Raw genomic sequence first — 54117 nt, forward strand, 5'->3', positions numbered from 1 at the left:
CGCCCGGCCGGGGCGGTCGCCGCCGTCCACAGCCGGAGGACTACGGACGTACCCGCGCCCCGGACCGGCGAAACCGGGCATCGGGGCCGCCGGGGCGCAGGTCAGCGGCGCTCCCCGCGCCGCGACGCGAGCAGCCCCAGCGCCAGCATGGCGGCGCCCAGCAGCAGGTGCAGCCACGAGTCGGCCCGGTTGACCGCGAGCGCGTTCGCCGTGTCGCGCCGGTCGACCGCCAGCCCGTAGAGCCACAGCGCCAGGTAGACCGCGCCGGCGCCGACCAGGAACGCGCGGGCGCCGCTGACGGTACGGGCCAGCACCAGCCCGGCCACCCCCAGCACCAGGTGCACCAGGTTGTGCACCACCGAGACCTGGAACACACCGAACAGCCGGGCGCCGGAACCCGGCCCGGCGACGCGCAGATCCGCGAAGTGGCTGGTGACGCCCGGCACGAAACCCAGCGCGCCGAGCAGCAGCAGGAGCACGGCCAACCCCGAGGCGACCCGGCGTACCGGCGCCCGCCCGTCGGCCGGGTTGCGCCGCGCCCGGGAGTGCGCCATCGAATTCGTCACGCCGGCCTCCTCGCCACCGCGGGAAGCGCCGGTTTCCCGCGGCCGGCGGGGGCAAACGCCGGCCCGGCCGCGCGGGACGGCCGGGCCGGTGGACGTGCTCGCGAGGGATCAGGCGGGCTGCAGCGGCTTCGTCGCGCCCGCCCGGACCCGGTCGTACAGCTCCACGTACCGCTGTGCCATCCGGGCCGGGGTGAACCGCCGGGCCGCCTCCCGCCGGCACTCGGCCGGCTCCAGCCCGTCGGAGGCGAGCACCAGGTCACCCAGCTCCCGCTCGTCGCCGGTGAGCAGGCCGGTGCGGCCGTGCTCGATCAGCTCCGGCAGGCAGCCGCGGGAGATGGCCACCACCGGCGTACCGAGTGACAGCGACTCGACCACCGCCGTGCCACCCGGCTCCTCCCAGCGCAGTGGGAACAGCGACGCCCGCGCGGAGGCGACCAGGTCGTCGCGCTCCCGGCCGGCGACCGTGCCGACCCAGCGCACCCGGTCGCCGTCCACGTGCGGCGCGACGTGGTCGTAGAAGAAACGCACGTCCGGGTTCTGCCGGGCCTCGTCGCCGGCCGCGGCCAGATCCTCCGGGCGGTGGTACGGGCCGACCGGCCCGGCCAGGACCAGCCGGAAGCCGGTCTCCTGCGCCAGCCGGGCGCCCAGGTCCTGCCCCTTGCCCGGGTTGATCCGGCCGAGGATCACCACATGGTCGCCCTTCGCCACCGGCGCGTGCCGGTCCGCGTCCACGGCGAGCGGGGTGGACAGGTGCACGTGTCCCACCGAGTGCGCGCGCAGCGCCTCCGGCGCGCGGGCCAGCTGCGAGGCGGACACGCCGTTGACCCGTACCCGTTCGCCGCCGTCGAGGTTGCCGTACAGCTCCGGGTGCTTGGCGAGGTCCCAGTGCAGCGTGTGCAGCACCGGCGGGGCGTCCGGGCCCATCGCGGCGAGCGTGGCCAGACCGACCGCCTCCACGTGGTCGTGCACCAGGTCGATGTCGTCGCGGGCGTGCAGCGCCCGCACCACCTCGGACAGGTGCGCCTGGGAGACGCCGCAGACCTGGTTGTACGGCCGCTGCAACGCGTGGAACTGGCCGTCCGGGAAGACCGCGATCCGTTCGTCGACCGGCAACGTGCTGCTCTCCACCGAGGCCAGCACCACCCGTACGCCCAGCCGGCGCAGTTCCGGCACCAGCGTGGCGATCACGTTCTCGATGCCGCCGTAGCCCGGCGGCGGCACGGACAGCCACGGCCCGGCGTTCATCAGCACGGTGAGTGTCATGCGCTGTCCTCTCCGACGTCCTGGCCGGTCACGCCGCCGCCACCCGGCGGCGGGGAAGGCGGTGCCGCATCTGCGCCAGCGGCGGGCGTTCCTGCACCGATACGTCGTTGACGACGATCTCCCGGTCCAGGTTGGGCAGCGCCTCCGAGCCGCCCCGGCGGAACTGGGTCAGCAGCGCGGTCGGCGCCACCCCCGGCGCCGCCCACCCGCGCCGTTGCAGCCGCGACCAGGCGGTCAGCATGATCTGCGCGGACATCCGGCCCAGCGCGGCGGTGTCCTGGTGCCGGTGCTTGCGCTCGCCCAGGTCGACCTGGGCCAGCGCGTCCAGCCCGACCAGCTCCAGCAGGTCGATCAGCATGGCCGTCTCGACGCCGTACCCGGTGACGAACGGCACCCGCTCCAGCACCTCGCGGCGGCCGGCGTACTCGCCCGCCAGCGGTTGCACGAACCCGGCCAGCTCCGGCCAGAACAGGTTCAGCAGCGGCCGGGCCATCAGCTCCGTCACCCGCCCGCCGCCGTCGGGCTCCACGCTCGTCGCACCGACAAGCGGCCGGTGGTAGAAGCCCTTCACGAACTCCACGCCCGGATCCGTCAGCAGCGGCCCGAGCAGCCCGGTCACGAAGTGCGGCCGGAACTCACGCAGGTCGGCGTCGACGAACGCGACCACGTCCCCCTCGGCCGCCGCCAGCCCGGCCCAGAGCGCGTCGCCCTTGCCGGCCAGCCGGGGCAGCCCGCGCGTCATCGCGTCCTGGCTGACCACCTCGGCGCCGGCCGCGCGCGCCACCTGCGCGGTCCGGTCCGTGGACCGGGAGTCCACCACGATCAGCTCGTCGACGAGCGGCACGCGGTCCATCAGGTGTTCCCGGACGGTCGACACGATCGCGCCGACGGTCGCCTCCTCGTTGCGGGCCGGCAGCACCACGCTGACCCGGCTCGCACCCTTGGCCCGTACCAGTCGCCGCGCCGGCCAGTCGTCGGCGGTGCTGGTGCGGTACGTGGCCCACGCCTCTACCACAGGTGAGACGGTCGAATCTGATTCCCGCACGGGCACCCCCCATTAGTGGTGGAATCGCGGACCATGGTTTTCCCAATCCCGCATCCGCGCTAACCGGATCTTGCCCAACAACCTGATCACCAGGTGCGTACCGGGAGGTTCCGGGCGGATGAACGTTGCGTTGCGCCCCTCGGCGGCGTTTCGCGGACGGCTGCCGGGGGGAGTGGTGACCGCAGTCTTCCAGTCGTGGCGAGAGGGTTGGTCGGATGCGTACCTGCCGAGTGGGACTAGTCGGAGCCGGTGGGGTGGCGCAACGCCACGCCCGGGTGCTCACGGGCTTCGAGGACGTGGAGCTGCTCGGCGTGACCGACGTCGCACCGGACGCGGCGGCCGCGCTCGCCGGCACGTACGGCGGCCGGGTGTTCCGCGACGTGGACGAGCTGCTCGCGGCCGGCCCGGACGCGGTGTACGTCTGCGTGCCGCCGTTCGCGCACGGCCCGGTCGAGGAGGCGGTGGTCTCCGCCGGCGTGCCGATGTTCGTGGAGAAGCCGGTGGCGCTGGACCTGGAGACCGCCGAGCGGGTCGCCGCGCTGGTTGAGCAGCGCGGGCTGCTCACCGGTGTCGGGCACCACTGGCGCTACCTGCACGTGGTGGAGGAGGCCCGGCGGCTGCTCGCCGGCCGTCCGGTGCGGATGGTCAACGGCGCCTGGCTGGACAAGGTGCCGCCGGTGGCCTGGTGGGCGCGACGGGACCGCTCCGGCGGCCCGGTCGTCGAGCAGGCCGCGCACGTGCTGGACCTGGTCCGGCTGCTGGCCGGCGAGGCGGTCGAGGTGACCGCGTACGGCGACGGCAGCCCGCCGCCGGTCGACGGCGCGGACATCGACTCGGTGACCGCCGCCACACTGCGCTTCGGCTCCGGTGCGGTCGGCACGCTCGCCGCGTCCTGCGTGCTGGGCTGGAAGCACCGCGCCGGGCTGGAGATCCTCGCCGACGGGCTGGCGCTGTGGCTGGCCGAGGACGGCCTGACCGTCCGCGACGCCGACGGCGAGCGGCACCTGCCCGCCGACCCGGACGGCGCGCGGGTCGCCGTCGACCGGGCGTTCGTCGACGCCGTGTGCGGCCTCGGCGACGACGTCCGGGTGCCGTACGCCGAGGCGCTGCGCACCCACCGGCTCGCGCTCGCCGTGGCCGAGTCGGCGCGTACCGGACGGCCGGTGGCGCTGCCGACCGGCCCGGCGTCCCGGCTCACCGCGCCGGTCGCGGACGCGGGGGTGGGCGTCGATGCGTGACCGGGTGGTGGTGGTCGGCGGCCCCGGCCGGGTCGAGCTGGCCGAACTGGACGCGCCGGAGCTGCGCGAGGGCACCTTCCGGGTGGAGACGCTCTACAGCGGCGTGTCCGCCGGCACCGAGCTGAGCTTCGTCAAGGGCACCAACCCCTACCTGCACGTCACCTGGGACGCCGCGCTCGGGCTGTTCCGGCCCGGCGAGGCGAGCACGCCGTACCCGGTGACCCGGCTCGGCTACATGCAGGTCGGACGCGTGGTGGCCAGCCGTACCCCGGCCGTCGCGGTGGGCGAGGTCGGCGCCATGACGTACGGGCACCGCAGCGGCTGGGTGGCCGACCCGCTCACCGAACGGTTCGTGCCGCTGCCCGACGACCTGGACCCGATGCTCGGCGTGTACGTCGCGCACATGGGCCCGATCTGCGCCAACGGACTGCTGCACGCCGCCGCCGACCTGTGCGGCACCGACGTGCGCACGCTCGGTGACGGCGTACGCGGCCGCCGGGTGGCGGTGGTGGGCGGCGGCGTGGTGGCGTTGCTGACCGCCCTGTTCGCCCGCCGGCACGGCGCCGCCTCGGTGGTCGTGGTCGACCCGACACCGGCCCGGCGGCAGGTCGCCGAGGCGCTCGGCCTGGACACGCTCGACCCGGACGCGGACGACCCGGCGGTGGTGCTCAAGACGCGGTGGAACCACGCCGCCGGGGACCGGGGCGCCGACGTGGTGTTCCAGTGCCGGGGCCAGGACTGGGCGTTGCAGCTCGCGCTGCGCCTGCTGCGCCCGCAGGGCACGGTGATCGACCTGGCGTTCTACCAGGCCGGCGCGGACGCGGTCCGGCTCGGCGAGGAGTTCCACCACAACGGGCTGTCGCTGCGCTGCGCGCAGATCGGCCGGGTGCCGCGCGGGCTGGCGCCCACCTGGGACCGGGAGCGGCTGTCGGCGGAGACGATCGAGCTGCTGCGCCAGTTCGGTGACGTGATCCGCAAGCACCTGATCTCGGCCGTGGTCCCCCTGGACGAGGCCCCCACCCTGCTGACCGACCTGGCCGACCGCCGCCGCACCGAACTCCAGGTGGTCCTCACCCCCTGACCCCCCTCCCAGGGCGTCGATCATGAGGTTGACGGCGACAAAACGGACACGACATGCCGTCAACCTCATGATCGACGGAAGCGGGCGGACGGTGGGCGGGAGACGCGCGGTGGGCGGGGGTCACAATCGGCTCCGGTTCGCGTACCGTTGCCGCTCATGGGTGTGTCGCAACGGTTGAAGACCAGGTTCCGCCGGTTCCTCCAGCGCCCGGGGACGACAGTCGACCTGGCGCCGCTGGAGAAGCTGCTGCCGGCGATCGAGGCGCGCGAGGCGGACCTGGAGCAGCTCTCCGACGCCGAGCTGACCGAGGCCGCCGGCCGGGCCACGGGGTACGAGGAGATCTGCGCGATCGGCCGCGAGGCGGCCCGGCGCGGGCTCGACCAGCGCCCCTACGACGTACAGCTGCTCGGCGCGATGGCGCTGCTGTCCGGCAAGGTCGCCGAGATGGCCACCGGTGAGGGCAAGACGCTCACCGCCACGGTCGCCGCGTACGGCCACGTGCGGCTGGGCAACGGCCCGGTGCACGTGCTCACCGTCAACGACTACCTGGCCCGCCGCGACGCCGAGTGGATGACGCCCGTCTACGACCTGCTCGGCCTGACCGTCGGCTGGGTCAACGAGGCGTCCACGCCCGACGAGCGGCGTGCCGCGTACGGCTGCGACGTCACCTACGTTTCGGTCAGCGAGGCCGGCTTCGACTTCCTGCGCGATCAGCTCGTCACCGACCTGGCCGACCGGGTGCAGCCGGCGCTGAAGACCGCGATCGTGGACGAGGCCGACTCGATCCTGATCGACGAGGCCCGGGTGCCGATGGTGCTGGCCGGCGCGGTCGGCGGCGAGCAGGATCCGGTGCACGCGGCCGCCGCGCTGGTGCGCGGCCTGCGCAAGGGCAAGCACTACACGATCGCCGAGGACGGCCGCAGCGTCGCCTTCACCTCGGTCGGCCTGGCCACCGTCGAGGCCAAGCTCGGTGGCATCGACCTGTACGACGAGGAGCACGTCGGGCAGCTCTCCGCGGTGAACGTGGCGCTGCACGCGCACGCCCTGCTGCACCGCGACGTGGACTACATCGTCCGGGACGACTCGGTCGAGCTGATCGACGAGATGCGCGGCCGGGTCGCGCAGCGCCGCCGCTGGCCGGACGGGCTGCAGGCCGCGGTCGAGGCGAAGGAGGGCCTGGACGCCACCGCCGAGGGCGAGGTGCTGGGCACGATCACCGTGCAGGCGTACATCGCGCTCTACCCGACGGTCTGCGGCATGACCGCGACCGCGGTGCTCGTCGGCGACCAGCTCCGCGAGTTCTTCGGCCTCGAGGTCGCGGTGATCCCGCCGAACACCCCCTGCGTCCGCGAGGACGAGCCGGACCGGATCTACGCCACCCGCGCCGAGAAGGAGGAGGCGCTGGTCGACGAGATCACGCGCTGCCACGAGGCGGGGCGGCCGGTGCTGGTCGGCACGCTCGACGTCAAGGAGTCCGAGGGGCTGGCCGCCGCGCTCAACGCCGCCGGCGTGTCGTGCGTGGTGCTCAACGCCAAGAACGACGACGAGGAGGCCGGCATCATCGCGGAGGCCGGCGCGTACGGCGCGGTGACGGTCTCCACCCAGATGGCCGGCCGGGGCGTCGACATCCGGCTGGGCGGCAGCGACCAGGCCGACCGGGACCGGGTGGCGGAGCTGGGCGGCCTGTACGTGATCGGCAGCGGCCGGCACGACAGCCGCCGGGTCGACGACCAGCTCCGCGGCCGGGCCGGCCGGCAGGGCGACCCGGGCGGGTCGGTGTTCTTCGTCAGCCTGGAGGACGACCTGGTGGTCCGGCACGCCGGCGACACCGTGCCGGCCTCGCCCCGGATGAACGCCGACGGTCTGGTCACCGACCCGCAGGTCGACTACGCGGTGGAGCACGCCCAGCGGGTCGCCGAGGGCGTCAACCACGAGATCCACCGCAACACGTGGCGCTACAGCCAGGTGATCGAGCAGCAGCGCAAGGCGCTGGCCGAGCGCCGGGAGCGGCTGCTGACCAGCGACATCGCCGCGCTGATGCTGCTGGAGCGGGTGCCGGAGAAGGCCGGCGACATGGACGAGGACCTGCTCGCCGACGTGGCCCGCAAGATCGCCCTCTACCACCTGGACCGGCTCTGGGCCGACCACCTGGCCGAGCTGTCCGAGGTACGCGAGGGCGTGCACCTGCGGGCGCTGGGCCGGCTCGACCCGCTCGACGAGTTCCACCGCAGCGCGGTGCCGGCGTTCAACGCGCTGGTGCCCGAGATCGAGACGCGGACCGTGGCCACGTTCGAGGAGACCGAGTTCGACGAGGGCTGGGAGCCGGACTCGTCGAAGCTGGTGCGCCCGACCGCCACCTGGACCTACCTCGTGCACGACAACCCGTTCGGCTCGGAGCTGGACCGGCTGATCGCCTCGGTGGGTCGGCGGCTCATCTCCGGGTCGCGCTGACCCGCGCCGAAGGCCCCTTCCGGTGCGACCGGGAGGGGCCTTTTTGCGCGGTTTCGCCTGCGGTCTGCGAGGGTAGTAGGCCGGGGCCCGGCCACAGGAGGGACGGACATGGGACAGGCAACGGTGCCGGACGGGGAGACCGCGCGGACGCACGCGGGGACGGTGGAGGCCCCGGCCCGGTGAACCTCGACACGCGCCAACCCATGATCGACAACCTCGGTGTGCTGGAGACGGCCGCGCTGCTGCGCGAGCTGACCGCCGGCCTGATCGGTGCGGCCGGGTTCGACGAGGCGCTTGACCGCCTGGTCCGGATCGCCCGCGACGCCGTGCCGGGCGTGGACTGCTGCGGCTTCACCGCGCTGCGCGCCGGTGAGCCCGCCGGGGTGGCCGCCTCCGACCCGGACCGGGCCGAGCTGGACGACCTGCGGCACGGCCCGGACACACCGGCGATGACGGCGATCCGCCGCCGGGAGATGATCATCGCGGGCGGGTTGCCCGACGAGACGCGCTGGCCGGCCTGGAGCGAGCGGGCCCGCGCGCTGGGCGTGCACGGGGTGATCTCCGCCCCGGTCGACGTGGACGAGCAGGTGATCGGCGCGATCAACCTGTACGCGGAGGCGCCCGACGCGCTCACCCCCCGGCACCAGCTCACCGCGATGCTGCTCGCCGAGCACGCCGGTCTGCTGCTGGCCGCCGCGCGTGACCGCGAGCGGGCCGCCTCCCGGGCCGGTGAGATCGACGACTCGCTGCTGGCCGAGGGCGTGGTCGGGCAGGCCGTCGGCGTGATCATGACGCAGCGTGGCTGTCCCGCCCCGGAGGCCCTGCGGGTGCTGCGCAGCGCCGCGTCCTCGCTGGACATCCCGCTGCGCGAGGTGGCCGAGAGGCTCGTGCTGACCGTCTCCCGGCCCCGGGACAACTGAGCGACAGTCGTTTCACCCCGCGGCACCTCGGGTAGCACTCTGGACTGGTGAGCTGCGCCGACCTGGGGAGGAAGCGATGCAGAGCCGACTGCGGGTGCAGGGGCATCCCATTCAACCGATGCTTGTCACGTTCCCGTTCGGCCTGTTCGTCTGCGCCGCGGTCTTCGACCTGGCCGACGTGGCCGGCGGCCCGGCGTTCCTCGGCGAGGTGGGCTACTGGACCGCCGTGGCCGCGCTCGTCGCCGCCGGGCTCACCACAGTCGCCGGCCTGGTCGACCTGTGGGACGTCCGCGCCGGGCGCACCAGCCGGACCGTGCTGACGTTCAACCTGGTCAACGCCGTCATGGCGGCGCTCTTCCTGCTGTCCTGCCTGATCCGGGCGAACGCGCCGCAGCGGGGCGCGAACGGCGCCCTGCTCGCCGCCGAACTCGTTGCGCTCGCCGTCGGCGCGGTCGGGGTGGCCCTGGGCGCGCGGCTGATGCAGCAGTTCGACCGGGCCGCCGAGCCGAGCGGCTTCGAGACGTTCGGCGACGTGCCCGCCGGGTCCACAGTCGAGATCGCCCGCCCGCGCCCGTTCTGACCCCTGCGGAAATGCGTTGCCGCAGCCACCGCCGGGCGGCAGGCTCACGGGCATGGTCGGCACGTTCGAGGAACTGGTAGCCGAAGCCGAGGCGGCGCCGGTCGAGGGCTGGGGCTTCGACTGGCTGCGCGGCCGCGCCACCGAGGAGCGCCCGCCCTGGGGGTACGCGCGCCTGGTCGGCGAACGGATGGCCGCCGTGAACGCGGCGCTGGACATCGACACCGGCGGGGGAGAGGTGCTGGCCGAGGTGCCCGCGCCGCCGCCGCTGCTGGTCGCCACCGAGGCGTGGCCGCCGAACGTGCCGGTGGCCCGGCGCCACCTGCGCCCGCTCGGCGCGTCCGTGGTGCGGGTGGGCGACCGCCCGCCGCTGCCGTTCCGGGACGCCGCCTTCGATCTGGTCGTGAGCCGTCATCCGGTGCACACCTGGTGGGGCGAGGTGGCCCGGGTGCTGCGACCCGGCGGCGCCTACCTGTCCCAGCAGATCGGCCCCGGCACGATGCGGGAGCTCAGCGAGGCCGTCCTCGGGCCGCTGCCGCCGCCGGAGCACCGCCATCCGGAGGCGGCGGTCGCCGAAGCGCGGGCCGCCGGGCTGACGGTGGTCGACCTGCGTGAGGCCACGCTGCGTGCCGTCTTCCATGACATCGGCGCGGTGGTCTGGTTCCTGCGCAAGGTGGTCTGGACGGTGCCCGGCTTCACCGTCGGCCGCTACACCGACGAGCTGCGCCGCCTGGACGAGCGGATCCGCGCCGAGGGACCGTTCGTCGCGTACGCCCGCCGTTTCCTCATCGAGGCGCGCCGGGACTGAGCGGGCCGGGCCGGTGGGCGGCGGCGTGGTGCGCGGCCAGCACGTCGGCGCCGAAGTCACCGGCCGGGCGGCGCAGCACGGTGTGCGCGTGGTTGCCGTCGTCGGTGGTGTTGTCGTACTCGATCAGCAGGTCGTCGCCCTGCACCCGGTAGTAGTGCCGCCGGCCCGGCTCGACCGGGCCGGCCCAGGCGAAGTGCAGCTCGCCGCCGTCGAGCCGGTCGGCCTCCCGGGCCGCCAGCTCCGGCGGGAGCCGGTCCAGGTAGAGCGCGACCAGCCGGTCGAGCAGCGCCCGGCCGGTGGGCCGCAGCCGCCCCCGGGGTACGCCGAGCGGGTCGAGCCGTCCCGGCGCGGTGGCCCGGGTGGCGCTGATGATGTCGGCGGGCGCCTCGTCGGCGATGATCGCGGCGGAGCGGCCGGCCGGTCCGAGCGCGTCGAGCAGCTCGCGGGCCAGGTCCTCCTCGGGGCCCAGGGGCCGGGAGACCGGGCGGCCGGCGTGCCGGACGGTGGCCGGGTTGGCGCCGAGGAAGACCGGCGCGGGTGAGACCCGGTCGTCGGCGACCGTCATGCTCACCGACAGGTGGTGTCCCTCGAACCGCCAGGCCCAGTCGTCGTCGCGGGCCGGGTCGCCGAAGACGGCCACCCAGTAGTCGCCGCTGTGCCGGCCGCGCCGCCAGTCCTCGGCCCGGTCCAGCACCTCCTCCAGCGCCATCACGGTCATGGCCTGGGCGTACGCGGCCGGGCTGAGCGCGGTGGCGAGCAGCCGGTGGGCGGCCTTGTGGGCGTCGACGTCCAGGCCGGCGAGCGCGACGCCGGGCCGGGGCCGCGGCCGGTACTCCAGCCACCGCCGGGCCGGCTCGTCATCGAAGGCGTGCCGGGCGGCGCCGCGGGCCGGCTCGTCCAGCGCGGCCAGGAACGCCGCGGCGGCCGTGCGCATCTGCTCGGGTACGGGATCCTCCACCGTCCCTGTATACCGCCCGCCGGTCACGCGCGGCCGAGCAGCGTCAGCATGTCGGGCAGCTCGAAGAACCGGGCGGTCTCCACCGCGGACGGTCCGCCGTGGTCCGGGTCGGCGCCGGCGTCGAGCAGCGCGCGGACGGCGGCCTCCTGGCGCCGGAACACCGCCGCGGCGAGCGCGGTCTGCCCCCTGTCGTTCACCCGGGCCGGGTCGGCGCCCCGCGCCAGCAGCGCGGCCACCGTCTCCGGGTGGGCGTGGTACGCGGCGAGGATCAGCAGCGTGTCGCCCTTGGCGTTGGTGAGGTTGACCGGCAGCCCGGCGTCCACGTTGGCGGCAAGTTCCTCGGTGGCGCCGGCCCGCGCCAGGTCGAACATCCGGTGGGCGAAGGCGATGGTCTCGTCGTCGAGTTCGTCGGGCATCCGCCCAGGCTATGGCGTCGCGGCCGGACGCGCCTGGTACCTTGCGCAGCCGGGCACGGGAGGCGCGCACATGGACGATCGGGTGTACGTGGGCAACGCGGCGGTGGACGGCGCGACCGACGCGGGCTGGCTGCTGGGCCACTTCAAGCCGGCCGGGGACGTGCGGCACAGCACCGACGTGGAGGTGAAGTGGGGCGTGCACCCGGCGGGGGAGACCCGGTCCCGGTGGGCCACCGGTGAGCGGCGTACCGCCCTGCTGGTGCTGATCAGCGGCGCGTTCCGGATCGAGCTGCCGGACCGGACGGTGGTGCTGCGCGCGCCCGGTGACTACGTGGTGTGGGGCCGGGGTGTGGACCACTCCTGGTACGCCGAGCGCGAGTCCACGGTGCTCACCGTCCGCTGGCCGTCGGTGCCGGGTTACCAGGTGGGCCCGCCGGTCCTCCGCTGAGCCGCGCCCGGCGTCCCAGTATTCGGTATTACCTACTAAACCGATAGGCTTTACCGTCTAAGCTGTGGGAGCACATCCGCTCCGCACCGTGAGGACGCACCGCCGATGACCAGCACCGTTCCCGCCGACCTGCTCGCCGTCGCCGCCCGCTGGGCCGACCCGGACGGCTGGCCGGTGCCGCTGCGATTCGAGGCGCCCGAGCGCTGGTACGCCCGGCTGGACGCCGGCGACGCACACGAGGTGTGGGCGCTGAGCTGGCTGCCCGGACAGGGCACCGGCCTGCACGACCACGGCGGCTCGGCCGGTGCGTTCCTGGTCGTGGCCGGCGTGCTCACCGAGGAGACGGTGAGCGGCGGGCGGCTGCGCCCGCACCGGCTCGCCGCCGGAGCCGGTCGGCGCTTCGGCGCCCGGCACGTGCACCAGGTCACCAACCACGGCGACGAGCCCGCCGTCAGCGTGCACGTGTACCGGCCGGCGCTGACCCGGATGACCCGCTACCACCTCGTCGCCGGCCGGCTCCGGGTCGCCGAGGTGGCCCGAGCCGGTGTGGCCTGGTGAGCCGCCCTCGCAACCCCGACGAACGGAAGGACGCCACGATGGCGCAGACCCCCACCCGCACCGAGCGCTGTCCGGTCCCGCCGCCCGGCTCGCGGGGCATCGACGAGATCCTCGCGGCCGCCCGCGCCCGCCTGCGCCGGCTCGACCCGGAGCAGGCCCACCTGGCGTGCCGGGGCGGCGCGCTGCTGGTGGACATCCGCCCGGCCGCCCAGCGTGCCGCGCAGGGCACAGTGCCCGGCTCCCTCGTGGTCGAACGCAACGTGCTGGAGTGGCGCTTCGACCCGCGCTGCGCGGCCCGGCTGCCGCAGGCGACCGGCTACGACGTCCCGGTGATCGTGCTCTGCCAGGAGGGCTACACCTCGTCGCTGGCCGCCGCCGCGCTCCAGGACCTCGGCCTGCACCGGGCCACCGACGTCGTCGGCGGCTTCGCCGCCTGGCAGATCGCCGGCCTGCCCACCCTCGGTCCCACCCCGCCGACCCGACCCTCGTCCGCCGCGCCCCCGGTCACCGCCGCCGGGGCGCTCCGCTGACCGTCCCGCCGCACCCGGCTGGGCGGGGCGACCGCCCGCACAGGAGGCTCCCATGTCCGTCGTCGCCCTCACCACCCGTCCGGCCCGCCCGGGCCGCCCCGACCGGGCCGTGCCGCCCCGGCCGCGTACCGCACCGACGCTCACCATCACGCTCGACCTGGGCGCCGGGCCGCTGACGCCGGGCCTCGCACGCCTGGTCGACCTGCTCGACGAACTGGCCGCGTCCGGCGAGGGACTGGCCGCCTCCGGCGAGGGGCCACCCGCCCGTACCGTGCTCGACCTGCGCCGCGGCGACGCCGCCGCCCCGGCGGCGCCCGTCCCCGGCGGCGTGCGCATCCTCACCGGCACCCGGCGGGTCCGGCACGGCGGCGCCGAGATCCCGCTGACCCGCATCGAGTACGACCTGCTGCTGTTCCTCGCCGAACATCCCCGCCGCGTGTTCACCCGCCTGCAACTTCTCGCGAACGTCTGGGGCTACGAGCACGCCGTGGCGCGCACCGTCGACGTGCACGTGCGCCGGCTGCGGGCCAAGTTCGGGCCGGACACGCCGCTGGTGACCACCGTGTACGGCGTGGGCTACCGCCTCGCCGACGACGCCGCGATCCTCGTGGACCGCGACGCCTGACCCCGGCCCGGCCGGCACGCGGCGCACCCCGGGATCGGGTGCGCCGCGTTCACGTTCGCCGCTGATCCGCCATTGTGAACGCCCGGGGAGACCCCCCGTACCACCGCGAATCGGTGCTCTGCTGTAATCAACGGGCCTCGCACGCAGAGCGAGCGCACGGCTGCGATGTGTTCGTCAAATGTCACATTCATGCAACGCGGCCGCCCCTTGACCCTCGCAGAGACGCCGGGAAGCATCGATGAAGCGGCGTCCCGGGCCGTGGGGAGATACCCGGACCAGCCCAAGGAGGACCATGTCGGTCAGCCCCGCCTCGTCGCGCGCCGGATGGCATACGTCCCAACCCGCGGTCCCCGGTCGCCCCCCGGGCGGCCAGCGTCGTCCCGCGAACACGGCCGCCGCGCCCATGCTCACCGTCACCCTCACCATTCCCCTGGCCTGCGAGGAGTCGCTGACCCCGGCCGCCCGCCGGCTGCTCGACGCCGCCCGCGAGATGCTCGAACGCGGCGACGCGGTGGTCAGCGCGGGCACGGTCCCGGCCGAGCGCCGGCCCGACGCCGTGCCGGGCGGCCGCGCTCCGGCCCGCCCGCTCGCTCCGACCATCCCCACCCTGCACATCCTCGCGTCGTCCCGGTCGGTGCTGCGCGACGGCGAGCCGCTGCCGCTGACCCGCCTGGAGTTCGACCTGCTGCTGCACCTGGTCGCCCACCCGCGCCGGGTGTTCACCCGGCTGCAACTGCTCAACGCGGTCTGGGGGTACGAGCACGCCGGCGTCCGCACCGTCGACGTGCACGTACGCCGGCTGCGCGGCAAGGTCGGCGTGGACGTCCCGCTCGTCACCACCGTCTACGGCGTCGGCTACCGGCTCGCCGACGACGCCCGCGTCACCATCGACCGCACCGGCTGACCGTCCGGGACCACCACCCGCCGATCGGCGCCGGACGGAGCCCCGACCGCCCGAACCGATCATGTGGTGACCCGCCCGCCCGCGCGGCACGATGGTCCGATGCGCGTGCGCCCGATCAGCCCCGACCGGCTCGTCACCGAGCTGGCCGAGCGTCTCGCCCGCACCGGGACGCCCGGCCGGCTGCGGGTCGCCGTGGACGGCCCACCCGCCGCCGGGCCGGACACGCTCGCCGGGGCGCTCGTCGACCCGCTGCGCGCCGCCGGCCGGCCGGTGCTGCACGTCCGCGCCGGCGACTTCCTCCGCCCCGCCTCGGTACGCCTGGAGCACGGCCGGACCGACCCCGACGCGTACTACGAGGGCTGGCTCGACGAACCCGGGCTGCGCCGCGAGGTGCTCGACCCGGCCGGCCCGGACGGCTCCGGCCGGCTGCTGCCGTCACTGTGGGACGCCGCCGCCGACCGGGCCAGCCGCGCCGCGTACGTCGATCTGCCGCCCGGCGGCGTGGTCCTGGTCAGCGGCGCGCTGCTGCTCGGCGGCACGCTGCCGTTCGACGTCACCGTCCACCTCGTGCTCTCCCCGGCGGCGCTTGCGCGGCGCACCGACCCGGCGCTGCGCTGGACCCTGCCCGCGTTCGCCCGCTACGCCGGCGAGGTCGACCCGGCGTCCTTCGCCGACGTGGTGGTCCGGGCCGACGATCCGCGTCGTCCGGCGCTCGTCGAGGCCGCCTGACCAGCGGCTGCGGACTCACCGGAAACACTCAGGAAACAGCCGGTTTGACCCGCCGAGGGCGGGGGTAATCGCCCGGCTCACAGAGCACGGGTGATCTCGTCGCCCGCGCATCCACAGTCGGACCGGGTCCGGGGCGCTGGCCGCCCCGGTCCGGTATGAGGGTGTAGGAAAGGCAGGCAGCGATGCTCGTCCACGACACGACAGCCACCGGCCGCTCCCAGGCGGAGGTCGACCAGATCCGGCAGTCCCTGCGGTCGCGGTACGACGAGCTGACCGCCGAGTACGAGAACACCGTGGCGCAGAGCCAGGTGCTGCGGCTGGTGGAGGTCGGCGACACCGCCGGCGACGACCAGGCCGACAGCGGCACCAAGACCGCCGAGCGGGACACCGCGCAGTCGCTGCTGCGCACCATCCTGGACCGGCGGGCCCAGTTCGAGCACGCGCTGACCCGCCTGGACGAGGGCACCTACGGCTTCTGCGAGGGCTGCACCGCCCCGATCCCGGTGGAGCGGCTGGAGATCTTCCCGTCCGCGACCTCCTGTGTGGCCTGCAAGCAGACCAGGGAGCGGCGGGCGGCCTGAACGCCGTTCCGGTTTCCGGTCGGTCCTGCAGCGCGGTGAACTCCCATCATGGGTGAGATCAAGGTGGGCACCGCCTCGTGGACCGACCGGACGCTGCTCGACTCCGGCTGGTACCCGGCGAGCGCCGACACCCCGGAGAAGCGGCTGTCCTACTACGCCCGGCAGTTCCCGCTGGTCGAGGTGGACGCCACCTACTACTCGCCGCCGGCCGAGCGGACCGCCAGGCTGTGGGCCGAACGCACCCCGCCCGGGTTCACGTTCAACGTCAAGGCGTTCAGCCTGCTGACCGGCCACCCCACCCGCGTCTCCGCGCTCTACAAGGACCTGCGCCCGGACACCGACAAGCGCAACGTCTACCCGGACGACCTGCCCGCGCAGGCGTACGAGGAGGTGTGGACCCGGTTCCTGTCCGCCCTCGACCCGCTCGTCGAGGCCGGCAAGCTGGGCGCGCTGCTGTTCCAGTTCCCGCCCTGGTTCACCATCAAGCGCGCAAACAAGCAGTACCTGCTGGAGGTGGCCCGCCGGTGCGCGCCGCTGCGTCCGGTGGTCGAGTTCCGGCACGCCTCCTGGTTCGACGGCGACAACGCCGAGGAGACGCTCGGCTTCCTGCGCGAGCACGACCTGCCTTTCGTCTGCGTGGACATGCCGCAGGGACACAAGTCGTCAGTACCGCCGGTGCTGGCGGCCACCGCGGACCTCGCGGTGGTCCGGTTCCACGGGCACAGCGACAAGTGGACCAGCAAGGACATCCACGAGAAGTTCGGCTACGACTACTCCGAGCGGGAACTGCGCGACTGGGCGCCGAAGCTGCGCGAGCTGGCCGGCGAGGCCGGGCAGACACACATCCTGATGAACAACTGTTATCGGGACTACGCGCAGCGCAACGCCACCACACTCGCCGGCCTGCTGGACGCCTGAGCGACTCACCCGGTCCGGGTGAGGTCCACTCACCCACCCCCGCCGCAGCATGAACGGTGGGCGCCGGCTCGGGCGCCGCGACGAGGAGGTGGGTCATGACGGTACGGGTGGTGGCGGACCGGCGCCGCGGTGGCGTACTGCACGTGGTCGGCAGCTCCGAGGCGCCACGGCGGGCCGAACGGCCCGGCCGGTTCAGTCCGACCCGGTTGTGGCGGGGCCCCAGCGGTCCGCCGCGCCGCGCCGACGACCGACGCTGGGAGACCGAAGTACGGGGGTGAGCCCGATGGCCGAACAGCTGTTGTCCGCGTTCGAGTCCTCGCTGGACAAGACGAACGTGATCCTCAAGGAGATCGAGTCCGCGTACGGCTGGCCGAAGGAACAGCGCAACCAGTCCTACGCCGCGCTGCGTACCGTGCTGCACCTGTTGCGGGACCGGCTGCCGGTGCAGGAGAGCGCCGAGTTCGCCCAGCAGTTGCCGGTGCTGGTGCGAGGGATCTACTTCGACGGCTGGCAACCGGAGAACGTGCCGATCAAGCTCAACCGCGACGACTTCCTGTACGAGGTGCGCCAGGGCTTCCCGTACGACGTCGAGGGCGGCGCGCAGCGGGTGGTGCAGGTCGTGCTGGACACGCTGCGGCGGCACGTCACCCAGGGCGAGTGGGAGGACGTGAAGGCCACCATGCCGGGTGACCTGCGTCAGATGATTCCCTGATCCGGCACCGGACCGGCCCGTCCCGCCCCCTCGGCGGGGCGGGCCGCCGGCGTCCGGGACACCGGCAGCCCGGCTCGCCGGGCCAGCCCGGCGAACGCGACCGCGTCGACGATCGCCGCGCCGCCCGGGTCGTTGTTGAAGTAGACGTACGCCGGGTCGCCGTCACCGAACTCCCCGCCCAGCCGGTGCACCCAGCTAGCCAGCGCGGCCCGCCCGTAGCGCGGCCACGGCCGGGCCCGCCCCTCGTGCAGCCGCAGGTACCCGAAGTCGGTGGTGCGCCACAGCGGAGTGATCGGCCGGCTGAGGCGGTCCGCCCAGACCAGCGCCGCCCGGTGCCGTTCCAGGACCCGCCGGGTGTCGTCGGTCCACCACGACGGGTGTCGCGGCTCGACGGCCACCCGCACGTGGGCGGGGAACCGGCGCAGCACGCCGGCCAGCGTGTCCGGGTCGGCGCGCAGCGTCGGCGGGAGCTGCACCAGCACCGGGCCGAGCCGGTCGCCGAGCCCGGACGCGCGGTCCAGGAACCGGGCCACCGGCTCGGCCGGGTCGCGCAGCCGCTTGATATGCGTCAGGTAGCGGCTCATCTTCACCGCCACGCAGAAGTCGCCGGGCGTACGCTCCCGCCACGCGACGAACGTGTCTCGCTCCGGCAGCCGGTAGAACGCGTTGTTCACCTCGACCGTGGCGAACCGCGCGGCGAAGTGCTCCAGCCAGCGCCGCTGTGGCAGCCCGGCCGGGTAGAACCGTTCCCGCCAGTCCCGGTACTGCCAGCCCGACGTGCCGACCAGGAACATCGCCGTGCCCTACTGAAGGTTGATCTGGAAGACCTCGAACGTGGCGCCGAACCGTGCGCCGAGCCGGCTGCCGGCCGGGCGGGCCATGCCCTCCAGGAACTCCTCGGCGTCGAAACCGCCGTCGCCGAGCCCGCTCAGGTACGCCCCGTGCGCCCGCAGCGACGCCACACCCCTGTCGAACGTGTCGGTCACGTCCACCCCGTGCCGGGCCATCGGCGAACCGGCCGCCCACACCTCGCGGACCCGCGACCACGGCTGTGTGCCGTCGGTGAGCTGCTCCGGGAAGATCCACCGGTTGCCGGCGTCGCGGACCGCGTCCAGCGTGGCCCGGCCGCAGGCGATGTGGTCGGCCTGGTTCAGCGCGTACGCCCCGTCCCACGTCTCCCGGAAGTTGTTCGTCAGCACCACGTCCGGCCGGTGCCGGCGCACCACGGCGGCGATGGCCCGGCGCAGCGGCACGCCGTACTCCAGCAGCCCGTCGGGCAGGCCGAGGAACTCGACCTCCGACACCCCGACCACGGCGGCGGAGGCCCGTTGCTCCTCCTCGCGCACCACCCGGGCGCGTTCCGGCGTCATCCCGTCGATGCCCGCCTCGCCGCTGGTGAGCAGGCAGTACACGACCTCCTTGCCCTGCCCGGTCCAGCGCGCCACCGCGGCGGCGGCGCCGAACTCCAGGTCGTCGGGGTGGGCCACCACTGCCAGCGCCCGCTGCCAGTCCTCGGTCAGCGGGGTGAGTGGCTCCGGCTGCGTCACGTGCGTCTCCTCGCGTCGTCCTCCCGCCATCCTGGCACTCGCCCACTCCCACCGCTTGCCCCGCGAACCGTCCGTACGGCGGCGTCCGGGCGTCTACGGTGTGGTTAGAGAAGATCGGGCGTGGGGTACCACCCGCTGCACACGGACCCCGGCACCACGCGGGGCGGCACACCGAGGGAGCACCCATGGCATTGAACGACGACGACATCCAGAGCAGCGGCGGCAGCGGCCTGGAGGGCCCGGCCGACGGCGGTGCCACCCCGGGTCAGCACGACGGTGGCGCGGACGGCGGCGCGGAGGGTCCGGCCGACGGTGGCGCGACTCCGGGTCAGCACGACGGTGGCGCGGACGGCGGCGCGGAGGGCCCCGCTGACGGCGGCGCGACTCCGGGTCAGCACGACGGTGGCGCGGACGGCAGCGCCGAAGGTCCGGCCGACGGCGGCGCGACCCCGGGTCAGCACGACGGCGGCGCCGACGGCAGCGCCTGACACATGAGCACCACGCACGTCGACCCGCCGGGTGGCCACGGCCGCCCGGCGGTTCCGTTCTCCGCGACCGAGGCGCTGGCCCGGTGCGTGGCGGTGGAGCCGGCCAAGTTCGCCGCCGACCACTGGGGGCGCAGCCCGCTGCTGTCCCGCGCCGCCGAGCTGCCGAACGCCGACGGCTTCACCGACCTGCTCAGCACCGCCGACGCCGACGAGCTGCTCAGCCGCCGCGGCCTGCGTACCCCGTTCCTGCGGGTGGCGAAGGACGGCCAGTTGGTGCCGGCGGCGCGGTTCACCGGCGGCGGTGGCGCGGGCGCCGAGATCGGCGACCAGGTCCTGGACGAGAAGGTGCTGGCGCTGTACGCCAACGGCGCGACGCTGGTGCTGCAGGGCCTGCACCGCACCTGGCCGGCGATCGTCGACTTCGCCCGCGACCTGGGCACCGCGCTGGCCCAGCCGTTGCAGGTGAACGCCTACCTGACCCCGGCCGGCAGCCAGGGTTTCGCCACCCACTACGACACCCACGACGTGTTCGTGCTCCAGGTGGACGGACGCAAGCACTGGCGGATCCACCCGCCGGTGCTGGCCGACCCGCTGGAACGCCAGCCGTGGGGCGGCCGGGCCGACGAGGTCTCCGCGACCGCCGAGGGCCGCCCCGAACTGGACGTGGTGCTGGAACCGGGCGACGCGCTCTACCTGCCGCGCGGCTGGCTGCACAGCGCCCAGGCGCAGGAGTCCAGCTCGCTGCACCTGACCGTGGGCATCCGGGCGCTGACCCGGTACGCGGTGGTCGAGGAGCTGCTCGCGCTCGCCGCCGAGGACGCGCGGCTGCGCGCGAGCCTGCCGTTCGGGCTCGACCTGGCCGACCCGGACGCGATCGAGCCGGAGCTGACCGAGACCGTCGAGGCGCTGCGCGACTGGCTGCTGCGGGCCGACCCGGCGGCGGTGGCCGGCCGGCTGCGTGCCCGGGTGTGGCCGGCCGCCCGTCCGGCGCCGATCCGGCCGCTGGCCCAGGCGCAGGCGCTGGCCCGGCTGAGCGCGGACAGCGAGGTCGCGGTACGCGGCGGCCTGCGGTGGCAGCTCACCCCGGCCGCCGACGGACGGGTCACGCTGCGGGTGCCCGACCGCACGCTCACCCTGCCCGGCACCTGCGAGGCCGCGCTGCGCGCGCTGCTCACCGGCGAGGTGACCCGAGTCGGTGACCTGCCCGGCCTCGACGACGACGCCGATCGTCTGACGCTGGCCCGCCGCCTCCTCAAGGAGGCCGTCCTGACCCCCGCCTGATCCCGGCGATCATGAGGTTGACCGGCGGCGCGACGGCGTGTCGCGCCGCCAACCTCATGATCGACGGCGGGAGAGCCGGCGCGCGGGGCGGCGGTCAGCGGGTGTAGGTCACCGTCAGCAGGAGCAGCGTCGTGACCAGGCCGGAAGCGGCCACCAGGATCATCGGGCGGGGGGTCAGCACCGCGTGGCGGCGGTCGGCCAGCAGCCGCGCCGGCGCCAGCCCGATCACCGGGCCGAGCAGCGTCACCACCAGCGCCAGCACCGGCAGGCCCACCGCCAGATCGCCGCTGGAACCGGCCGCGAGGGCCCGCGCGCCCACCCCAAGCGCGTACGCCACCAGCGCCCCGCCGATCCCGCACGCGACGAGCAGCGGGTTCACCGAACCGGGCAGCTCGCCCGGCGAGCCGGTGCGGTCCAGCAGCTCCCGGACCGCCCGCAGCAGCGGCACCGGGTCACCGGCCGCGCCGCGTACCGGGCCGGGCGGGTCGCCCAGCCGCCGCGCGCTCCCGCCGAGCCGGGCCCGCAACTGCGTCCACAGGTGCGTGACCTCGCCGTCGACGCGTTCCACGAGCAGGGACGCCTCGGCCACCTCCGCTTCGGCCTGCCGCACCTGCTCGGCGGCCTCCGCGACCGCCCGGTCGGCCGCGGCCACCTGCTGGTCGTACCAGGTGTGCGCCTCGGCCCGCTGGGCGGCCACCCGGGCGGTCAGCTCGGCGAGCCGGCGGATCTGCGCGCTGTACGTCTCACTGGCAACCGGTTCGTTCATCGGGAGGGACCATAAGGGATGATCACCTGTCCGGTGCGGTGCACCGCCCGGTCGAAGTAGAGACCGCGCCACGGCCGGGGATACCAGTCCGGCCCGCCGCTGCCCGGATACAGCGAGGAGCCCAGCTCACCGCCCTGCACGTCCAGCGCCACCCAGGCGCCGATCTGATCCGTGCGCGCGCCCGCGCCGCCCAGGTCCACCCGCATCCGGGCCACGCCACGCCACCACGCCAGCACGTGCGTACGCCGTTCCGGCCCGTCGTGCAGGATCCGGCGCAACTGCTCCAGCCCGGTGCGCGTACCGGCCTTGCCGGCCAGCGCCGCGGCGGCCGCGTCCACCGCGTACAGCAGCAGGAAGTGCGGGGTACGCGCCGCACCCGGCGCGCCGAGTCCGTCACCCACCTCGGCCATCAGCTCCGGCACCGTCTCCTCGTCGTACCAGGAGGCGTCGCCTTCCAGGTCCTCGTACAGGGCGCGGGCGGCCGGGTCGGCGTCCGGATCCAGGCAGGCGATGGAGAACCGGGCGGTGCCGGGCCGGTACTGCCGCGCCAGCGACCGGGCGGCGGCGTCGAGCACCGCGCACGCCTCGTCCACCCGGGTGCCCAGCACCGCCAGGTTGCGGCCCGGCGCGCGGGGCAGCCGCAGCGCCGCCGAGCGGGACTGCACGTCGATGATCTCGCCGAGCAGCGCCACCGGGCTGCGCGGCACGCCCTGCTCCGGCGCGGTGAGCGCCCGGAAGTCCGGCGCGTCGGCCAGCTTCGGGATCGCGTCGCCGTCGAACAGCCGGGCCGGCGCGGCGTCCTGCGGGCGCATCCGCCACAGCCGGTGCTGAAGCTCGCTCCACGTCTCCCAGTCGCTCGCCGACGGGATCCGGGCCACCTCGTTCCCCTCGGCCAGGCCCGACTCGGCGTTGACGACCGCGTGGTGACGGGGCAGCGACTGCGCCGCGTCGTTGCGTTCGGCCAGGATGCGCAGCGCCTTCGGTAGCGCGATCCGCAGCGTGAACTGGGCGACCAGCGCCGGCCGTCCCCACAGCGCCTCGATGCCGCGGACGTCCTGCGAGGCGAGCACCAGATGGATGCCCTGCGACCGGCCCCGCCGGGCCAGGTCCTCCAGCAGGTCGGCGGCCTCCCGGGCGACCACGTCCCGCCCGGCGAGCAGCGCCTGGAACTCGTCGACCACCGCCACGATGCGCGGCCAGTGCCCGTCCGGGTCCACCGCGCGCAGCTCGGCCAGCTTGGTGACCTCGTGCTTCTTCGCCGCGTCGGCGCGACGGCGCAGCTCCTCGGCGAGGAAGCGCAGCAGCGCCAGACCGAACTCCCGGTCGGTGTTGACGTTGATACCGACCAGCCGCATGTGCGGCAGCCAGCTCGGGTCGCGCCGGCCCTGCGCGAACCGGGCGAAGGACACGCCCTCCTTGAAGTCCAGCAGGTAGAACTCCAGCTCGGCGGGGGAGTACCGGGCGGCGAGGGCGCCGATCCAGGCGAAGATCAGGTTCGTCTTGCCGGTGCCGGACGGGCCGCCGATCAGCGCGTGCGGCGGGTAGTCGCCGAGCGTGAGCAGCACCTGCCGCCCGTGCGGGCCCTCGCCGATCGGCGCGCTGAGGCCGTGCGCGGAGTCCTCCCGCCAGTACTCGTCCGGCGGCGGGAGCAGGTCGGTGAAGGGCGTCGGCGGCGGGCCGGCGGCCACCCGGGAGGCGACGGTACGGCACGTCTCGGTGACCAGGGCGGGCGGCGGCGGCGCGTCGAGCACCACCGGCAGCCCGGCCACCCGGGCGTCGTCCGGCTCCACGGTGATCCGGGTGACTGTCGGGTCGTCTGGTAGCTCGATGCCGCGGACCACGAGGTGCACGCCGCAGGCCGCGCCGGTCCGCACCACCCGGTCGAGCTGGCCGCGTTCGTGCCGGGACAGCTCGTCGCCGCCGAGCAGCACCGCCACCCGCCACGGCTCCGGGCGGCGTCCGGTGGCGGCGGCCAGCTCGCGCAGCGAGCCGTACTCACCGGCGAGCACGGTGGCGTTGATCCGGCGGATCTGTTCCACCAGGTCGTCCAGCAGCCGGCCCAACCCGCCCGGCCCGACGAACGTGAGCAGCCCGGCCGTGCCCAGCGGCGCGAACCCGGCCAGCCCGCCGCCCAGGTGCTCCGGGTCGTACCCGTAGAGCCGCACCGCGCCCGGGTCGGCCCGCCCGACCGAGCGCAGCAGCAGTGCCGGTACCACGGTGGCCAGCCCGGCACGGTCGCCGCCGGCCAGGTGCGCGTGCCCGGCATCGAGCAGCGGGACGAGCGCCGGCACCGGCTCGGCGCCGTCGAGGCGTACCGTGCCGACGCGCAGGGCACCCGGCGGCTCGGACCGGCCGGCGGGCGTGGCCTGCCAGCGGTCCCACGGCGCGGACGCCGCGCCGGGCGCCTCCCGCTGCGCCGCGGCGGCGGCCCGCCGGGCCAGCTCGGCGAGGCGGGCGGTGTGCCGGGCGTCGATCTCGGCCAGGCGCCGGTCGCGGGCGGCACCCACCCGGGCGGGCACCGCCGCGGCGGCCCGGCGGGTACGGGCGAGCCGGTCCCGCCCGGCGGCCAGGTCGGCCTCGGCGGTGGCGAGCCGGGTACGGGTGGCGCCGAGGGCCTCGGAGAGCATCCCCCGGACCCGCGTCACCAGTCGAGCGCGGACGTCAGCCACGGGACGGCTCCCGTTCGTCGGTGTCCTCGGGCAGGTCCCGGCCCAGCCGGTCGAGCAGTACGCCGGTGAGCACACCGGCGGTGACCGCAGGGTCGGCCGCGTGCGGCTGTTCCGCGTCGTCGTCGCGGCGCGGCGGGGGCATCCGGCACACCCGGGTCAGCAGCGTGTCGAGCACCGGCCGCGGCAGCCCGGGCAGCAGGTCGCGGACCCGGGAGTCCAGCGCGCCGCGCAGCCGGGGCAGGTCGTCCGCGCGGGGCGGATGGCCGAGCAGCTCACCGGCCAGTTCGCGCAGCAGCGGCGGGGTGATCGCGGCCAGCCCCAGCCCCACGTCGGCGTGCGCCCGGCGCAGCTCGCGGTGCAGCCGGTCCCGGTCGCCGGAGCGGACCCCGGCGGCCACCCGGCGCAGCAACTCGTGTGAGTCCACGACGCGCTCGTCCGGCTCGTCCGGCGCACCCTCCCGGCCGCCGGTCAGCTCCGCCACCCGCACCGCCCACCAGCGCCGCACCGCCGGCTGCTCGCCCGGCTCGGCGGCCGGGCCGGGCACGGGCGGCTCCTCGCCGCGCGGCGTGTCGTGCTTCGGCGGCCGCTCGCCCGGCAAGGTCGGGCGAGCGCCGTCGGGGGCCAGCCCGATCGCGGCCAGGTACGCGGTGAGCTGCTCCTGCGCCACGCGCAGCGCGTAGCCGGCCGTCTCGGCGTGCTCGGTGGCCGAGGACAGCTCCGGCACCCCCATCGGGTCGGACGACTCCTGGCGTACCCAGCGCAGCCGCTCCTGCGCCTGGCCGAGCTTCTCCAACGCGGCGGCGAGCTGCGCCAGCGGCAGTTCCTCGGCGGCGGCGCGCACCTGCGCGCCGATGTCCTCGACGATGGACACGGCCGGGCCTCAGAGCGTCGCGACGTAGAGCTGTGCCTGCTCCACCGCGACCAGTGTCGCGGCCAGACACTCCTCCAGCTCCTGGCCGGCCTGTGTCAGCGAGGCCTGCGCCGCCTCGACCGTCTCGTGGCCGCTGCCCTCCAGCGCGCCGGCCAGGGTCTGCTGCGCCTCGGCCAGCTTCTCGCCGGCGGCCTGCACCGCTGTCTGGCCGTCACCGATCTGCTGGAGAGCGACATCGATGGCGGCCTTCAGCTCGGCGACGCTCGCCACGGGGACCTCCTGGGGGCGGAAGAGATCTCCATTACAACCCATCGGAACGGGTGGACGAACATCCACCCTCGCGTGGTTGCGGCCCTCGTGTCCGGTTCCCGCGCTGACGTGCGCGAAGACCCCGGCCGGCGGTCCTGCCGGCGGACACCGCGGTCCCGCGAGCGGGACCGGCGTCCTAGCGGCCGAGCCAGCGCGGGCCGCGTACCTCCGCGCCGAGTGCGGTGACCCGCTCGCGCAGCTCGCGGTCGGCGGTGACCACCACCCGCCGCCGATCCGGCGCGGCGGCCACCAGCTCGACCATCGTGTCGTCGCCGGAGCCGGGCGCGGAGACCACGTCCACGCCGGGCGCGGGCGGCACGTGCCGGGCCGCGCCCTCCACCACCAGCACCACCTGCACCGGCGGCGGCAGCTCCGGCGGCACGCCCGCGTCCCCGACGGACGCCAGCGCGTCGCGCAGCCGGACCGCCGCGCCGGCCCGGTCCCGCCACCAGCCGTCCGGGCGCGAGCCCACCACGTTCGCGCCGTCCACGATCAGCAGCGGTCTGCTCTCCATGCCCCCAGCCTGCCATCCGGTCGCGTTTGTCGCGCCGACCGCCGGGTAGCCACCGCCGACCGTGCCGCGCGTGCCGGGTGCCGGTCGTGCCGACTGACTGCGGAGGACGAGATGATGGGACCGGGTGACTTCGGCAACGACCCCTGGGACGAGTTCTTGGCCCGATACTTCGGCCGGGGCGAGGGGGGACGCCGGCCGGCGCACCGGGTCGACATCACGCGCCTGATGACCGCCGACGCGCGGGAGATGCTCGCCGACGCGGCCCGCCGCGCCGCTCAGAAGCACAGCAACGACCTGGACACCGACCACCTGCTCTGGGCGGCCTTGCAGCGCGAGCCGCTGCGCGACCTGGTACGCCGGGCCGGCGCCGACCCGGAGTCGCTGCTGGGCGCGCTGGGCGGGCCCGGCGAGGGTGCGCCGCGGGGCGAGGTGCCGCCGAACCTGTCGCTGACGCCGGCGGCGAAGCGGGCGTTGCTCGACGCCCACCAGCTCTCCCGCGCGATGGGCGCCAACTACATCGGTCCCGAGCACATCCTGATGGCGTTGCCGCTGAACCCCGAGTCGCCGGCCGGCCGGATGCTCGCCGCCGGCCGGATCCAGCCCGAGTCGTTGCAGGCGGCCAGCGCCGAGCGCGGCGCGACGAACGTCCCGCGCCCGGACCGGGGCACCCCGACGCTCGACCAGTACGGCCAGGACCTCACCGAGCTGGCCCGGATGGACCAGATCGACCCGGTGATCGGCCGGGCCGACGAGATCGAGCAGGCGGTGGAGATCCTGTCCCGGCGGACCAAGAACAACCCGGTGCTGATCGGCGAGGCCGGTGTCGGCAAGACCGCGATCGTCGAGGGCCTGGCCGAGCGGATCTGCGACGGCGACGTGCCGCAGACGCTGATCGGCAAGCGGGTGATCCAGCTGGACCTGTCCGGCCTGGTCGCCGGCACCCGCTACCGGGGTGACTTCGAGGAGCGCCTGAAGAAGGTGATCGACGAGATCCGCGCCCACCGCGAGGAGCTGATCATCTTCCTGGACGAGATCCACACGCTGGTCGGCGCGGGCGGCGCCGGCAGCGAGGGCGGAATGGACGCGTCCAACATGCTGAAGCCGGCCCTGGCGCGCGGCGAGCTGCGGGTGATCGGCGCGACCACGCTCGACGAGTACCGGCGCAGCATCGAGAAGGACGCCGCGCTGGCCCGCCGGTTCCAGCCGGTGCTGGTGCCCGAGCCGACCGTCGACGACACCATCGCCATCCTGCGGGGTCTGCGCGACAGGTACGAGGCGCACCACCAGGTCCGGTTCACCGACGAGGCGCTGATCGCCGCCGGTGAGCTGTCCGACCGGTACGTCACCGACCGGTTCCTGCCGGACAAGGCGATCGACCTGATCGATCAGGCCGGCGCCCGGGTGCGGCTGCGCACCCGTACCCCCGCCGAGGACGTGCGCGAGCTGGAGCAGCAGCTCGACGAGACACGCCGGGACAAGGAGCAGGCGGTCTCCGACGAGCAGTACGAGCGGGCCTCCGCGCTGCGCGACCGGCTCGCCGAACTGGAGGACCAGGTCCGCCGTGCCCGCGGCGACGAGGGCCCCAACCACGTGCCCGAGGTGGGGCCGACGGAGATCGCGGAGGTGGTCTCCCGGGCCACCGGTATCCCGGTCACCCAGCTCACCGAGGAGGAACGCGACCGGCTGCTGCGCCTGGAGGGGCACCTGCACGAGAAGATCATCGGCCAGGACGACGCGGTCAGCGCCGTCTCCGAGGCGGTACGCCGCTCCCGTACCGGCCTGGCCGACCCGGACCGGCCGATGGGCAGCTTCCTGTTCCTCGGCCCGACCGGCGTCGGCAAGACCGAGCTGGCCCGCGCCCTGGCCGAGGCGCTGTTCGGCGAGGCGGACCGGATGGTCCGGGTGGACATGAGCGAGTTCCAGGAACGGCACACGGTCAGCCGGCTGGTCGGCGCCCCGCCCGGGTACGTCGGCTACGAGGAGGCCGGCCAGCTCACCGAGGCGGTGCGGCGCCGCCCGTACGCGGTGGTGCTGCTGGACGAGATCGAGAAGGCGCACCCGGACGTGTTCAACATCCTGCTCCAGGTGCTCGACGACGGACGGCTCACCGACAGCCAGGGCCGCACCGTGAACTTCAAGAACACCGTCCTGATCATGACCAGCAACCTCGGCTCGGAGCTGATCACCGGCACCCAGCGCACCGTCGGCTTCGCCACCGGCGCGCCCGGCGAGCAGGAGAGCGACGAGCTGCGGGAACGGCTGATGCGCCGGCTCCAGGAGAACTTCCGCCCGGAGTTCCTCAACCGCATCGACGAGGTGATCATCTTCCAGCGGCTGGAGGCCGAGCAGCTGCGCCAGATCACCGGGCTGCTGCTGGAGGAGACCCGCCGCCGCATGCACGCCCAGGACATCCAGGTCGACTTCAGCACCGCCGGCGTCGACTGGCTCGCCGAGCACGGCTACCAGCCCGAGTTCGGAGCCCGCCCGCTGCGCCGGGTGATCCAGCGCGAGGTCGACAACCGGCTGTCCCGGATGCTGCTGGAGAACGAGATCTCGCCCGGGCAGAAGGTCACCGTCGACACCCGCGACGACCAGCTCGTCTTCGACGTCACCGCCGGTGAGCGGGGCTACACGCCGGCCACCACGTCCCATCCCCGATGACCGGCCGGGGCCCGTCCCGGCCGGGCCGGGACGGGCCGTCACCGAAGGACCGGAGGGCGGACATGACCGAACCCGAGGAGATCCCCGACGACGACGTCGGGGCCGGTGACCCGATCGAGGCGACCCCGACGGCGAACCCGTCCCGGGTGCGGGTGCCGCCGGAGGGCCTGAAGCAGCACACACCCAACGAGGGCGAGCCGGCATCCGGGCCGCCGCCGGGAGAGGAGGCGTGATGGTACGCGAGGCGCGACTCGACCCCGAGGTCGAGGTGATCTGGGACGACTTCCACGCCGAGGTGAACGTGTCCTCCGAGACGCTGCGGCAGTGGCTGCTGACCCGCGGCTCGGGGGAGGAGGCGTTCGGTCCGGGCCCGGACCTGGACCTGCCGGAGCCCGGCCGGCAGATCCTCGCCGTGCTGCGCAAGCGCAAGGTGGACCTCACGCCGGAGGACATCGAGGTGATGCGCGAGGCGATCAGCCGGATCCGGGAGCTGACCGCGCAGCGGCCACGCCGGGGCAACGCCGACGACGAGTGGCGCCACGCCCTGCTCGACCTCGGTCACGACGTACTCGTCGAACGCTGAGCCGAAAGGCGGCGCCCGGGTGGACCACCCGCCCGGGCGCCGGCTGCTACTCCGACTCCAGGCTGGGCAGGCGCAGCCCGGCCGCGTCCGCAGCGGCCTGCCGGTCGGCGCGGGCGCGTTCCTCACGGCTGAGCAGGTTGGCGTACTCGGTCACGTCGGCCGGCCCCGGCACCTCCGGCAACCGGCGCAGGAACGCCTCCACCTCGGCGGCGGCGGTGGTGTGCGCGGTGGCCGCCTGGCGCAGCAGTTCCCGCTGGTCGGCGGCCGGATACAGATCAGTCATGTCGCCGGTGTTACCCGGGTTCAGGCGATTCGCACCCCACCCGAGCCGTTGGGCTGCACGCCGAACTCCGGATGCGCCAGCAGCCACCCCAGGTACTCCGGATGGTTCGCCAGCGCGTCGGTGTACGCCGCGACGGCCGCCGCCAGTACCGGCTCCGCCACCGCCGCGGCCGGCACATCCGGATGCCAGCCCAGCAGCAGCCGCCAGCGCAGCGGCGTACCGGCGAGCCGGCGGGTCACCAGACCGGCCACCGGACGGAACGTGGCCTGGCACAACGCCACCGCCTCGCCCGCGTCCACCAGGTCCAGCGCGGCCCGCACGTCCGCCTCGTACACCTTCTTCGGGGTGAAGCCGGAGCGGGCGCAGGCGGCGGCGAAGCAGTCGCCGAAGCAGCCGTCGCCCGGCGCGGCCACCCACCGCTCACGCCGCAGGTCGACCAGGTCGACGTCGGCGCGGCCGGCCAGCGGGTGGGTCTGCGGCAGCAGTACGCAGATCGGCTCCACCGCCACCTCCCGCCAGCTCAGCCCGAACCCGGCCGACGGCGTCGAGTCGCCGCACACGCCGGTCAGCGCGAAGTCGAGCCGGCCACCCGCGACCATCTGCGCCAGTTCGTCCACCGACCAGGAGCCGTACGTGGTGATCTGCGCGTCCGGCCGCTCGGCGGCGAGCCGGTGCACCAGCCGCCCGAGGATCGGGCTGTTCACCCCGCCGAAGCGGTACCGGCGCAGCGGATCGCCCGCGCCGGCCATCCGGGCCGCCTCGTCGCGCAGGCCCTTCATCGCCGGCAGCAGCACCCGCGCCCGGTCCAGCACCAGTTCACCCAGCGCGGTGGGACGGGCGCCGCGGCGGTCCCGTTCGAACAACGGCCCGCCCAGCGCCCGTTCGATCCGCTGAAGCTGGGCGGTCAGCGCCGGCTGGGCCAGGCCGAGCGCCGAGGCGGCCTTGGTGACGCTCCCCGTCTCCGCGATCGCGCAGACCACACGCAGGTGTCGCAGCTCCAGATCCATACCGTGACGGTAGGACCACGAACCGATACACGGAAGGGGCGATCGGCTCACCCCTGGCGATGGTGCTCCAGGTCGCTCAGCCGGGTACGCCGTCCGGTGACCGCGTCGCGCACCTTGTCCAGCACCCCGACGGCCGGTTCGACGATCTTGTTCCAGGGCGGGGTGGCGGGCGTGCCGGGGTGCGGCCGGGTCGGCGCCGCCTCCTCCGCGATCTCCCACCGGTTGCCCAGCCGGATCAGCTCGGCGTCGCTGGCCACCTCACGCAGCGGCGTGACCAGCGCCGCGACGCGGCTGACGTGCCGGCGTACCCGCTCGGCCACGTCAGCGACCGCCGGGTCGTCGGCACCGGACAGCTCCTTGAGCGCGGTCAGCAGCCCGGCGTCCGCCTCGATCTCCCGCTCGACCAGCTCGGCGGCCTCCGGCATCGCGGCGCGGGCCGCCGGAAACAGGTACTGCTCCTCGGCGGACAGGTGGCGGGACACCGCAGCGGTCAGCACGTCGAGCACCTCGCGCCGTCCGGCCGCGTCCAGCGCCGGGTCGGTGACCCGGTCGGCCAGCCCCAGCAGCGCCCGGTGCTCGGTGTCCACGAGGTCGGCGACGCTGCGCCCACCCGGCCGGTACGCGTCGTCGGCGGCCGGCGGCAACGGCGGCAGGGGGACGGTCATGGTGCCCTCCTCGTGACGGCCGGAGTCGATGTCCGGGCGGTCCGGCGGTACCCGGCCCGGCGATCCGCGAAACCGCCGCCGGGCCACCGGCGGCCCGCGACCACCTCACCTGCTGGTATAAGGAAGCGATGACGAGCGACGCCGCCCCCGCCCGACCGGACGCCACCGACGAGGTCGTCGACCTCTGCCGCGACCTGCTGCGCATCGACACCACGAACACCGGCGACAACGACACCAGCGCGGGGGAGCGGCGCGCCGCCGAGTACGTCGCGGAGAAACTCGCCGAGGCCGGCGTCGACGCCGAGATCCACGAATCCGCGCCCGGCCGGGCCAACCTGGTCGCCCGCATCCCCGGCACCGAGCCCGGCCGCGACGCGCTGCTCGTGCACGGCCACCTCGACGTGGTGCCCGCCGACCCGGACGAGTGGTCGGTGCACCCGTTCTCCGGCGAGATCCGCGACGGCTACCTGTGGGGCCGCGGCGCGATCGACATGAAGGACTTCGACGCGATGGTGCTCGCCGTGGTCCGCGACTGGCAGCGCACCGGCGTCCGCCCCCGGCGCGACATCGTGCTCGCGTTCACCGCCGACGAGGAAGCCGGCAGCGACTACGGCGCGCACTTCCTCACCCAGCGGCACCGTGACCTGTTCGACGGCTGCACCGAGGCGATCGGCGAGGTCGGCGGCTTCTCCTACTCGGTCGACGAGCAGCGCCGCCTCTACCTGATCGAGACCGCCGAGAAGGGCATCGACTGGCTGCGCCTGCACGCCAAGGGCCGGCCCGGCCACGGCTCGATGGTGCACGACGACAACGCGGTCACCGCGCTCGCCGAGGCGGTCGCCCGGATCGGCCGGCACCGCTTCCCGGTGGTGATGACCGACACCGTACGGGCGTTCCTCGCCGAGGTCTCCGACGTGCTCGGCATCGAGATCGACCCGGACGACCCGGAGACCGCGATCGCCAAGCTCGGCCCGATCGCCAACATCATCGGCGCGACCGTCCGCAACACCGCCAACCCGACCCGCCTGGCCGCCGGCTACAAGGACAACGTCATCCCCGGCCGGGCCACCGCCACCATCGACTGCCGCAGCCTGCCCGGGCAGAGCGAGGAACTGGAACGGCAGCTGCGCGAGCTGGTCGGGCCGGACATCGCCATCGAGTACGTCCAGCGCCAGCCGGCCCTGGAGACCACGTTCGACGGTGACCTGGTGGCGCACATGTCGGAGGCGCTGCGCGCCGAGGACCCGGGCGCGCACCCGGTGCCGTACATGCTCTCCGGCGGCACCGACGCCAAGGCGTTCTCCCAGCTCGGCATCCGCTGCTTCGGCTTCGCGCCGCTGCGGCTGCCCGCCGACCTCAATTTCTCCGGCCTGTTCCACGGCATCGACGAGCGGGTTCCGCTGGACGGACTACAGTTCGGCGTGCGGGTTCTGGACCGCTTCCTCCGTACCTGCTGACCGCGCCCGCCGCGGCGCCGCCGGCGCGGAACCTCCCCCCATCGCGAAGGGACTGCCACACATGACCGACCAGCACGGTGAGCTGGACGCCGCCCTCGAGCGGGTGATCGACGCGGCCCGCGCCCACCTGGCCGCCGTCCGGGCCGCCCAGGGCCGGATCGACGACGACGCCGTCTGGCAGGCGTACGTCGCGTTGAACAACGCCTCGTTCGCCTACGACGAGCAGCTGCTCGACGCGTTCGGCGAGGTGACGCCCTGGGACGTGGAGTCGATCGACCCGGACGAGGCCGACGAGCGCTTCGGCGCCGTCGAGGGCGGCGAGCCCACCGATCCGCACCCACGGGTCATCTCGGTGCGGCAGCGGCGCGACTACCGGGTGCCGAGCGTCGCCGCGCTGCTGCGCGCGGCCGAGGCGGCCCGCCGGGAGGGCACCCCGGAGGAGGACGAGCCGGCGCCGGTGGAGGGGGTCGGCGAGGCGGTGCTGGAACTGCTGCAGAGCGGTGACGGCTCGCTGTCCGCGCTCGACGTGCCGGAGCTGGAGCCGCTGGACGGTGTGGTGATGGTCAGCGAGGTCGGCACCCCGGTCGACCTGGAGTCGTTCGACGACGACGACCCGGTCGGGCCGTTCCAGCCGGCGGCCGACGACCGGCTGGTCGGCCGGCTCGACGAGCACCCGTTCATGGAGCTCGACGAGGAGCACGACCACGCGCACTAGGCCGTGCGCGTCCCCGGGGCGGCGCCGCGTCGCGCGGCCCCGGGGACGGGCCCGTCAGTACGACAGGCCCGGCTGCGACTGGTTGACCAGGCGGCGCCGCAGCACCACCTGCCGCGTGCCGTCCCGGTAGAGCCGCACCCGGGCCAGCTCCCAGCCGGAGAACTCGGCCTGGATCGCCAGCTGCGCCGCGGCGGTCAGCCGATCGACGTTCGAGGGCAACCGCAGCGGCGCGTATTCGTAGTCCATGCCCCTATGCTGCCCAGGTCGCGGGCCCTCCGCCACCCCCTGCGGGTGACCCGGATCGCCCTCGTACGGCTCAGCCGTCGCGCTCCGGGTAACCCACCGGCACCGCCGACACGTCGTCCAGCGCCGTGACGATCTCCTCCGGCAGCGTCATCCGCTCCACCTGCAACGCGCCGAGCAGCTGCCCGACGGTCCGGGCGCCCAGGATCGGCGCGGTCACGCCCGGCCGGTCCCGCACCCAGGCCAGCGCCACCTCAAGCGGCGACACGCCGAGCCCGCCGGCCGCGATGGCGACCGCCTCCACGATGCTGGAGCAGCGCGGCTCCAGGTACGTCGCGACGAACCGCTCGAAGTGCGGCGACACCGCCCGCGAGTCGGCCGGGCGGCCGTTGCGGTACTTGCCGGTCAGCACGCCCCGGCCCAGCGGCGACCAGGGCAGCACACCCAGTCCCATCCCGGCGCAGGCGGGCAGCACCTCCCGCTCCACACCGCGCTCCAGCAGCGAGTACTCCACCTGCGCGGCGACCACCGGCGCGCGCCCCGGCCAGGCGGCCTGCCAGGCGGCGGCCCGGGCGGTCTGCCAGCCGGAGAAGTTCGACACCCCCACGTAGCGGGCCTTCCCGCTGGACACCGCGTGGTCCAGGGCCGAGAGCGTCTCCTCCAGCGGGGTGTCCGGGTCGTACCCGTGCACCTGCCACAGGTCGACGTGGTCGGTGCCGAGCCGGCGCAGCGAGGCGTCGAGCGTGCGCAGCAGGTGCCCCCGCGACCCGTCCCGGCGCCGGCTGCCCGGCCGCAGGCCCGCCTTGGTGGCGATCAGCAGCTCGTCGCGGTCCACCAGGGTGCCCAGCAGGGAGCCGATCACCGACTCGGCGTCACCGTCGGCGTACACGTCGGCGGTGTCGACGAGGTTGCCGCCCGCGTCGAGGTAACTCTTCAGCTGGGCGGCCGCGTCGTCGGCGTCGGTGTCCCGTCCCCAGGTCATGGTGCCGAGCGCGAGCCGCGATACCGCCAGCCCGCTTCGGCCGAGCGGTCGCTGTTGCATGCGTGAACCTTATTTCGAACCCGGCGTCACGGATATCCTCGCCGCAGTCAACTTCCCGCGCGACCTCCACCCGGTGTGACATGTTCGGGGCGAGCCGGACGTCGAGGGCGCCACGCTCATTGCGTAACCTGATGCGACCTGTGGTGCGGACGGTGGGAGGATCAGTGCGACTCGGGCTCAACCTCGGATACCAGACGGCGTGGAGCACGCCCTTCGACCACCTGGCGCTGGCCCAGGAGGCGGACCGGCTCGGCTACTCGGTGGTCTGGGCCGCGGAGGCGTACGGCTCGGACTCGCCGAGCATGCTGGCCTGGATCGCCGGTCAGACGGAGCGCATCGACGTGGGCTCCGCGGTCATGCAGATCCCGGCCCGTACCCCCGCCATGACCGCGATGACCGCCGCGACAATCGACACGCTCTCCGGCGGCCGGTTCCGGCTCGGCCTGGGCGTGTCCGGCCCGCAGGTCTCCGAGGGCTGGCACGGTGTGCGGTTCGCCAAGCCGCTGGCCCGCACCCGCGAGTACGTCGACATCGTCAAGCTGGCGGTGGCCCGCAAGGAGGTCGCGTACGACGGCGAGCACTACACGCTGCCGCTGCCCGACGGCCCCGGCAAGGCGCTGCGGCTGGGCTTCCACCCGCCGCGCGAGCACATCCCGATCTACCTGGCCGCCGTCGGTCCGAAGAACCTGGAGCTGGCCGGCGAGATCGCCGACGGCTGGCTGGCCGTCTTCTACTCCCCGGAGTTCGCCGAGGAGCACCTCGCCTCGGTGCGCGCCGGGCGGGCGGCGGCGGGCAAGGAACTGGCCGGCTTCGACGTGGTGCCGTCCGTGCCGGTCGTGGTCGGCGACGACATCGCCACCTGCGCCGAGCTGGTGCGCTGGTACGCCGCGCTGTACGTCGGCGGCATGGGCAGCCGCAAGCAGAACTTCTACAACCAGCTCGCCACCCGGATGGGCTACGGCGACGCGGCCCGCGAGGTCCAGGACCTCTACCTGGCCAAGCGGCAGCGCGACGCGGCCGCCGCCGTACCGATGGAGTTCATCGACCGCACCTCGCTGCTCGGCCCGAAGGAGCGCATCGCCGAGCGGATGCGGGAGTACGCCGCCGCGGGCGTGACCACGCTGTCGGTGTCGCTGTTCGTGGCCGACCGGGACAGCGGGGTGCAGACCCTGCGTACCGTCGCCGAGGCCCTGGAGCTGTCCGGAGTCGGGGAGTGACCTGGATCGAGGCCATCGTCCTGGGCCTGGTCCAGGGGCTGACCGAGTTCCTTCCGGTGTCCTCGTCCGGGCACCTGCGGATCACCTCGGAGCTGTTCTTCGGCCGGGACGCGGGCGCGTCGTTCACCGCGGTGACCCAGCTCGGCACCGAGGCCGCCGTCCTGATCTACTTCGCCAAGGACATCTGGCGGATCGTCCGCACCTGGTTCGTCGGCCTTGTCGACCGCTCGGTGCGGTCCAGCCTCGACTACCGGATGGGCTGGTACGTCATCGTCGGCACCATCCCGATCGGCATCTTCGGGCTGATCTTCAAGGACCAGATCCGCACCGCCGGCCGCAACCTCTGGCTGATCTCCTGCACGCTGATCATCGGCGCGATGCTGCTGGCCTTCGCCGAGTACTGGGGCCGGCAGACCCGTACGCTGGAGAACTTCCGGATGCGCGACGGTGTGGTGATGGGTTTCGCCCAGGCCGCGGCGCTGGTCCCCGGCGTCTCCCGCTCGGGCGGCACCCTGACCGCGGGCCTGCTGCTCAACCTGACCCGGGAGACCGCGGCCCGCTACTCGTTCCTGCTGGCCATCCCGGCCGTGGTGATCTCCGGCGTGTTCAGCCTCCCGGACGTGTTCGAGCCGTCCGCGCCCGGCACCGCCGCGCCGAGCGTGGCGCAGATGGTCATCGCGACGCTCATCGCGTTCGCCGTCGGGTACGCGGCCATCGCGTGGCTGCTGCGCTACGTCGCCCACCACACGCTGTACGTCTTCGTGCTGTACCGGGTGGCGCTGGGCAGCCTGGTGATCTGCCTGCTGGCGACCGGCACGATCAGCGCCACCTGACGTCGTCGTGCGAGAGGCCGGCCACCCCGATGTCCGAGGTGGCCGGCCTTCGGCTTCGTCGCCCACCCAGCCACGTCGGGCCGCGCGGCGTGTGCGACTGCGCGGCCCGGTGGCCGGGGGTGGCTACTCTCACCCGCATGTCGCGTTTTCGCCTCAGACCGCTGTACGGCGTTCCCGTGATGATCGGCATTCTGGCGGCCTTTGCGTGGAACCTGGCAGAGCCTTTCGACAAGCCGGAGCTGCCGGCGGAGATGTTCGTGGTGACGGGCACAGTCGACTCGGTACAGGAGACCTGGGAAAAGACGACGGGAGGAAGCAGAAACCTCGGCGTCGTGGTCCATCGGGTGCTGCTCCGCGAGCACCCCCGGGTCGAGTTCAGCGTACGAGAGCTGCCTCGCGAGGAACTGATGCCCGGCACGCCGGTCCGATTCGAGATGAGCAGGGATCCCCGGCCGGATCTGGAGCGCGCACGGTTGTACGACTACGCGACCTACCTGGTCATAGCCGAGACCTTCGTCGTCGACGGCACCGTGATCTACGACGCGTTCCAGGTCAGGGCGGAGGCCGAGGCACGGACCGACGCGGCGGTCAGGCGGTACCGCAGCATCTCTCTGGTGCTGTGGGCGGTGGTGGTCGTCTGGGTCGCGCTCCTGGTCCGGCGGCACCGGGCATCGCTGCGGTCCCTGCGATCCCTGGCGGAGCCCGACGGCGCGTCGGACGCGGCCGACAGGTTCCGGAGATGGGTGTACCGGGAGTAGGGCCGCACCATCGGAACGCGGCCTGTCGTGGCGGGACGATCATCCGAGGGGCGTACCGCCTAGGGTGGTCAGCGTGGCGACCCTTCTGCTTCTGAGACACGGCCGGACCACCGCGAACGCCGACGGCGGCCTGGCCGGGCGGCAGCCGGTCGAGCTGGACGACACCGGCCGCGCGCAGGCCACAGCGGTCGGTGCCCGCCTCGCCGGGCTGCCACTGGCGGCGGTGGTGACCAGCCCGCTCATCCGCTGCCGGCAGACTCTCGACCTGGCGCTGCCCGGCGCCGAGCCGGTCGTCGAGGACGGGCTGATCGAGTGCGGGTACGGCGACTGGGAGGGGCAGTCGCTGAAGAAGCTGGCGAAGGAGCCGCTCTGGCCGGTGGTCCAGCAGCACCCGAGCGCCGCCGCGTTCCCGCAGGGCGAGTCGATGGCGGCGATGTCCGCGCGGGCCGTGGCCGCGGTACGGGCGTGGGACGCGCGGGTCACCGCCGAGCACGGGCCGGAGGCGGTCTGGCTGGCGTGCAGCCACGGCGACGTGATCAAGGCGATCGTGGCGGACGCGCTCGGCGTACACCTTGATCTTTTCCAGCGGATCGTGGCCGACCCGGCGTCGGTGACGGCGATCCGCTACACCCCGCTGCGGCCGTTCCTGGTCCGGCTCAACGACACCGGCGGCGACCTGTCGGCGCTGGTCCCGCCGCCGCGCAAGCGGCGCCGGCGCCCGGCGCGGGCGGCCGAGTCCGACGCGGCGGTCGGCGGAGGCGCGGGCGCGGCCGGGTGAGACCGGCGTACGCGGCGCGTTCGCTCTGGGCGGATTCGGCGTCGGTGGGCTGCGCAGTGCTTCCGGACGCCGGATAGGGTCGTGGGTATGACGCACCAGGTGCACGCCTTCGAGCCGCCGGAGCGGTTCGTCGCCGGTACGGTCGGCCCGCCGGGGGAGCGCACGTTCTTCCTCCAGGCGCGCGGCGGCGGCCGGCTGGTCAGCGTGTCGCTGGAGAAGGTCCAGGTGTCGTTGCTCGCCGAGAAGCTGGAAGAGCTGCTCGCCGAGGCGCAGCGCCGCTTCGGCGTGAAGCTGCCGGAGCCGGTCACGACCGTGACCGGCGACAACGAGCCGCTCGATACGCCCGTGGACGAGGAGTTCCGGGTCGGCACGCTGGGCCTGGCCTTCGACGTGGACACCGCCACCGTGGTGATCGAGGCGATCGCCGTCGGTGAGGCGGAGGTCGAGGTCGAGCTGGGCGACGCGGACGACGACGCCGACGAGGACCCGGACGAGCCGGACGACGACCTCGACCGCCTGCGGGTGCGGCTGACCCCGGAGGCGACCCGCGAGTTCATCGAGCGCGCCAAGCGCGTGGTGAACGCCGGCCGGCCCCCCTGCCCGCTGTGCGGCCAGCCGCTCGACCCGGCCGGTCACCTCTGCCCCCGGCACAACGGCTATCACCGGTGACCTCGTCGGAACTGCAGCCCCGACAGGACGGCGCCGAGGCGCTGCGGCTGCTCGCCGACGGTGAGCTGACCCTCCAGGGGCGGCTCGTCGACGCCTCCAACGCGACACTGCGCGGCGTCATCGCGCTCGGCGAGGTGACCGCGCACTGCGTCTACAAGCCGGTACGCGGCGAGCGCCCGCTCTGGGACTTCCCGGACGGCACACTCGCCGGCCGGGAGGTGTCCGCCTACCTGGTGTCCCGGGCCACCGGCTGGGACCTGGTGCCCCCGACGGTGCTGCGCGACGGCCCGTTCGGTCCCGGCTCGTGCCAGCTCTGGATCGACGAGCCGGACGACGCCGAGCCGCTCGTCGGGTTCGTGCCGGCGCGGGAGATCCCGCCGCGCTGGTTCCCGGTCGCCGCGGCGCGCGACGACGACGGGGCGGCGTACGCGCTGGCGCACGCCGACGACCCCCGCCTGGCCCGGCTCGTCGTGCTCGACGCGATCATCAACAACGCCGACCGCAAGGGCGGGCACGTGCTCGTCGGCCCGGACGACCGGATCTACGGCGTCGACCACGGCGTGAGCTTCCACGTCGAGGAGAAGCTGCGTACGGTGCTGTGGGGCTGGGCCGGCCGGGAGCTGCCGCCGGACGCGGTGGAGATGCTCGACGGCCTGGCCGGGCAGCTGCGCGGGCCGCTCGGCGAGGAACTGGCCGAGCACCTGACCATCGGTGAGCTGGCCGCGCTGGCGGAACGGGTCGAGCGGCTGGGCGAGAGCGGCCGGTTCCCGCTGCCGCCGCAGGAGTGGCCGGCGATGCCCTGGCCGCCGATGTGAGCCGCTGTCGCGTTGATCACCCGTAGGGCGGCACCCGAGCGTCTGACGGATCGTTAGGCTGGCGGTCATGGAGTCTTGGGCGGGACATGACGTGCCACGGCTGCCCGGCGAGGGCGTGTCGCTGAGGTTGTACGACTCGGCGCGGCAGGGCGCCCATCCCAGCCGGCCCGAGGGCGCGGCCTCGATGTACGTCTGCGGCATCACCCCGTACGACGCGACGCACCTCGGGCACGCCGCCACCATGATCACGTTCGACCTGGTGCAGCGGATGTGGCGTGACGCCGGCCTCGACGTGCGGTACGTGCAGAACGTCACCGACATCGACGACCCGCTGCTGGAGCGCGCCGAGCGCGACGGCGAGGACTGGAAGGTCCTGGCCATGCGGGAGACCGCGCTGTTCCGCGAGGACATGGAGGCGCTGCGGATGATCCCGCCGGCGCACTACGTCGGCGCCGTCGAGTCGATCCCGGACATCGCCGAGAAGGTGCTGGTGCTGCTCAAGGACGGCGCGGCGTACCGGCTCGACGACGGCACCGGGGACGTCTACTTCGACATCTCCGCCGCGCCCCGGTTCGGCTACGAGTCCAACCTGTCCCGCGAGCAGATGATCGAGCTGTTCGCCGAGCGCGGCGGCGACCCGGAGCGCGCCGGCAAGCGCGACCCGCTCGACCCGCTGCTGTGGCGCGGCGCCCGCGAGGGCGAGCCGTCCTGGCCCGGCGGCGAACTGGGCGCGGGCCGTCCCGGCTGGCACATCGAGTGCACGGTCATCGCGCTGAACCTGCTCGGCGACCGGATCGACGTGCAGGGCGGCGGCAACGACCTGATCTTCCCGCACCACGAGTGCTCCGCCGCGCACGCCGAGCGGCTGACCGGCGAGGCGCCGTTCGCCGACCACTACGTGCACGCCGGCATGATCGGCCTGGACGGCGAGAAGATGTCGAAGTCCCAGGGCAACCTGGTCTTCGTGTCCCGGCTGCGGGCCGACAAGGTCGACCCGATGGCGGTCCGGCTGGCGCTGATGAGCGGGCACTACCGTAGCGACCGCTCCTGGACCGACGAGCTGCTCACGGAGGCGCAGGAGCGGCTGGGCCGCTGGCGGCGGGCCGCCGCCGCGCCGGCCGGGCCGTCGGGGGCGGCGTTGCTGGCCGAGGTACGCGAGCGCCTGGCCGACGACCTGGACACGCCCGGTGCCCTCGCGGCAGCCGACCGCTGGGCCGAAGGAGCCCTGAACGTTGCGGCCGACGACCCGGACGCCCCGGCCCTCTTCCGAGACACGGTGGACGCCCTCCTCGGCATCGCCCTCTAGCCCCGCCCTTTCGTCGCGCCCTCCCGCCCCCTCACGCCGTCCGATCTCAGTCGCTCTCGGCGATCATGCAGTTGTGGCCCCGATGGTGTCGTTAATGTTCCCTTTGTCGGGGCGGAAAGTGCAAGATCGCGGGGAACCCGGCGGGTCAGCCCAGGACCAGGCCGGGGTCGGGGTCCTGGTCGGGAGCGGGGGCGGGGATCTTGTACTCCTCGGTCAGCGTGGTCATCGGGCCCGGCCAGGTGGCCTGCGCGACCTCGATCGGCTTGTGCCGCTCGTCGTACGCGACGTGCAACAGGTGCAGCACCGGCGTGTCCGGGCGGATCTGGAGGATCTCCGCCTCCTCCCGGCTGGGCTGGCGGGCGCTGATCGTGTCGGTGGCGGTGACGTACCGCCGGCCGGTGACCTCCTCGGCCTCCTGGTAGAGCGGGCGCCCGAACGCCTCGGCCCGCTCCAGTGACGTGCCGGCGGTGTCGGCGGGCAGGAACCACGACGCGCCGACCTCGACCGGGGAGTCGTCGGTGCGTACCAGGTGCCGGCGGCAGAGCAGCTCGGTGCCGTCGGTGACGCCGAACGCGTCGGCCACCTCCGCCGGGGCGGGGGAGCGGCCGACCGAGACGAGCTGCTGGCGGTACCGGGCGGCCAGGTCGGTGTGGTAGCCGCGGAAGCCGCCGTACCGGCCCCGGGACAGGCGGTTGAGGCGGCGCCGGGTGCCCCGGACGTACGTACCGGAGCCGGGTTTGGTGATCAGGATGCCCTCGACCCGCAGCTGGTCGACGGCGCGCTGCACGGTCTGCTTCGCGACGCCGAACATCTCGGCGATGGCCGGGATGGACGGCAGCCGCTCGCCCGGACCCCAGTCGCCGCGGCGCACTTGGGCCTTGAGCTGCGCGGCGATCTGCCGGTGCGGGAACTCGGCCGCGCCCGGGTTGATCTGCATGCCGGACCTCCTCAGAACAGCTAGGTTCCTAGGATGCCCTAGAGGGTGTGACGGCGCCACCCCGGACACGAAGAAGCCGGGCCCCGATCCGAGGCCCGGCTTCAGCGAAGCGGGAGAACTACCAGGAACCCGCTGTCGGTCCGGCGGAACCGCCGCGGCGACGCAGGTACTTCTCGAACTCCTGGGCGATCTCGTCCCCGGTCAACGGGGTGATGCCGGCGTCGCCGACCCGTTCCTCCAGTTCACGGACGTACTCACCGAGTTCGGCGTCCTGCTCGGCGGCGCTGCGCACCCGCTGCTCCCACTCGGCTGCCTCCTCGGCCAGGTCGGCCATCGGCACCGGCAGGTCGAGCACCTCCTCGACCCGGTGCAGCAGCGCGAGGGTGGCCTTCGGACAGGGCGGGTTGTTGGCGTAGTGCGGCACGTGCACCCAGAACGACACCGCGTCGACCTCGGCCCGGGTGCACGCGTCGTGCAGCACACCGACGATGCCGGTCGGCCCGTCGTACCGGGTGGGGGTGAGCTGGTAGCGCTTGGCCGCGTCGGCGTCCGACGCGCTGCCGCTGATCGGCAGCGGCCGGGTGTACGGCACGTCGGCCAGCAACGCGCCGAGCAGCACCACCCGCTCGACCTCCAGGCTGTGGCAGATCTCCAGCACCTGCTCGCAGAACGTCCGCCAGCGCATGCTCGGCTCGATGCCGCGGATCAGCACCACGTCCCGCTCGGTGCCCTCCGGACTGGCCACCATGAACCGCGTGGTGGGCCACTCGACGCGCCGGGTCTCTCCGTCGGCCATGGTGATCGTCGGCCGGCTCACCTGGAAGTCGTAGAAGTCCTCCGGGTCCAGCTCGGTCACCTGCCGGGCCTGCCAGACCTGCTCCAGGTGTTCCACGGCGGCGGTGGAGGCGTCGGCGGCGTCGTTCCAGCCCTCGAAGGCCGCGATGGCGACCGGCGAGCGCAGCACCGGCAGCCCGTCGAACTCGGTCACGCCGTCACCTCACCCTGCTCGTCGGGCGCGGCGCCGCCCCGTCGCACTGTCGCACCCCTGTTGTCCTTCACGTCCGTCAGCCTACGTGCCCCCGCGAGGGCCGGCCCGTCGGCCGCGCCGGTCGCCGGGCCGGACCACCCGGGCGAACCGGCGGAAAGGGGTACGACGGCCCGGTGGGCAGAATGTGGGATGGCCCGGTTCGGGTGACTCTGCCGTACTCGGGCGCACTACCCTGGAGCATGTGTCTATCTCGTTGCGTGACCTGCTGGCGGATCGGATCCTGATCGCGGACGGCGCGATGGGGACGATGCTCCAGGCGGCCGATCTCACCCTCGACGACTTCGACGGCCTCGAAGGCTGCAACGAGATCCTGAACGTGACCCGGCCGGACGTGGTCCGCGGCGTGCACGACGCCTACCTGGCCGCCGGCGCGGACTGCGTGGAGACCAACACGTTCGGCGCGAACCTGCCCAACCTCGCCGAGTACGGCATCCCCGGCCGCATCCGGGAGCTGTCCGAGGCGGGCGCGCGGATCGCGCGGGAGGCAGCCGACGCGTACGCGACGCCGGAGCACCCCCGGTTCGTGCTCGGCTCGATGGGCCCGGGCACCAAGCTGCCCACACTCGGGCACGCGAGCTACGCCTCGCTGCGCGACGCGTACCAGGAGAACGCCGCCGGCCTGATCGCCGGCGGGGCGGATGCGCTGATCATCGAGACCTGCCAGGACCTGCTCCAGGTCAAGGCGGCGGTGGTCGGGTCGAAGCGGGCGCGAGCCGAGGCCGGCCGGGACGTGCCGATCATCTGCCAGGTCGCCGTGGAGACCACCGGCACCATGCTGCTTGGGAGTGAGATCGGCGCCGCGCTGACCGCGATCGAGCCGCTCGGCGTCGACCTGATCGGGCTGAACTGCTCCACCGGCCCGGCGGAGATGGGCGAGCACCTGCGCTACCTGGCGCAGCACTCGCGTATCCCGATCTCGGTGATGCCGAACGCGGGCCTGCCGGTGCTGACCGCCGACGGGGCGTACTTCCCGCTCAGCCCGGACGAGCTGGCCGACGCGCTGGAGCAGTTCGTCACCGACTACGGCGTGGCCCTGATCGGCGGCTGCTGCGGCACCACCCCGGAGCACATCCGGGTGCTGGTGGAGCGGCTGGGCGGGCGGGCGCCGGTGGCGCGGGAGCCGAAGCCGGAGGCCGGGGTCTCCTCGATCTACCACCACGTGCCGTTCGCCCAGGACGCCAGCATCCTGATGGTGGGGGAGCGGACCAACGCCAACGGTTCGAAGGCGTTCCGCGAGTCGATGCTCGCCGGTGACTGGCAGGCCTGCGTGGAGGTCGCCCGCAGCCAGGCCCGCGACGGCTCGCACCTGCTCGACCTCTGCGTCGACTACGTCGGCCGCGACGGTACGCAGGACATGCGGGAGCTGGCCGGCCGGTTCGCCACCGCCTCGACGCTGCCGATCGTGCTGGACTCCACCGAACCGGCGGTGATCGAGGCCGGGCTGGAGATGCTCGGCGGCCGGTGCGTGGTCAACTCGGTGAACTTCGAGGACGGCGACGGCCCCGAGTCCCGCTACGCGCGCATCATGCCGGTGGTCCGGGAGCACGGCGCCGCCGTGGTGGCGCTGCTCATCGACGAGGAGGGCCAGGCCCGCACCCGCGAGTGGAAGGTACGGGTGGCCTGCCGGCTGATCGACGACCTGACCGGCCGGTGGGGCATGCGCCGGGAGGACATCCTCATCGACGCGCTGACGTTCCCGATCGCCACCGGGCAGGAGGAGACCCGCCGCGACGGCATCGAGACGATCGAGGCGATCCGGGAGATCGCCGCGCGCTACCCGGGCGTCAACTTCACCGCGGGCATCTCCAACGTGTCGTTCGGCCTCAACCCGGCGGCCCGGCAGGTGCTCAACTCGGTGTTCCTGCACGAGTGCGCCCAGGCCGGGCTGACCTCGGCGATCGTGCACGCCAGCAAGATCCTGCCGATGTCGCGGATCCCGGACGAGCAGCGTGAGGTGGCGCTCGACCTGGTCTACGACCGGCGTCGTGAGGGATACGACCCGGTGCAGCGGTTCATCGAGGCGTTCGAGGGCGTGGACGCCGCGTCGGCGCGCGCCACCCGGGCCGAGGAACTGGCCGGGCTGCCGCTGGACGAGCGGCTCAAGCGACGGATCATCGACGGCGAGCGCAACGGCCTGGAGGCCGACCTGGACACCGCGATGGCGCAGGGGCGTACGCCGCTGTCCATCATCAACGACCTGCTGCTGGACGGCATGAAGGTGGTCGGCGAGCTGTTCGGCTCCGGCCAGATGCAGCTGCCGTTCGTGCTCCAGTCCGCCGAGGTGATGAAGACCGCGGTGGCCTACCTGGAGCCGCACATGGAGAAGACCGATTCCGAAGACGCTGCCGGCAAGGGCAAGATTGTCCTCGCCACGGTGAAGGGCGACGTGCACGACATCGGCAAGAACCTGGTCGACATCATCCTGTCCAACAACGGCTACGACGTGGTGAACATCGGCATCAAGCAGCCGATCAACGCGATCCTCGACGCGGCCGAGGAGCACCGGGCCGACGCGATCGGCATGTCCGGCCTGCTGGTCAAGAGCACAGTCATCATGAAGGAGAACCTGGCCGAGATGGCCTCCCGGGGCGTGGCGGAGCGCTGGCCGGTGCTGCTCGGCGGCGCGGCGCTGACCCGCGCGTACGTGGAGGACGACCTGCGGTCGATCTACCCGGGCCAGGTGCACTACGCCCGCGACGCGTTCGAGGGGCTGTCCCTGATGGATCGCGTGATGGCGGCCAAGCGCGGCGGCGCGCCCGTGATCGACCCGGAGCGGGAGGCGGCACTGGCGGCCCGCCGGGAGCGCCGCGAGCGGCAGCGCACGCAGGTCCGCGAGGCGCTGCCCGGACTGGACGACGCGTCGGTCCGCTCCGATGTGGCGGTGGACGTGTCCGTGCCGATGCCGCCGTTCTTCGGTACCCGCGTCGTCAAGGGCGTACCGCTGGCCGACTACGCGGCGCTGCTCGACGAGCGTGCCACGTTCCTGGGGCAGTGGGGGCTGCGCGGCGCACGCGGCGGCAAGGGCCCGTCCTACGAGGAACTGGTCGAGACCGAGGGCCGGCCCCGGCTGCGGTACTGGCTGGACCGCCTGATCTCCGACCAGGTGCTGGAGGCGGCCGTGGTGTACGGCTACTTCCCGGCGTACTCCGAGGGCAACGATCTGGTGGTGCTGGACGAGAACGGGCACAGCGAGCGGGCCCGCTTCTCGTTCCCGCGGCAGCGGCAGGAGCGGCGGCTGTGCCTGGCCGACTTCTTCCGGCCCAAGGGCGACCAGCTCGACGTGGTGGCGTTGCAGCTGGTCACCGTCGGGCAGCCGATCAGCGAGTACACGGCGAAGATGTTCGCCGGCAACGAGTACCGCGACTACCTGGAGGTCCACGGCCTGTCCGTGCAGCTCACCGAGGCCCTCGCGGAGTACTGGCACCGGCGGATCCGGGCCGAGCTGGTGCTGCCGGGCGGCGGCACCGTGGCCGACGAGGACCCGGCCGACCTGGCGGGTCTGCTGCGCACCGACTACCGGGGCTGCCGGTACGCGTTCGGCTATCCGGCCTGCCCGGACCTCGAGGACCGGGCGAAGATCGTGGAGCTGCTGGGCGCCGAGCGGATCGGGGTGCAGTTGTCCGAGGAGTTCCAGTTGGTGCCGGAGCAGGCCACCGACGCGATCGTGGTGCACCACCCGGAGGCGAACTACTTCAACGCCAAGTGACGCCGTTGTGTGGGCGGCTACGTGCTCTCTGCGGCTTGTGATGATGCCTCACAATCCAGGCCATGACGTGGTGGCGGCGGGTGGAGTGCCCGGTACGGCCGGTCGAACAGGACTGGATCGAACGGTCGATGGACTGGTTCGTGGCGCAGTTCGGCACGGACCGGCTGCACGGCGAGGTTGTGCTGCCGACCGACGACTATTTCCCCGGCGTCTACCGGGGCACCCGCGACGACGTCCGATCAGTGCTGAACCGGCTCTGCACTCACATGGGCATCGACCCCGACCGAGTGGAACTCGAGCACGACGCGGCCGACGACAACCCGGAGTTGTCCGCGCACGTCCCGATCCACGCGCAGTCGAGGAACGCGGCCGGGCATCACCGCATCCGCGATGGCCGTTCCGTCATCGGGATCCGCGACGATCAGGCGGCTCGTCCGATGGCGCTGGTGGCGACCATCGCTCACGAGTTGGGCCATGTCCTGCTGCTGGGTGACGGCCGGATCTCGGCGCAGCAGCGGGATCAGGAAGCACTCACGGACCTGTTGACCGTGTTCTTCGGCCTTGGCATCTTCAGCGCCAACGCCGCGTTCGAGTACTCGCGAGAAGCCCGGGGTGACTACGTCTACGCCCGTACCAACCAGCTCGGCTATCTGACCGAGCCCATGTACGGCTACGCGTTGGCCCGGTACGGGTGGCTGCGCGGCGAGGCGGACCCGGGATGGGCGAGGTACGTCGACACCAATCCGCGCAGCTTCCTCAAACGCGGCCTGCGCTACCTCGCCCACATGGACCGAACCGGGTAACGGCGGCGTCCTCATTCGCCGCTGACCGCGCGTCGTCCGGCCCTGAACGGCCGTACGCGTCGAGCGGCCACGTTCGCGGCACCTGCTGGTCCGCCACCGGCCGCATCGTCGGAGACACCAATTCCGGCTGTGAGGACCACAACGCCGGCCGTCACGTGTCGTAGAGCCCATCCCACGGCTCGTGGAATCCGAGGCGATCCGGATACAGCTCGACCCAGTCGACGTGGCTGCCGTCGCCCGCCCGGTCGCCGGACTCGTCGACCAGACCGAAGACGACGCCGTCCTGACGGGTCTGGAACAGTCGTACGGCGATGTCGCCGTACGACTTGCCGGGCAGGCTCGCGAGCAGCACGTCGAGTGCCTCACTGAGCGCGGCTCGATGCGGAACCCGCGTGATGGTCGAGTCCCGGTACGTCCCGTCGTGGTCGAAGCGGTGCACGTACGCGTGGTGGTCCCACGCCGAGGCGAGGAACAACCCGTCGTCGTAGCGGCCGATCGTGTCCGTCCGGTGGCCGGGCTCGTGCGCGATGGGAATCAGCCGGGGTACGGGCACTCGATCAAGCTACCGTGCGAGCGCGGGGCGCCCGCCGCGACGGCGGACGCCCCGAAGCGTCGATGTGCCGGCCAGCCGATCAGGGCCTCTTCAAGGTCCGTACGATCTGGCATTTGTCGGTGCAGAGGGAGATCACGACCCAGGTGATCCCGCCTACCGGCCCCTCCTGCGTGAAATTGAAGTCCGTGCGATTCTCGCCGTAGCCCGATGCGGTCCGGGTCTGCGTGGAGAGGAGAACTGCACTGTCGAGCTTCTCTCCCTGGCGGAATTCGAACACGGCTGTCGTGCTGCCGGGGGTGTGGTCCGAGACATAGCCTTGCAAGCCGACCGAGCGGTTGTACCAGGTAACGCCGCCTTCCGTCAGGCCCCCGGAAACGCTGGCGCTGAAGGGCGTCACGGGATAGGCGTATGCAGGCGAGGGTGCCCAGCCGACGGCTGACACGAGGGCGGCGATGATGAGTGGGAGAACGAGCCGTCGGCTTCTCATGATGTCCTCCTTGGACCTGGGGGTGCCGCCGGTGTGCACAGCGGGCGCAGTGCGCAGACGCATTCAACCAGAGCAATAGATGCCGGTGTGGCCCCTCCGCACCGATCGGACGACTCGTTGATCTGCGGCACCCGCCTGTCGGTCGGGTAGCCACTGACGAGCGCGGGGCGCCCGCCGGAATGGCGGACGCCCCGAGGCGTGAACGTGTCGGTCAGCCGATCAGCGTGACCGAGTAGTCGTACGTCGTCCCGGTCACCGAGTACGTCGCGGTCTGCCCGTTCTCGCAGTACGACACGAAGCTGCTCGGCGTCCGCTGCGCTCCGGCCACCGCGTCGACCACCGGCCGGACATCGGACCCGACGGGCAGCGCGGTGGTGGTGAGATCGATCGTCCGCGACTGGTTGATCGGGTAGGTGTCGGTGTTCGCCGTCTCCAGACCGTTGCTCGCCTGAACACTGAAGGACATCACGAAGGCGGCGTTGTTCACCACGGCGATGCGCTGCACGCAGGGTTCGGCCTGCGCGCTGGCCGTGGAGGCCGTGGCCAGTGCCGATCCACCGGCGGCGAGCGTCCCTACGAGTGCGGCTCCGACGAGCCTGGCGCGGAAGGTCATGGTGTCACCTCTCGGTCGTACGTGGCGCCGGGCGCCGACTGGCGGCGCCCGGCGTATGGTCCGTATCGAAGTGCCCGAGTGTCTTGGATCGAACCCTGCAGATCGCACGAAATTCTCCGGGACGGGCCCACAGCTTCCGATCCGTCAGAATGAGGGATCGATCCCGACGGCGTGCGAGCGTCCCGGCGCGAGGAGTCCGAAGTGGTGAACTCCGCCCTCTCCGTAGTCGTCCACACGGTCGGAGCCGGCCCGCCACCGATGGCGGACTCGGATCTCGACCCTGGTGCGACGTACTACACCTTCGTCGTCCTGTCCGGCATGTACTTCGCCCCGGTTGTCATGTCCGGGCTCGGGTTTCTCTGCGCCGCGGGCATCGGACCCAGCCGCCGGATCGGTACGGCTGCCGCGATCGTGATCGTCCTGTTCTACGTGTTGTCGTTGCTCGGCAGTGCCTTCACCTGGCCGGAACTGGAGCACCAGGGAAAACCGAGTGAGACGCTGTGGCTGATCGTGATCGGCTGCGGCGGCTTCCTGGTGTTGCCCTGGCTCGTCGCGTTCGGCGGCACCAGGGTGGCCCTGCGCCGTCGCGGAGCCACGGCCGAGTAGCCGGATGGTCCGCCCGACCACGGGTACACGTCAAGGGTGCAGCTACCCGCGGTCGCCCTTCCTGGGCCATGTGGCCAGCGCCGCCAGGACGGCGCACGGGAGCAGACAGCCCAACACGCCGCACAGCGCGACGACGGGCATCCAGAACAGACCCTCCACGGGTGGGGATGGTAGGCGTTCGATCGGAGCCGTCGCGTGGTGGGAGGCTCGCGGACCACCGTGCCTCCGGCCGGAGGCAGCAGGTGCCCCGTAGCCGCGATTCGCCGCCGGAGGCGGAGCGTCAGCCGATCCTCGCGCGCAGGCCCCACGTCAGGGCGGGGATCATCACCGCCGCCGCGACCAGGTGCAGCCCGACCAGCCCGATCGTCGTGGCGGCGTCGCCTCCGGCGATAAGCGGCGGGACCATCGACAGCGCGGTCAGCGCCACCGCCGTCCACACGAACCGCCGCGCGGGGTAGGCGCTGAACCGCAGCAGGACGGCGGCGATGACGACGCCCATGAGCGAGAAGAATCCGGTCACCACGGCGAACCCGCCCAACGGGATCGTCTCGCCGCCGCCGTCGGGGATCTCGAAGTCCACACCGGCGGCCCGGGCGAGCGCCGCCGCGAGCGTGGTGACCACCGCCGCCGCGAGCGTGGCGACCAGACCGGTGACGGCGAGCCGCCGGAAGCCGTGCGCACGGCGAGAGACGACGCCGGTGTCGGTGCTGCTGATCATGTCGTTCCTCCGAACGTCTTCATGAGGGGTGAGGATCCGTACCGTCGCGGTGCGACGGCCGGGATTGCGCAGCGCGCGTACCCCGGTGCCGCGCAGCCAGAAGCCGGCGTCGCGGCCGAGGACCGGCCCGGGGCTGCCGTCGCGCAGCTCCAGCTGCACCCGGCCGCGCGTCACCACGCCGTACGCGTGACGCCACTGGGCCGCGACCACCGGAACGCGCGCGCCGCCGGGCAGCGCGAGCGTCCGCGCGGGCACTACGGCGTACGGTCGGCGGGCAGGCGCTCGGGCAGCCCGAGCCGCGGGAACCGGTCGGCGTGGAACGTGACGATCTCGGTGATCGCCCCGCCGGTGACGCGCAGGGCGTCGACGGTGAGCGGCAGGTACGCGCCGACGCCGTCCTGCCAGAGGTAGAACGCGACGGCGGGCTGCCGGTTCACGGCGGTGGGCACTGCTCGCAGGCTGCCCAGGCTCTCGAAGCCGTCCGCGATCCAGTCGCTCACCACCGCGTCGCGGCCGATCTGCAGCCCCGGGGTGGGCGGCATCGAGCAGCGCACGTCGTCGCGCAGCATGGCGGCGAGCGCGCCGACGTCCTTGGCGACGGCGGCGTCGGTGAAGCGGCGTACCAGCTCGCGGGTCCGGGTGTCCGTGTCGTCGCCGGTCCAGTCCTGCCGCTGGGCGGGCAGGTGTTCCCGCATGCCCGCGCGGGCGCGCTGCAACGCGCTGTTCACCGAGTTGACCGAGTCGCCGAGCAGCTCCGCGACGTCCTTGGCGGGCCAGCCGAGCACGTCCCGCAGGATCAGCACGGCGCGCGGGCGCGGCGCCAGGTGCTGCACCGCGACCAGGTACGCCAGCTCGATCGTCTCCCGCGCGACAGCGACCGTCTCCGGCTCGTCCGCGCCGGCGGCGGGCAGCTCATCGAGCAGCCGGTCCGGGTACGGCTGGAGCCACCGCACCTCACCGCCGGTCGCCGGCTCGGGCCGGCACTTGGCGAGCAGGTCCAGGCAGGCGTTCGTGGCGATCCGGTACAGCCAGGCCCGGAACGTCGACCGGCCCGCGAACGTCTCCCGCCGCCGCCAGGCGCGCAGGAACGTCTCCTGGACGGTGTCCTCGGCGTCCTCGAACGACCCGAGCATCCGGTAGCAGTGCACGTGCAGCTCCCGCCGATGCCGCTGTGCCAGCCCGGTGAACGCCGGTTCGTCGAACCCGGCCAGATCGCGTACGCCCGGCTCTGCCGGCCGCGTGTCCGCACCCATCACGTCATCCTTCCGCTTGTCGTGTCCCGTCGTACGTGTGACGGGCACGGGCGCGGAAACTCATCACCGTGACGGCTCAGAGCACCGCCGTCGGCACGAGGAGCACGTCCTCGACCCCGTCCATGCGTGCGATCTCGGGCGGGTTGATCCCGCCCTGGTGCGCGAGGGGCAGCTTCAGCCGCAGCGATGGGCGGGTCATGTCCGTCTCCAGCCGGCCGGCGAGGTCACCCTTGCCCCGGCACTGCTCGCGCAGGCGGTCGTAGGCGGCGTCGCGGTCCTCGAACCGGACCGACTCGGCCTTGGGCAGCGCCCGGACCGTCTCCTCCACTGTGGCCCGCTGCTTCTCGGTGATCGACGGTTCCAGCCGTACGATCATGCCGATCGCGGAGGGCAGCGGATCGGCGGCCGCAGCGGTGAGGACGGACGACGCGACACCGTCGACGGCGACCATCGTCAACTCGGCCGCCTCGGCGACCGACGGGTCGGTGAGGGTGGTGCGCAACGACTCCGGCATGGTCGTCGGGTCGACCTGCGCCGCCAGGTCCGGTGAGTCCTTCCGGAGCTGGTCGTAAGCCTGCTCGCGGGTCCGGCGGGTCACGTCCCCGGCGCTCGGTGTCCCGCGCAGGATCTGCTCCGCCGTCGCCTTCTGCTCCGCCGTCGCGTCGTGGTCCAGCAGGACGGTCAGGGTGGTGGCGCCGCCTCCTCGGGCTCGGACGCGCAGGCGGGCAGGGCGACCAGAAGCACTGGTGCGAGAAGCAGGGCGAAACGACGCATGAGGGGGAATCGTAGGCCGCCGGCGATCCTCGCGCCGCCCCGAAAACGCGCCGGTACGCCCGCACGGCCGTCCCGCACCGAGGCGTGCGGCGTCAGCCCGTGCGCGGGGCGTACATGATGACCGCGACGCCGACCAGGCAGATGGCCGCGCCGACGAGGTCGTAGCGGTCGGGCCGGAACTTGTCGACGACCATGCCCCAGGCGAGCGACCCGGCGACGAAGACGCCGCCGTAGGCGGCGAGGATGCGGCCGAAGTTCGCGTCCGGCTGGAACGTGGCCACGAACCCGTAGGCGCCGAGCGCGATCACCCCGGCGGCGATCCAGAGCAGCCCGCGGTTCTCCCGCCAGCCCTGCCACACCAGCCAGGCGCCGCCGATCTCGGCGAGCGCGGCGAGCAGGAACAGCAGGATGGACCGCACGACCGTCATGCGTCAGACCGTAGCGACACCGGGCCGGGGACCGGCCGGGCGGCCCGGTCGGCGGGCCCGGCGAACGGCAGGGGGCAGCAGGCGTTGCGCGGCCTTCACCACCCGCAGCAGGGTGACCGTCTCGGCCGGGTAGAGGCGATGCCCGCCCGGCGACCGCCGGGGCGCGGGCAGCAGCCCGCGCCGTTCGTAGCAGCGCAGCGTCTGCACGTTGACCCCGGCTGCGTCGGCGAGCCGGCCGCTGCGCAGCTCCGGCTCGCCCATCACCGGCCCCGCGCGGCCGTGGCCCGCAGGGCCAGGGCATCGAGTACGGCGACACGGGTCGCCGGAACGCGGATGTCGAGCGTCAGCGTGTCGCCGTCCGGGCGGACGAGATCGAAGGTGAAGAAGGAGCAGCATGCCGACTCGCGGGCGATCAGGTCCCGGGCGAGCGCTTCGGCACTGCCGTCGAGGTGCAGCCGCAGATGCCCGGCGGCCGGCCGGTCGGCGCCGCGCAGCGCGTCGTGGAACAGCCCGTCGAACTCGGCCAGCCGCAGCGGCCGTTCGGTGGTCGGCAGCGTGCAGGTGTCGGGCACCCAGGAATCGTCGGTCACCTCTCGACGGTAAGCCCGTACCGGGGTACCGGATGCAAGCCCGTCACCCGGAAGAAGCACGCGTTGTATGGTCGCGCCACGCGTACGCCGGATGCCTGCTGATGAGCCGCCCTGGTGATCGCCGTGGCCGCGGTCCGCGAGGGCCGCGACGCCTGGCGCGGCGACACCTGCTGCGCCACCTGCGGCCCGGGCGGCCCGCAGGCGTGATCACCGGCCGCGACCTGCGGCGACGTCGGGAATACGGCTGTGCGCGACGGCCCGGCGGGCTACCGTCACCGGAGTACGGGCCGGCGTGGGTCAGGCGCGCCGCGTCCACGCCCCCGCCGTCGGCGTTGACGTGGCGGAAACGCCCGCAGACGAGCATGGGTACGACGAAAGGGGCGGACATGACCGACGAGGTGACGTCGCAGGTCCCGCCGGAACCGGCTCCCGTGCTGCCCCGACCCGCCGGCACGGGACCGGTCGGACCGCCGAGCAGCCTGGACCTGTGGGCGCGTGCCCAGGTGCTGCACCGCTGCTTCGGCGACGACGACGGCGAGCCGCACATCATGCGCGGCCTGGACTGACCGCGCCGGTCAGCGCACCGTCACGCCGGCCCGCGCCGGCACCTCCCACCAGGACGCGAGGTCGGGGACCGGCTCGGCGCGGGCCGTGTACTCCTCCAACCGCCGCCGCTGCTCCACGCTCGGCGCCGGTGAGACGGTGGCGCCCACGCCGACCAGCGGCGTACCGGTTGCCGCCGACGGTGAGCAGCATCGTGCCGACGATCGTTGCCCGGCCGCGACCTGCCCGGCGG

General features: G+C 73.7%; 63 protein-coding genes (1 of these 63 only partly in view). 34 read left to right on the plus strand and 29 right to left on the minus strand.

From position 1 onward, the window contains the following. Nucleotides 1–101: 101 nt before the first annotated feature. The 3 genes from O7546_RS12810 to O7546_RS12820 all read right to left on the minus strand — a co-directional run bounded on the left by O7546_RS12810 (nucleotide 102) and on the right by O7546_RS12820 (nucleotide 2874). On the minus strand, nucleotides 102–554 hold the full coding sequence (locus O7546_RS12810) for a DUF4383 domain-containing protein (RefSeq protein WP_228532438.1): 453 nt from the start codon (nucleotides 552–554) through the stop codon (nucleotides 102–104). A gap of 120 nt (nucleotides 555–674) precedes the next feature. Beyond that, entirely contained in the window at nucleotides 675–1829 is a 1155-nt protein-coding gene (locus O7546_RS12815; protein ID WP_281600961.1) for a glycosyltransferase, read from the minus strand. Between the two features lie 28 nt (nucleotides 1830–1857). Then, nucleotides 1858–2874 (minus strand): glucosyl-3-phosphoglycerate synthase, encoded by a 1017-nt coding sequence (locus O7546_RS12820; RefSeq protein ID WP_281600962.1) that lies wholly within the window; start codon nucleotides 2872–2874, stop codon nucleotides 1858–1860. Nucleotides 2875–3089: 215 nt separating this feature from the next. On the opposite strand from O7546_RS12820, the gene O7546_RS12825 reads away from it, so the two are divergent. The 6 genes from O7546_RS12825 (at nucleotide 3090) to O7546_RS12850 (ending at nucleotide 9949) form a co-directional block, all read left to right on the plus strand. Next, nucleotides 3090–4112 carry a Gfo/Idh/MocA family oxidoreductase gene (locus tag O7546_RS12825; protein WP_281600963.1) on the plus strand — a complete coding sequence of 341 codons (1023 nt, stop codon included), beginning with the start codon at nucleotides 3090–3092 and terminating at the stop codon, nucleotides 4110–4112. Beyond that, nucleotides 4105–5193, plus strand: a complete 1089-nt coding sequence (locus tag O7546_RS12830) for a zinc-binding dehydrogenase (RefSeq protein WP_281600964.1) — start codon at nucleotides 4105–4107, stop codon at nucleotides 5191–5193. Before O7546_RS12825 ends, O7546_RS12830 begins: the two co-directional genes overlap by 8 nt. A gap of 156 nt (nucleotides 5194–5349) precedes the next feature. Continuing rightward, nucleotides 5350–7644, plus strand: coding sequence for an accessory Sec system translocase SecA2 (secA2, locus tag O7546_RS12835; protein ID WP_194801640.1), 2295 nt, complete (start codon nucleotides 5350–5352; stop codon nucleotides 7642–7644). 203 nt (nucleotides 7645–7847) lie between these two features. Continuing rightward, complete coding sequence (locus O7546_RS12840; protein ID WP_228532436.1) at nucleotides 7848–8564, plus strand: GAF and ANTAR domain-containing protein; 717 nt, start codon at nucleotides 7848–7850, stop codon at nucleotides 8562–8564. A 118-nt stretch (nucleotides 8565–8682) separates the two neighbouring features. After that, complete coding sequence (locus tag O7546_RS12845; protein ID WP_281600965.1) at nucleotides 8683–9144, plus strand: DUF2231 domain-containing protein; 462 nt, start codon at nucleotides 8683–8685, stop codon at nucleotides 9142–9144. A 52-nt stretch (nucleotides 9145–9196) separates the two neighbouring features. Further along, entirely contained in the window at nucleotides 9197–9949 is a 753-nt protein-coding gene (locus O7546_RS12850) for a class I SAM-dependent methyltransferase (RefSeq protein ID WP_194801637.1), read from the plus strand. On the opposite strand, the gene O7546_RS12855 is transcribed toward O7546_RS12850, so the two are convergent. After that, nucleotides 9927–10907 (minus strand): DUF3500 domain-containing protein, encoded by a 981-nt coding sequence (locus O7546_RS12855; RefSeq protein ID WP_194801636.1) that lies wholly within the window; start codon nucleotides 10905–10907, stop codon nucleotides 9927–9929. The genes O7546_RS12850 and O7546_RS12855 overlap by 23 nt on opposite strands. 23 nt (nucleotides 10908–10930) lie before the next feature. Then, entirely contained in the window at nucleotides 10931–11323 is a 393-nt protein-coding gene (locus tag O7546_RS12860) for an ankyrin repeat domain-containing protein (RefSeq protein WP_194801635.1), read from the minus strand. Nucleotides 11324–11393: 70 nt separating this feature from the next. Here O7546_RS12860 and O7546_RS12865 point away from each other — a divergent pair, with 70 nt between their 5' ends. The 10 genes from O7546_RS12865 (at nucleotide 11394) to O7546_RS12910 (ending at nucleotide 17328) form a co-directional block, all read left to right on the plus strand. Then, nucleotides 11394–11771, plus strand: coding sequence for a signal peptidase I (locus O7546_RS12865; protein ID WP_194801634.1), 378 nt, complete (start codon nucleotides 11394–11396; stop codon nucleotides 11769–11771). A 105-nt stretch (nucleotides 11772–11876) separates the two neighbouring features. Then, on the plus strand, nucleotides 11877–12329 hold the full coding sequence (locus O7546_RS12870; protein ID WP_194801633.1) for a cysteine dioxygenase family protein: 453 nt from the start codon (nucleotides 11877–11879) through the stop codon (nucleotides 12327–12329). A gap of 38 nt (nucleotides 12330–12367) precedes the next feature. Then, nucleotides 12368–12859 carry a rhodanese-like domain-containing protein gene (locus tag O7546_RS12875; protein WP_194801632.1) on the plus strand — a complete coding sequence of 164 codons (492 nt, stop codon included), beginning with the start codon at nucleotides 12368–12370 and terminating at the stop codon, nucleotides 12857–12859. Between the two features lie 52 nt (nucleotides 12860–12911). Continuing rightward, the gene (locus O7546_RS12880; protein WP_194801631.1) at nucleotides 12912–13484 is read left to right on the plus strand and encodes a winged helix-turn-helix domain-containing protein; all 573 of its coding nucleotides are present in this window, start codon (nucleotides 12912–12914) and stop codon (nucleotides 13482–13484) included. 292 nt (nucleotides 13485–13776) lie between these two features. Continuing rightward, on the plus strand, nucleotides 13777–14388 hold the full coding sequence (locus O7546_RS12885) for a winged helix-turn-helix domain-containing protein (protein WP_269696868.1): 612 nt from the start codon (nucleotides 13777–13779) through the stop codon (nucleotides 14386–14388). A 99-nt stretch (nucleotides 14389–14487) separates the two neighbouring features. Then, nucleotides 14488–15117: a uridine kinase gene (locus O7546_RS12890; protein WP_194801629.1), complete on the plus strand. Its 630-nt coding sequence runs from the start codon at nucleotides 14488–14490 to the stop codon at nucleotides 15115–15117. A 182-nt stretch (nucleotides 15118–15299) separates the two neighbouring features. Beyond that, nucleotides 15300–15698 (plus strand): TraR/DksA C4-type zinc finger protein, encoded by a 399-nt coding sequence (locus O7546_RS12895; protein ID WP_194801628.1) that lies wholly within the window; start codon nucleotides 15300–15302, stop codon nucleotides 15696–15698. Between the two features lie 48 nt (nucleotides 15699–15746). Beyond that, nucleotides 15747–16616 (plus strand): DUF72 domain-containing protein, encoded by an 870-nt coding sequence (locus O7546_RS12900; protein WP_194801627.1) that lies wholly within the window; start codon nucleotides 15747–15749, stop codon nucleotides 16614–16616. Nucleotides 16617–16711: 95 nt separating this feature from the next. Continuing rightward, on the plus strand, nucleotides 16712–16894 hold the full coding sequence (locus O7546_RS12905; RefSeq protein ID WP_262015572.1) for a hypothetical protein: 183 nt from the start codon (nucleotides 16712–16714) through the stop codon (nucleotides 16892–16894). A 5-nt stretch (nucleotides 16895–16899) separates the two neighbouring features. Beyond that, the gene (locus O7546_RS12910) at nucleotides 16900–17328 is read left to right on the plus strand and encodes a DUF2267 domain-containing protein (RefSeq protein ID WP_194801626.1); all 429 of its coding nucleotides are present in this window, start codon (nucleotides 16900–16902) and stop codon (nucleotides 17326–17328) included. Here the strand turns inward: O7546_RS12910 and O7546_RS12915 are convergent. Beyond that, nucleotides 17313–18122, minus strand: a complete 810-nt coding sequence (locus O7546_RS12915) for a DUF72 domain-containing protein (RefSeq protein WP_281600966.1) — start codon at nucleotides 18120–18122, stop codon at nucleotides 17313–17315. The genes O7546_RS12910 and O7546_RS12915 overlap by 16 nt on opposite strands. 9 nt (nucleotides 18123–18131) lie before the next feature. Further along, a complete protein-coding gene (locus O7546_RS12920; RefSeq protein ID WP_194801624.1) occupies nucleotides 18132–18875 on the minus strand; it encodes a PIG-L deacetylase family protein in 744 nt (247 codons plus the stop codon). Between the two features lie 185 nt (nucleotides 18876–19060). Between O7546_RS12920 and O7546_RS12925 the strand changes: the two genes are divergently transcribed. Together O7546_RS12925 and O7546_RS12930 are read left to right on the plus strand one after the other, a co-directional pair. Further along, nucleotides 19061–19363 carry a hypothetical protein gene (locus O7546_RS12925; RefSeq protein ID WP_026268594.1) on the plus strand — a complete coding sequence of 101 codons (303 nt, stop codon included), beginning with the start codon at nucleotides 19061–19063 and terminating at the stop codon, nucleotides 19361–19363. Between the two features lie 3 nt (nucleotides 19364–19366). Further along, a complete protein-coding gene (locus tag O7546_RS12930) occupies nucleotides 19367–20644 on the plus strand; it encodes a cupin domain-containing protein (RefSeq protein ID WP_194801623.1) in 1278 nt (425 codons plus the stop codon). A gap of 94 nt (nucleotides 20645–20738) precedes the next feature. Here the strand turns inward: O7546_RS12930 and O7546_RS12935 are convergent, their stop codons facing one another. The 5 genes from O7546_RS12935 to O7546_RS12955 form a co-directional block, all read right to left on the minus strand. Then, nucleotides 20739–21410 (minus strand): hypothetical protein, encoded by a 672-nt coding sequence (locus O7546_RS12935; protein WP_194801622.1) that lies wholly within the window; start codon nucleotides 21408–21410, stop codon nucleotides 20739–20741. Further along, nucleotides 21407–24079 carry an FtsK/SpoIIIE domain-containing protein gene (locus O7546_RS12940; RefSeq protein WP_281600967.1) on the minus strand — a complete coding sequence of 891 codons (2673 nt, stop codon included), beginning with the start codon at nucleotides 24077–24079 and terminating at the stop codon, nucleotides 21407–21409. Before O7546_RS12940 ends, O7546_RS12935 begins: the two co-directional genes overlap by 4 nt. Next, nucleotides 24072–24950, minus strand: a complete 879-nt coding sequence (locus O7546_RS12945; RefSeq protein ID WP_194801620.1) for a hypothetical protein — start codon at nucleotides 24948–24950, stop codon at nucleotides 24072–24074. The genes O7546_RS12940 and O7546_RS12945 overlap by 8 nt, the downstream gene beginning before the upstream one ends. A 9-nt stretch (nucleotides 24951–24959) precedes the next feature. After that, entirely contained in the window at nucleotides 24960–25220 is a 261-nt protein-coding gene (locus O7546_RS12950; RefSeq protein WP_013286060.1) for a hypothetical protein, read from the minus strand. A gap of 175 nt (nucleotides 25221–25395) precedes the next feature. After that, entirely contained in the window at nucleotides 25396–25773 is a 378-nt protein-coding gene (locus tag O7546_RS12955) for a hypothetical protein (RefSeq protein WP_194801619.1), read from the minus strand. 111 nt (nucleotides 25774–25884) lie between these two features. Here O7546_RS12955 and O7546_RS12960 point away from each other — a divergent pair, with 111 nt between their 5' ends. The 3 genes from O7546_RS12960 to O7546_RS12970 all read left to right on the plus strand — a co-directional run bounded on the left by O7546_RS12960 (nucleotide 25885) and on the right by O7546_RS12970 (nucleotide 29017). Continuing rightward, entirely contained in the window at nucleotides 25885–28434 is a 2550-nt protein-coding gene (locus O7546_RS12960; protein ID WP_194801618.1) for an ATP-dependent Clp protease ATP-binding subunit, read from the plus strand. A 62-nt stretch (nucleotides 28435–28496) separates the two neighbouring features. Continuing rightward, nucleotides 28497–28667 carry a hypothetical protein gene (locus O7546_RS12965; protein ID WP_194801617.1) on the plus strand — a complete coding sequence of 57 codons (171 nt, stop codon included), beginning with the start codon at nucleotides 28497–28499 and terminating at the stop codon, nucleotides 28665–28667. After that, a complete protein-coding gene (locus tag O7546_RS12970; RefSeq protein WP_013286064.1) occupies nucleotides 28667–29017 on the plus strand; it encodes a DUF3140 domain-containing protein in 351 nt (116 codons plus the stop codon). Before O7546_RS12965 ends, O7546_RS12970 begins: the two co-directional genes overlap by 1 nt. Nucleotides 29018–29063: 46 nt before the next feature. Here the strand turns inward: O7546_RS12970 and O7546_RS12975 are convergent, their stop codons facing one another. From O7546_RS12975 to O7546_RS12985, 3 genes are read right to left on the minus strand one after another with little or no spacing between them, the layout of a single operon-like run. Next, nucleotides 29064–29300, minus strand: a complete 237-nt coding sequence (locus O7546_RS12975; RefSeq protein ID WP_013286065.1) for a hypothetical protein — start codon at nucleotides 29298–29300, stop codon at nucleotides 29064–29066. 20 nt (nucleotides 29301–29320) lie between these two features. Beyond that, nucleotides 29321–30307, minus strand: a complete 987-nt coding sequence (locus tag O7546_RS12980) for a LysR family transcriptional regulator (protein WP_013286066.1) — start codon at nucleotides 30305–30307, stop codon at nucleotides 29321–29323. Between the two features lie 47 nt (nucleotides 30308–30354). Next, nucleotides 30355–30972, minus strand: coding sequence for a hemerythrin domain-containing protein (locus O7546_RS12985; RefSeq protein WP_194801616.1), 618 nt, complete (start codon nucleotides 30970–30972; stop codon nucleotides 30355–30357). Between the two features lie 128 nt (nucleotides 30973–31100). On the opposite strand from O7546_RS12985, the gene O7546_RS12990 reads away from it, so the two are divergent. Both O7546_RS12990 and O7546_RS12995 read left to right on the plus strand, forming a co-directional pair. Then, a complete protein-coding gene (locus O7546_RS12990; protein WP_194801615.1) occupies nucleotides 31101–32429 on the plus strand; it encodes a M20/M25/M40 family metallo-hydrolase in 1329 nt (442 codons plus the stop codon). 61 nt (nucleotides 32430–32490) lie between these two features. Further along, nucleotides 32491–33144: a hypothetical protein gene (locus tag O7546_RS12995; protein ID WP_013286069.1), complete on the plus strand. Its 654-nt coding sequence runs from the start codon at nucleotides 32491–32493 to the stop codon at nucleotides 33142–33144. 54 nt (nucleotides 33145–33198) lie between these two features. Here the strand turns inward: O7546_RS12995 and O7546_RS13000 are convergent, their stop codons facing one another. Together O7546_RS13000 and O7546_RS13005 are read right to left on the minus strand one after the other, a co-directional pair. Beyond that, nucleotides 33199–33390 carry a DUF5703 family protein gene (locus tag O7546_RS13000; RefSeq protein ID WP_030274256.1) on the minus strand — a complete coding sequence of 64 codons (192 nt, stop codon included), beginning with the start codon at nucleotides 33388–33390 and terminating at the stop codon, nucleotides 33199–33201. A gap of 70 nt (nucleotides 33391–33460) precedes the next feature. Then, a complete protein-coding gene (locus O7546_RS13005) occupies nucleotides 33461–34429 on the minus strand; it encodes an aldo/keto reductase (RefSeq protein ID WP_194801614.1) in 969 nt (322 codons plus the stop codon). Between the two features lie 164 nt (nucleotides 34430–34593). Here O7546_RS13005 and O7546_RS13010 point away from each other — a divergent pair, with 164 nt between their 5' ends. From O7546_RS13010 to mshC, 7 genes are all read left to right on the plus strand, one after another. After that, nucleotides 34594–35646, plus strand: coding sequence for an LLM class F420-dependent oxidoreductase (locus O7546_RS13010; protein ID WP_194801613.1), 1053 nt, complete (start codon nucleotides 34594–34596; stop codon nucleotides 35644–35646). Beyond that, complete coding sequence (locus O7546_RS13015) at nucleotides 35643–36479, plus strand: undecaprenyl-diphosphate phosphatase (protein ID WP_194801612.1); 837 nt, start codon at nucleotides 35643–35645, stop codon at nucleotides 36477–36479. The genes O7546_RS13010 and O7546_RS13015 overlap by 4 nt, the downstream gene beginning before the upstream one ends. A gap of 119 nt (nucleotides 36480–36598) precedes the next feature. Beyond that, the gene (locus tag O7546_RS13020) at nucleotides 36599–37237 is read left to right on the plus strand and encodes a hypothetical protein (RefSeq protein ID WP_281600968.1); all 639 of its coding nucleotides are present in this window, start codon (nucleotides 36599–36601) and stop codon (nucleotides 37235–37237) included. Nucleotides 37238–37301: 64 nt separating this feature from the next. Beyond that, nucleotides 37302–38015, plus strand: a complete 714-nt coding sequence (locus tag O7546_RS13025) for a histidine phosphatase family protein (protein WP_281600969.1) — start codon at nucleotides 37302–37304, stop codon at nucleotides 38013–38015. A gap of 87 nt (nucleotides 38016–38102) precedes the next feature. Next, the gene (locus O7546_RS13030) at nucleotides 38103–38684 is read left to right on the plus strand and encodes a DUF3090 domain-containing protein (protein ID WP_013286077.1); all 582 of its coding nucleotides are present in this window, start codon (nucleotides 38103–38105) and stop codon (nucleotides 38682–38684) included. Further along, nucleotides 38681–39499, plus strand: coding sequence for an SCO1664 family protein (locus O7546_RS13035; RefSeq protein ID WP_194801608.1), 819 nt, complete (start codon nucleotides 38681–38683; stop codon nucleotides 39497–39499). The genes O7546_RS13030 and O7546_RS13035 overlap by 4 nt, the downstream gene beginning before the upstream one ends. A 67-nt stretch (nucleotides 39500–39566) precedes the next feature. Next, nucleotides 39567–40805 (plus strand): cysteine--1-D-myo-inosityl 2-amino-2-deoxy-alpha-D-glucopyranoside ligase, encoded by a 1239-nt coding sequence (gene mshC / locus O7546_RS13040; protein ID WP_194801607.1) that lies wholly within the window; start codon nucleotides 39567–39569, stop codon nucleotides 40803–40805. Between the two features lie 145 nt (nucleotides 40806–40950). Here mshC and O7546_RS13045 read toward each other — a convergent pair whose 3' ends face one another. Then, complete coding sequence (locus O7546_RS13045) at nucleotides 40951–41742, minus strand: GntR family transcriptional regulator (RefSeq protein ID WP_194801606.1); 792 nt, start codon at nucleotides 41740–41742, stop codon at nucleotides 40951–40953. 118 nt (nucleotides 41743–41860) lie between these two features. Further along, entirely contained in the window at nucleotides 41861–42730 is an 870-nt protein-coding gene (locus O7546_RS13050; RefSeq protein ID WP_030504102.1) for a PAC2 family protein, read from the minus strand. 241 nt (nucleotides 42731–42971) lie between these two features. On the opposite strand from O7546_RS13050, the gene metH reads away from it, so the two are divergent. Both metH and O7546_RS13060 read left to right on the plus strand, forming a co-directional pair. Further along, nucleotides 42972–46496: a methionine synthase gene (metH, locus tag O7546_RS13055; protein WP_281600970.1), complete on the plus strand. Its 3525-nt coding sequence runs from the start codon at nucleotides 42972–42974 to the stop codon at nucleotides 46494–46496. Between the two features lie 128 nt (nucleotides 46497–46624). Further along, nucleotides 46625–47299: a hypothetical protein gene (locus O7546_RS13060; protein WP_281600971.1), complete on the plus strand. Its 675-nt coding sequence runs from the start codon at nucleotides 46625–46627 to the stop codon at nucleotides 47297–47299. 151 nt (nucleotides 47300–47450) lie between these two features. Here O7546_RS13060 and O7546_RS13065 read toward each other — a convergent pair whose 3' ends face one another. The 3 genes from O7546_RS13065 to O7546_RS13075 all read right to left on the minus strand — a co-directional run bounded on the left by O7546_RS13065 (nucleotide 47451) and on the right by O7546_RS13075 (nucleotide 48952). Next, on the minus strand, nucleotides 47451–47852 hold the full coding sequence (locus tag O7546_RS13065) for a hypothetical protein (protein WP_194801603.1): 402 nt from the start codon (nucleotides 47850–47852) through the stop codon (nucleotides 47451–47453). Between the two features lie 79 nt (nucleotides 47853–47931). Then, nucleotides 47932–48339 carry a hypothetical protein gene (locus O7546_RS13070; RefSeq protein ID WP_281600972.1) on the minus strand — a complete coding sequence of 136 codons (408 nt, stop codon included), beginning with the start codon at nucleotides 48337–48339 and terminating at the stop codon, nucleotides 47932–47934. A gap of 211 nt (nucleotides 48340–48550) precedes the next feature. Further along, nucleotides 48551–48952 (minus strand): hypothetical protein, encoded by a 402-nt coding sequence (locus tag O7546_RS13075; protein WP_194801601.1) that lies wholly within the window; start codon nucleotides 48950–48952, stop codon nucleotides 48551–48553. A gap of 201 nt (nucleotides 48953–49153) precedes the next feature. On the opposite strand from O7546_RS13075, the gene O7546_RS13080 reads away from it, so the two are divergent. Continuing rightward, nucleotides 49154–49558 (plus strand): hypothetical protein, encoded by a 405-nt coding sequence (locus O7546_RS13080; RefSeq protein WP_281600973.1) that lies wholly within the window; start codon nucleotides 49154–49156, stop codon nucleotides 49556–49558. A gap of 280 nt (nucleotides 49559–49838) precedes the next feature. On the opposite strand, the gene O7546_RS13085 is transcribed toward O7546_RS13080, so the two are convergent. From O7546_RS13085 to O7546_RS13110, 6 genes are all read right to left on the minus strand, one after another. Next, nucleotides 49839–50531, minus strand: coding sequence for a DUF6069 family protein (locus tag O7546_RS13085; protein ID WP_194801599.1), 693 nt, complete (start codon nucleotides 50529–50531; stop codon nucleotides 49839–49841). After that, nucleotides 50531–51529 carry an RNA polymerase subunit sigma-70 gene (locus O7546_RS13090; protein ID WP_194801598.1) on the minus strand — a complete coding sequence of 333 codons (999 nt, stop codon included), beginning with the start codon at nucleotides 51527–51529 and terminating at the stop codon, nucleotides 50531–50533. Before O7546_RS13090 ends, O7546_RS13085 begins: the two co-directional genes overlap by 1 nt. Before the next feature lie 76 nt (nucleotides 51530–51605). Further along, on the minus strand, nucleotides 51606–52250 hold the full coding sequence (locus O7546_RS13095; protein WP_348651255.1) for a permease-like cell division protein FtsX: 645 nt from the start codon (nucleotides 52248–52250) through the stop codon (nucleotides 51606–51608). Nucleotides 52251–52395: 145 nt separating this feature from the next. Then, entirely contained in the window at nucleotides 52396–52731 is a 336-nt protein-coding gene (locus O7546_RS13100; protein ID WP_116510707.1) for a YnfA family protein, read from the minus strand. Between the two features lie 3 nt (nucleotides 52732–52734). Beyond that, nucleotides 52735–52992, minus strand: a complete 258-nt coding sequence (locus O7546_RS13105; protein ID WP_228532396.1) for a MerR family DNA-binding transcriptional regulator — start codon at nucleotides 52990–52992, stop codon at nucleotides 52735–52737. Then, complete coding sequence (locus tag O7546_RS13110; RefSeq protein WP_194801595.1) at nucleotides 52992–53321, minus strand: hypothetical protein; 330 nt, start codon at nucleotides 53319–53321, stop codon at nucleotides 52992–52994. Before O7546_RS13110 ends, O7546_RS13105 begins: the two co-directional genes overlap by 1 nt. Nucleotides 53322–53707: 386 nt before the next feature. Between O7546_RS13110 and O7546_RS13115 the strand changes: the two genes are divergently transcribed. Continuing rightward, the gene (locus tag O7546_RS13115; protein ID WP_194801594.1) at nucleotides 53708–53887 is read left to right on the plus strand and encodes a hypothetical protein; all 180 of its coding nucleotides are present in this window, start codon (nucleotides 53708–53710) and stop codon (nucleotides 53885–53887) included. Nucleotides 53888–53896: 9 nt separating this feature from the next. Here the strand turns inward: O7546_RS13115 and O7546_RS13120 are convergent, their stop codons facing one another. Next, nucleotides 53897–54117 carry the 3' portion of a hypothetical protein gene (locus O7546_RS13120; protein WP_194801593.1) on the minus strand. The gene runs 28 nt beyond the window's last position, so 221 of the gene's 249 nt are visible here — the last part of the coding sequence; its start codon lies beyond the right edge, outside the window — the gene reads right to left on this strand; the stop codon is at nucleotides 53897–53899.

Origin of the sequence: Micromonospora sp. WMMA1976 (assembly GCF_027497335.1) — a bacterium.
Lineage (GTDB): Bacteria > Actinomycetota > Actinomycetes > Mycobacteriales > Micromonosporaceae > Micromonospora > Micromonospora aurantiaca.

Bases quoted from the DNA above. Each gene is read 5' to 3' on its own strand.
- O7546_RS12870 (WP_194801633.1), top strand. From the start codon at position 11,877: ATGACCAGCACCGTTCCCGCCGACCTGCTCGCCGTCGCCGCCCGCTGG.
- O7546_RS13100 (WP_116510707.1), bottom strand. From the start codon at position 52,731: ATGACGGTCGTGCGGTCCATCCTGCTGTTCCTGCTCGCCGCGCTCGCC.
- O7546_RS12980 (WP_013286066.1), bottom strand. From the start codon at position 30,307: ATGGATCTGGAGCTGCGACACCTGCGTGTGGTCTGCGCGATCGCGGAG.
- O7546_RS12860 (WP_194801635.1), bottom strand. From the start codon at position 11,323: ATGCCCGACGAACTCGACGACGAGACCATCGCCTTCGCCCACCGGATG.
- O7546_RS12960 (WP_194801618.1), top strand. From the start codon at position 25,885: ATGATGGGACCGGGTGACTTCGGCAACGACCCCTGGGACGAGTTCTTG.
- O7546_RS12965 (WP_194801617.1), top strand. From the start codon at position 28,497: ATGACCGAACCCGAGGAGATCCCCGACGACGACGTCGGGGCCGGTGAC.
- mshC (WP_194801607.1), top strand. From the start codon at position 39,567: ATGGAGTCTTGGGCGGGACATGACGTGCCACGGCTGCCCGGCGAGGGC.
- O7546_RS12925 (WP_026268594.1), top strand. From the start codon at position 19,061: ATGGCATTGAACGACGACGACATCCAGAGCAGCGGCGGCAGCGGCCTG.
- O7546_RS12875 (WP_194801632.1), top strand. From the start codon at position 12,368: ATGGCGCAGACCCCCACCCGCACCGAGCGCTGTCCGGTCCCGCCGCCC.
- O7546_RS12885 (WP_269696868.1), top strand. From the start codon at position 13,777: ATGTCGGTCAGCCCCGCCTCGTCGCGCGCCGGATGGCATACGTCCCAA.
- O7546_RS12845 (WP_281600965.1), top strand. From the start codon at position 8,683: ATGCTTGTCACGTTCCCGTTCGGCCTGTTCGTCTGCGCCGCGGTCTTC.
- O7546_RS12985 (WP_194801616.1), bottom strand. From the start codon at position 30,972: ATGACCGTCCCCCTGCCGCCGTTGCCGCCGGCCGCCGACGACGCGTAC.
- O7546_RS12840 (WP_228532436.1), top strand. From the start codon at position 7,848: ATGATCGACAACCTCGGTGTGCTGGAGACGGCCGCGCTGCTGCGCGAG.
- O7546_RS13030 (WP_013286077.1), top strand. From the start codon at position 38,103: ATGACGCACCAGGTGCACGCCTTCGAGCCGCCGGAGCGGTTCGTCGCC.
- O7546_RS12895 (WP_194801628.1), top strand. From the start codon at position 15,300: ATGCTCGTCCACGACACGACAGCCACCGGCCGCTCCCAGGCGGAGGTC.
- O7546_RS12910 (WP_194801626.1), top strand. From the start codon at position 16,900: ATGGCCGAACAGCTGTTGTCCGCGTTCGAGTCCTCGCTGGACAAGACG.
- O7546_RS12810 (WP_228532438.1), bottom strand. From the start codon at position 554: ATGGCGCACTCCCGGGCGCGGCGCAACCCGGCCGACGGGCGGGCGCCG.
- O7546_RS13090 (WP_194801598.1), bottom strand. From the start codon at position 51,529: ATGGGTGCGGACACGCGGCCGGCAGAGCCGGGCGTACGCGATCTGGCC.
- O7546_RS13060 (WP_281600971.1), top strand. From the start codon at position 46,625: ATGGACTGGTTCGTGGCGCAGTTCGGCACGGACCGGCTGCACGGCGAG.
- O7546_RS13005 (WP_194801614.1), bottom strand. From the start codon at position 34,429: ATGCAACAGCGACCGCTCGGCCGAAGCGGGCTGGCGGTATCGCGGCTC.
- O7546_RS12990 (WP_194801615.1), top strand. From the start codon at position 31,101: ATGACGAGCGACGCCGCCCCCGCCCGACCGGACGCCACCGACGAGGTC.
- O7546_RS13045 (WP_194801606.1), bottom strand. From the start codon at position 41,742: ATGCAGATCAACCCGGGCGCGGCCGAGTTCCCGCACCGGCAGATCGCC.
- O7546_RS12900 (WP_194801627.1), top strand. From the start codon at position 15,747: ATGGGTGAGATCAAGGTGGGCACCGCCTCGTGGACCGACCGGACGCTG.
- O7546_RS12865 (WP_194801634.1), top strand. From the start codon at position 11,394: ATGGACGATCGGGTGTACGTGGGCAACGCGGCGGTGGACGGCGCGACC.
- O7546_RS13115 (WP_194801594.1), top strand. From the start codon at position 53,708: ATGACCGACGAGGTGACGTCGCAGGTCCCGCCGGAACCGGCTCCCGTG.
- O7546_RS12825 (WP_281600963.1), top strand. From the start codon at position 3,090: ATGCGTACCTGCCGAGTGGGACTAGTCGGAGCCGGTGGGGTGGCGCAA.
- O7546_RS12905 (WP_262015572.1), top strand. From the start codon at position 16,712: ATGACGGTACGGGTGGTGGCGGACCGGCGCCGCGGTGGCGTACTGCAC.
- O7546_RS12975 (WP_013286065.1), bottom strand. From the start codon at position 29,300: ATGACTGATCTGTATCCGGCCGCCGACCAGCGGGAACTGCTGCGCCAG.
- O7546_RS12970 (WP_013286064.1), top strand. From the start codon at position 28,667: ATGGTACGCGAGGCGCGACTCGACCCCGAGGTCGAGGTGATCTGGGAC.
- O7546_RS12955 (WP_194801619.1), bottom strand. From the start codon at position 25,773: ATGGAGAGCAGACCGCTGCTGATCGTGGACGGCGCGAACGTGGTGGGC.
- O7546_RS12815 (WP_281600961.1), bottom strand. From the start codon at position 1,829: ATGACACTCACCGTGCTGATGAACGCCGGGCCGTGGCTGTCCGTGCCG.
- O7546_RS13000 (WP_030274256.1), bottom strand. From the start codon at position 33,390: ATGGACTACGAATACGCGCCGCTGCGGTTGCCCTCGAACGTCGATCGG.
- O7546_RS12915 (WP_281600966.1), bottom strand. From the start codon at position 18,122: ATGTTCCTGGTCGGCACGTCGGGCTGGCAGTACCGGGACTGGCGGGAA.
- O7546_RS12850 (WP_194801637.1), top strand. From the start codon at position 9,197: ATGGTCGGCACGTTCGAGGAACTGGTAGCCGAAGCCGAGGCGGCGCCG.
- O7546_RS12880 (WP_194801631.1), top strand. From the start codon at position 12,912: ATGTCCGTCGTCGCCCTCACCACCCGTCCGGCCCGCCCGGGCCGCCCC.
- O7546_RS12890 (WP_194801629.1), top strand. From the start codon at position 14,488: ATGCGCGTGCGCCCGATCAGCCCCGACCGGCTCGTCACCGAGCTGGCC.
- O7546_RS12935 (WP_194801622.1), bottom strand. From the start codon at position 21,410: ATGAACGAACCGGTTGCCAGTGAGACGTACAGCGCGCAGATCCGCCGG.
- O7546_RS13105 (WP_228532396.1), bottom strand. From the start codon at position 52,992: ATGGGCGAGCCGGAGCTGCGCAGCGGCCGGCTCGCCGACGCAGCCGGG.
- O7546_RS12930 (WP_194801623.1), top strand. From the start codon at position 19,367: ATGAGCACCACGCACGTCGACCCGCCGGGTGGCCACGGCCGCCCGGCG.
- O7546_RS13075 (WP_194801601.1), bottom strand. From the start codon at position 48,952: ATGACCTTCCGCGCCAGGCTCGTCGGAGCCGCACTCGTAGGGACGCTC.
- O7546_RS13070 (WP_281600972.1), bottom strand. From the start codon at position 48,339: ATGAGAAGCCGACGGCTCGTTCTCCCACTCATCATCGCCGCCCTCGTG.
- O7546_RS12830 (WP_281600964.1), top strand. From the start codon at position 4,105: ATGCGTGACCGGGTGGTGGTGGTCGGCGGCCCCGGCCGGGTCGAGCTG.
- O7546_RS12995 (WP_013286069.1), top strand. From the start codon at position 32,491: ATGACCGACCAGCACGGTGAGCTGGACGCCGCCCTCGAGCGGGTGATC.
- secA2 (WP_194801640.1), top strand. From the start codon at position 5,350: ATGGGTGTGTCGCAACGGTTGAAGACCAGGTTCCGCCGGTTCCTCCAG.